Origin of the sequence: Streptomyces sp. NPDC006283 (assembly GCF_040613325.1) — a bacterium.
Taxonomy (GTDB): Bacteria; Actinomycetota; Actinomycetes; order Streptomycetales; family Streptomycetaceae; genus Streptomyces.
Map to the genome: position 1 here is coordinate 1 of NZ_JBEXRZ010000025.1, position 50,738 is coordinate 50,738.

The 50,738-nt window shown below is 70.6% G+C and carries 40 protein-coding genes and 2 pseudogenes; 28 read left to right on the forward strand and 14 right to left on the reverse strand.

Translation table 11 applies throughout. The features are described from left to right. Positions 1-153: 153 nt before the first annotated feature. On the forward strand, positions 154-2,973 hold the full coding sequence (locus ABZ070_RS08215; protein ID WP_356631240.1) for a DEAD/DEAH box helicase: 2,820 nt from the start codon (positions 154-156) through the stop codon (positions 2,971-2,973). Then, the gene (locus ABZ070_RS08220; RefSeq protein WP_356631242.1) at positions 2,970-4,250 is read left to right on the forward strand and encodes an SWIM zinc finger family protein; all 1,281 of its coding nucleotides are present in this window, start codon (positions 2,970-2,972) and stop codon (positions 4,248-4,250) included. Before ABZ070_RS08215 ends, ABZ070_RS08220 begins: the two co-directional genes overlap by 4 nt. Position 4,251: 1 nt before the next feature. Here the strand turns inward: ABZ070_RS08220 and ABZ070_RS08225 are convergent, their stop codons facing one another. Next, a complete protein-coding gene (locus ABZ070_RS08225) occupies positions 4,252-4,755 on the reverse strand; it encodes a DUF3574 domain-containing protein (protein WP_356631244.1) in 504 nt (167 codons plus the stop codon). 323 nt (positions 4,756-5,078) lie between these two features. Here ABZ070_RS08225 and ABZ070_RS08230 point away from each other — a divergent pair, with 323 nt between their 5' ends. Next, a complete protein-coding gene (locus ABZ070_RS08230; protein ID WP_356631246.1) occupies positions 5,079-5,774 on the forward strand; it encodes a chaplin in 696 nt (231 codons plus the stop codon). A 30-nt stretch (positions 5,775-5,804) separates the two neighbouring features. Here the strand turns inward: ABZ070_RS08230 and ABZ070_RS08235 are convergent, their stop codons facing one another. Next, the gene (locus ABZ070_RS08235; RefSeq protein ID WP_356631248.1) at positions 5,805-6,464 is read right to left on the reverse strand and encodes a DUF2293 domain-containing protein; all 660 of its coding nucleotides are present in this window, start codon (positions 6,462-6,464) and stop codon (positions 5,805-5,807) included. 35 nt (positions 6,465-6,499) lie between these two features. On the opposite strand from ABZ070_RS08235, the pseudogene ABZ070_RS08240 reads away from it, so the two are divergent. Beyond that, positions 6,500-7,485, forward strand: a pseudogene (locus ABZ070_RS08240) (D-2-hydroxyacid dehydrogenase family protein). Here the strand turns inward: ABZ070_RS08240 and ABZ070_RS08245 are convergent. Both ABZ070_RS08245 and ABZ070_RS08250 read right to left on the reverse strand, forming a co-directional pair. Continuing rightward, positions 7,482-7,955 carry a hypothetical protein gene (locus tag ABZ070_RS08245; protein ID WP_356631250.1) on the reverse strand — a complete coding sequence of 158 codons (474 nt, stop codon included), beginning with the start codon at positions 7,953-7,955 and terminating at the stop codon, positions 7,482-7,484. The pseudogene ABZ070_RS08240 and the gene ABZ070_RS08245 overlap by 4 nt on opposite strands. 124 nt (positions 7,956-8,079) lie before the next feature. Further along, positions 8,080-9,291 (reverse strand): pyridoxal phosphate-dependent aminotransferase, encoded by a 1,212-nt coding sequence (locus tag ABZ070_RS08250; RefSeq protein WP_356631252.1) that lies wholly within the window; start codon positions 9,289-9,291, stop codon positions 8,080-8,082. 69 nt (positions 9,292-9,360) lie between these two features. Between ABZ070_RS08250 and ABZ070_RS08255 the strand changes: the two genes are divergently transcribed. Both ABZ070_RS08255 and ABZ070_RS08260 read left to right on the forward strand, forming a co-directional pair. Further along, positions 9,361-10,011, forward strand: a complete 651-nt coding sequence (locus ABZ070_RS08255) for a winged helix-turn-helix transcriptional regulator (RefSeq protein ID WP_356631254.1) — start codon at positions 9,361-9,363, stop codon at positions 10,009-10,011. Positions 10,012-10,065: 54 nt separating this feature from the next. Next, positions 10,066-10,710 carry a uridine kinase gene (locus ABZ070_RS08260; protein ID WP_356631256.1) on the forward strand — a complete coding sequence of 215 codons (645 nt, stop codon included), beginning with the start codon at positions 10,066-10,068 and terminating at the stop codon, positions 10,708-10,710. Positions 10,711-10,747: 37 nt separating this feature from the next. On the opposite strand, the gene ABZ070_RS08265 is transcribed toward ABZ070_RS08260, so the two are convergent. Both ABZ070_RS08265 and ABZ070_RS08270 read right to left on the reverse strand, forming a co-directional pair. After that, on the reverse strand, positions 10,748-11,629 hold the full coding sequence (locus ABZ070_RS08265) for a PfkB family carbohydrate kinase (protein ID WP_356631258.1): 882 nt from the start codon (positions 11,627-11,629) through the stop codon (positions 10,748-10,750). After that, a complete protein-coding gene (locus ABZ070_RS08270) occupies positions 11,626-12,537 on the reverse strand; it encodes a pseudouridine-5'-phosphate glycosidase (RefSeq protein WP_356631260.1) in 912 nt (303 codons plus the stop codon). The genes ABZ070_RS08265 and ABZ070_RS08270 overlap by 4 nt, the downstream gene beginning before the upstream one ends. Before the next feature lie 149 nt (positions 12,538-12,686). Between ABZ070_RS08270 and ABZ070_RS08275 the strand changes: the two genes are divergently transcribed. Continuing rightward, on the forward strand, positions 12,687-13,196 hold the full coding sequence (locus ABZ070_RS08275; RefSeq protein WP_356631262.1) for a hypothetical protein: 510 nt from the start codon (positions 12,687-12,689) through the stop codon (positions 13,194-13,196). A 66-nt stretch (positions 13,197-13,262) separates the two neighbouring features. Here the strand turns inward: ABZ070_RS08275 and ABZ070_RS08280 are convergent, their stop codons facing one another. The 4 genes from ABZ070_RS08280 to ABZ070_RS08295 all read right to left on the reverse strand — a co-directional run bounded on the left by ABZ070_RS08280 (position 13,263) and on the right by ABZ070_RS08295 (position 19,966). Then, positions 13,263-16,619 (reverse strand): DNRLRE domain-containing protein, encoded by a 3,357-nt coding sequence (locus ABZ070_RS08280; RefSeq protein WP_356631264.1) that lies wholly within the window; start codon positions 16,617-16,619, stop codon positions 13,263-13,265. Positions 16,620-17,139: 520 nt separating this feature from the next. After that, on the reverse strand, positions 17,140-18,423 hold the full coding sequence (locus ABZ070_RS08285; protein ID WP_356631266.1) for an MFS transporter: 1,284 nt from the start codon (positions 18,421-18,423) through the stop codon (positions 17,140-17,142). A 12-nt stretch (positions 18,424-18,435) separates the two neighbouring features. Beyond that, on the reverse strand, positions 18,436-18,966 hold the full coding sequence (locus ABZ070_RS08290; protein ID WP_356631268.1) for a methylated-DNA--[protein]-cysteine S-methyltransferase: 531 nt from the start codon (positions 18,964-18,966) through the stop codon (positions 18,436-18,438). A 121-nt stretch (positions 18,967-19,087) separates the two neighbouring features. Beyond that, entirely contained in the window at positions 19,088-19,966 is an 879-nt protein-coding gene (locus ABZ070_RS08295; protein WP_356631270.1) for a glycerophosphodiester phosphodiesterase family protein, read from the reverse strand. Positions 19,967-20,283: 317 nt separating this feature from the next. On the opposite strand from ABZ070_RS08295, the gene ABZ070_RS08300 reads away from it, so the two are divergent. The 6 genes and pseudogenes from ABZ070_RS08300 (at position 20,284) to ABZ070_RS08325 (ending at position 28,244) form a co-directional block, all read left to right on the forward strand. Beyond that, complete coding sequence (locus ABZ070_RS08300; protein WP_356631272.1) at positions 20,284-21,159, forward strand: MHYT domain-containing protein; 876 nt, start codon at positions 20,284-20,286, stop codon at positions 21,157-21,159. 51 nt (positions 21,160-21,210) lie between these two features. After that, positions 21,211-23,343 (forward strand): excinuclease ABC subunit UvrB, encoded by a 2,133-nt coding sequence (gene uvrB / locus ABZ070_RS08305; RefSeq protein ID WP_356631274.1) that lies wholly within the window; start codon positions 21,211-21,213, stop codon positions 23,341-23,343. Between the two features lie 180 nt (positions 23,344-23,523). After that, positions 23,524-24,102, forward strand: a complete 579-nt coding sequence (locus ABZ070_RS08310) for a TerD family protein (protein ID WP_100106600.1) — start codon at positions 23,524-23,526, stop codon at positions 24,100-24,102. 103 nt (positions 24,103-24,205) lie between these two features. Then, a pseudogene (locus ABZ070_RS08315) lies at positions 24,206-26,166 on the forward strand (TerD family protein). Positions 26,167-26,409: 243 nt separating this feature from the next. Further along, entirely contained in the window at positions 26,410-27,405 is a 996-nt protein-coding gene (locus ABZ070_RS08320) for a TerC/Alx family metal homeostasis membrane protein (protein WP_356631276.1), read from the forward strand. Positions 27,406-27,575: 170 nt separating this feature from the next. Continuing rightward, positions 27,576-28,244, forward strand: a complete 669-nt coding sequence (locus ABZ070_RS08325) for an alpha/beta hydrolase (protein ID WP_356631278.1) — start codon at positions 27,576-27,578, stop codon at positions 28,242-28,244. Positions 28,245-28,273: 29 nt separating this feature from the next. On the opposite strand, the gene ABZ070_RS08330 is transcribed toward ABZ070_RS08325, so the two are convergent. From ABZ070_RS08330 to ABZ070_RS08340, 3 genes are all read right to left on the reverse strand, one after another. Next, positions 28,274-28,459, reverse strand: a complete 186-nt coding sequence (locus ABZ070_RS08330) for a hypothetical protein (protein ID WP_356631280.1) — start codon at positions 28,457-28,459, stop codon at positions 28,274-28,276. Positions 28,460-28,624: 165 nt separating this feature from the next. After that, positions 28,625-29,281 carry an MBL fold metallo-hydrolase gene (locus ABZ070_RS08335; RefSeq protein WP_356631282.1) on the reverse strand — a complete coding sequence of 219 codons (657 nt, stop codon included), beginning with the start codon at positions 29,279-29,281 and terminating at the stop codon, positions 28,625-28,627. A gap of 10 nt (positions 29,282-29,291) precedes the next feature. Continuing rightward, a complete protein-coding gene (locus ABZ070_RS08340; protein ID WP_356631284.1) occupies positions 29,292-29,975 on the reverse strand; it encodes a maleylpyruvate isomerase family mycothiol-dependent enzyme in 684 nt (227 codons plus the stop codon). Positions 29,976-30,169: 194 nt separating this feature from the next. Here ABZ070_RS08340 and uvrA point away from each other — a divergent pair, with 194 nt between their 5' ends. Next, the gene (uvrA, locus tag ABZ070_RS08345) at positions 30,170-33,118 is read left to right on the forward strand and encodes an excinuclease ABC subunit UvrA (RefSeq protein WP_356631286.1); all 2,949 of its coding nucleotides are present in this window, start codon (positions 30,170-30,172) and stop codon (positions 33,116-33,118) included. A gap of 283 nt (positions 33,119-33,401) precedes the next feature. After that, positions 33,402-33,836 carry a Rieske (2Fe-2S) protein gene (locus ABZ070_RS08350; RefSeq protein ID WP_356631288.1) on the forward strand — a complete coding sequence of 145 codons (435 nt, stop codon included), beginning with the start codon at positions 33,402-33,404 and terminating at the stop codon, positions 33,834-33,836. Between the two features lie 13 nt (positions 33,837-33,849). Here ABZ070_RS08350 and ABZ070_RS08355 read toward each other — a convergent pair whose 3' ends face one another. Next, on the reverse strand, positions 33,850-34,803 hold the full coding sequence (locus ABZ070_RS08355; RefSeq protein ID WP_356631290.1) for a hypothetical protein: 954 nt from the start codon (positions 34,801-34,803) through the stop codon (positions 33,850-33,852). A 299-nt stretch (positions 34,804-35,102) separates the two neighbouring features. Here ABZ070_RS08355 and uvrC point away from each other — a divergent pair, with 299 nt between their 5' ends. The 13 genes from uvrC to ABZ070_RS08420 all read left to right on the forward strand — a co-directional run. Next, complete coding sequence (gene uvrC / locus ABZ070_RS08360; RefSeq protein WP_356631292.1) at positions 35,103-37,085, forward strand: excinuclease ABC subunit UvrC; 1,983 nt, start codon at positions 35,103-35,105, stop codon at positions 37,083-37,085. Continuing rightward, positions 37,082-38,023 (forward strand): RNase adapter RapZ, encoded by a 942-nt coding sequence (gene rapZ, locus ABZ070_RS08365; RefSeq protein WP_356631294.1) that lies wholly within the window; start codon positions 37,082-37,084, stop codon positions 38,021-38,023. Before uvrC ends, rapZ begins: the two co-directional genes overlap by 4 nt. After that, complete coding sequence (gene yvcK, locus ABZ070_RS08370) at positions 38,020-39,084, forward strand: uridine diphosphate-N-acetylglucosamine-binding protein YvcK (RefSeq protein ID WP_356631296.1); 1,065 nt, start codon at positions 38,020-38,022, stop codon at positions 39,082-39,084. The genes rapZ and yvcK overlap by 4 nt, the downstream gene beginning before the upstream one ends. After that, positions 39,075-40,064: a DNA-binding protein WhiA gene (gene whiA / locus ABZ070_RS08375; RefSeq protein ID WP_356631298.1), complete on the forward strand. Its 990-nt coding sequence runs from the start codon at positions 39,075-39,077 to the stop codon at positions 40,062-40,064. The genes yvcK and whiA overlap by 10 nt, the downstream gene beginning before the upstream one ends. A 152-nt stretch (positions 40,065-40,216) precedes the next feature. Beyond that, positions 40,217-43,180, forward strand: a complete 2,964-nt coding sequence (locus ABZ070_RS08380) for a M14 family zinc carboxypeptidase (RefSeq protein ID WP_356631300.1) — start codon at positions 40,217-40,219, stop codon at positions 43,178-43,180. A 213-nt stretch (positions 43,181-43,393) separates the two neighbouring features. Then, positions 43,394-44,404 carry a type I glyceraldehyde-3-phosphate dehydrogenase gene (gene gap / locus ABZ070_RS08385; RefSeq protein WP_356631302.1) on the forward strand — a complete coding sequence of 337 codons (1,011 nt, stop codon included), beginning with the start codon at positions 43,394-43,396 and terminating at the stop codon, positions 44,402-44,404. A 119-nt stretch (positions 44,405-44,523) separates the two neighbouring features. Continuing rightward, positions 44,524-45,735 carry a phosphoglycerate kinase gene (locus ABZ070_RS08390; RefSeq protein ID WP_356631304.1) on the forward strand — a complete coding sequence of 404 codons (1,212 nt, stop codon included), beginning with the start codon at positions 44,524-44,526 and terminating at the stop codon, positions 45,733-45,735. 6 nt (positions 45,736-45,741) lie between these two features. Further along, positions 45,742-46,518, forward strand: a complete 777-nt coding sequence (gene tpiA / locus ABZ070_RS08395; protein ID WP_356631306.1) for a triose-phosphate isomerase — start codon at positions 45,742-45,744, stop codon at positions 46,516-46,518. A 176-nt stretch (positions 46,519-46,694) separates the two neighbouring features. Beyond that, on the forward strand, positions 46,695-46,925 hold the full coding sequence (gene secG, locus ABZ070_RS08400) for a preprotein translocase subunit SecG (protein ID WP_005318972.1): 231 nt from the start codon (positions 46,695-46,697) through the stop codon (positions 46,923-46,925). Positions 46,926-47,060: 135 nt separating this feature from the next. After that, the gene (locus ABZ070_RS08405) at positions 47,061-47,396 is read left to right on the forward strand and encodes an RNA polymerase-binding protein RbpA (protein ID WP_003957010.1); all 336 of its coding nucleotides are present in this window, start codon (positions 47,061-47,063) and stop codon (positions 47,394-47,396) included. A gap of 171 nt (positions 47,397-47,567) precedes the next feature. Next, positions 47,568-49,217: a glucose-6-phosphate isomerase gene (gene pgi / locus ABZ070_RS08410; protein WP_356631313.1), complete on the forward strand. Its 1,650-nt coding sequence runs from the start codon at positions 47,568-47,570 to the stop codon at positions 49,215-49,217. A gap of 4 nt (positions 49,218-49,221) precedes the next feature. Beyond that, a complete protein-coding gene (locus tag ABZ070_RS08415) occupies positions 49,222-49,722 on the forward strand; it encodes a PH domain-containing protein (RefSeq protein WP_356631308.1) in 501 nt (166 codons plus the stop codon). Further along, a partial coding sequence (locus tag ABZ070_RS08420) for a PH domain-containing protein (RefSeq protein WP_356631310.1) occupies positions 49,719-50,738 on the forward strand: 1,020 nt, incomplete at its 3' end. The genes ABZ070_RS08415 and ABZ070_RS08420, both read left to right, overlap by 4 nt.

Here is a 50,738-nt window from a genome sequence, read left to right on the forward strand (position 1 = left end):
ATCGGGGGCAGAGCCCCCGGTTACGGGAAGGGGCGGGGTGGGGGAAAGTGCAGGTCAGAGCGGGCGGCGCCGCCCACTGTCACACCCCGCCCGTAAGGTCGTGGATGCAGGTGCGAACCGTGTCCGCCGACGACCAGGGACGGGAGGGACCCGATGACGACCACCACGGCCGCCGCCGTCTTCCTGCCCGCCGCGCTGCCCCGCGAGGGCCGGGTCGCTTTCTGGGAGCCCGACGGGCGTCCGTTCGCCGGGGCGAGCGGCGAGCTCGTCGTCGTCCGGCCCGAGGGGCAGGGCGTCGGCCTTCGCAGCGAGACCGTTCCCGCCCTCGTGCTGCCCCTCGTCGACGCCGTGCCGCTGCTCATCCGCGCCCGCCGGGACCCGGCCGCGCATCCGGCCTCCGCCTGCTGGGGCGCCGCGGTCCTGCACGCCCTGCATCTTGTGGCCCGCGGCAGGCTGCTGCCCGGGCTGACACCGTCCGACCACGACGCCTGGCGGGCCGGGCCGCTCGATGCCGACGACATCGCGCAACTGAGGGCCGTCGCCGCCGCCATGCCGTACGAGGCGCACGCCGTGCCCGTCGAGGGCGTCCAGCCGCTGCGGCTCCCGGATCCCGAGGCGCTGGTGCGGTCGTTCTTCGATGCCGTGGCCGACAGCCTGCCGCGTACACCGGCTGCCAAGTTCGCCGCGGGCGCGCCCTTCGCGGCGGCCGCCGCGCAGCATCTGCCCGGCGCCCGCGAGTGGGCCGCCGAGGCCGCCGCCGGGATGGACGCGGGTGTGCGGGTCTCGCTGCGGCTGGACCTGTCCGCCTATGAGTTCTTCGACAGCGACCCGCAGGACAGCGCCGAGCGCCACGCCGGGGCGGCGCTCGTCCAGGTGCACAGTCTCGCCGACCCGACTCTCGTGATGGACGCGGCGCGCCTGTGGGCCGGTGCCGGTGACGAGCACTTCGGCCCGCGGGCCCGGATCGACACGGTGCTCGCGCTGCGCCGTGCCGGCCGGGTATGGCCGCCGCTCGCCCGGCTGCTGGAGAGGGACGTACCGGACGTACTGCCGCTCACCGAGGACGAGTTGTACGAGCTGCTCGGCCCGGGCGCGGCCCGCCTGGACGCGGCGGGTGTCGCCGTCCACTGGCCGAAGGAGCTCGCGCGTACGCTTGTCGCCGCCGCTGTCGTGCGCTCCGCGCCCGGCTCCGCCACCGACGGCACACCCTTCTTCGACAGCGAGGAACTGCTCAAGTTCGACTGGCAGCTCGCCCTGGACGGCGATCCGCTGACGGAGCGTGAGATGGACGCCCTCGCCGAGTCGCACCGCCCCATCGTGCGGCTGCGCGAACGCTGGGTCGTGGTGGACCCGGATCTCGTCCGCAAGGCACGCAAGAGGGAGCTCGGCCTGCTCGATCCCGTCGACGCTCTCGCGGTGGCGCTGACCGGCACGGCGGAGGTCGACGGGGAGACGGTCGAGGCCGTGCCGACGGGTGCGCTGGCCGCCCTGCGCGACCGTCTCACCGCTGCCACCGCCCCCGCCGAGGCCCCGCCCGGGCTGCACGCCACGCTGCGGGACTACCAACTGCGCGGGCTGGCGTGGCTGGACATGATGACATCGCTCGGTCTCGGCGGATGCCTCGCCGACGACATGGGCCTCGGCAAGACCGTCACCGTGATCGCCCTGCATCTGCGCCGGGCACGCTCCGCCCCGACGCTGGTCGTGTGCCCGGCCTCGCTGCTCGGTAACTGGCAGCGGGAGATCGCTCGCTTCGCCCCCGGCGTTCCGGTACGCCGGTTCCACGGCGCGGACCGTGTCCTCGACACGCCCGACGGCGGCTTCGTGCTGACCACGTACGGCACGATGCGCAGCAGCGCGGAGCAACTGGCGGCGCACCCGTGGGGCATGGTCGTCGCCGACGAGGCGCAGCACGTGAAGAACCCGTTCTCCGCGACGGCCAAGGCGCTGCGAACGATTCCCACGCCCGCCCGCGTCGCCCTCACCGGCACCCCCGTGGAGAACAACCTCTCCGAGTTGTGGGCCCTGCTGGACTGGACGACTCCCGGACTGCTCGGCCCTCTCAAGGCCTTCCGCGCGCGCCACGCCCGCCTCGTGGAGAACGGCGAGGACGACGCGGCCGTGGAGCGGCTCGCGCGGCTCGTCCGTCCGTTCCTGCTGCGCCGCAAGAAGTCCGACCCGGGCATCGTGCCCGAGCTGCCGCCGAAGACTGAGTCGGACCATCCGGTGCCCCTCACCCGCGAACAGGCGTCCCTCTACGAAGCGGTCGTACGGGAGGCGATGGCGGCGATCGAGGCTGCCGAGGGCATCGCGCGCCGCGGCCTGGTCATGAAGCTGCTCACGGCCCTCAAGCAGATCTGCAACCACCCCGCGCAGTTCCTCAAGGAGTACGGACCGGGACACGGCACCGGTCACGGTGGCGTCGGCGCACCCCGGCTGGCCGGCCGTTCCGGCAAGCTCGCCCTGCTCGACGAGCTTCTCGAGACGATCCTGGCGGAGGACGGCTCGGTCCTGATCTTCACTCAGTACGTCTCCATGGCCCGTCTGCTGTCGGCGCACCTCGCGTCCCGCGCCATCCCCTGTCAGCTGTTGCACGGAGGGACGCCGGTGGGGGAGCGCGAGCGCATGGTCGACCGCTTTCAGTCGGGGGAGGTCCCGGTGTTCATCCTGTCCCTCAAGGCGGCCGGCACCGGGCTGAACCTGACCAGGGCCGGCCATGTCGTCCACTTCGACCGCTGGTGGAACCCGGCCGTCGAGGAGCAGGCCACCGACCGCGCCTACCGCATCGGTCAGACACAGCCGGTGCAGGTCCACCGTCTCGTCACCGAGGGCACGGTGGAGGACCGCATCGCCGAGATGCTCGCCTCCAAGCGGGCGCTGGCCGATGCGGTGCTCGGGTCGGGAGAGGCGGCGCTGACCGAGCTGACCGACCGGGAGCTGGCCGACCTCGTCTCCCTGCGGAGGCCGTCATGACACCGCCAGCGCACCCGCGTTCCCGGCCGGGCCTCTCGCCGGGCCCCCGCCACGAAGACCAGCGCCGTACGTTCCCGGCTCTGGACCCCCTCGCCGGCGACGAGCCCGCGGCGACCTGGTGGGGCAACGCCTGGGTGGAGGCGCTGGAGGACACCGCCCTCGACCCGGCCCGCCTGGTCCGCGGCCGCGCCTACGCGGCCACGGGCCACGTCGCGGCGATCACGGTGACGCCCGGCCGGGTCATGGCGTACGTGCAGGGCAGCAGAGCGCGTCCGTACCGCACGGAGATCCGCCTGCGCACCCTCACCGACGACGACTGGGACGACTTCCTGTCCGCGGCGGCGGCCCGCCCCGAACACATCGCGGCGCTGCTCGACAAGGATGTCCCCCATGCGCTGGCGAGCGCCGCGGACCTGCTGCCGACGCCCGGTGACCTGATCCCCGACTGCTCCTGCCCGGACGACGGCTACCCCTGCAAGCACGCCGCTGCGCTGTGCTACCAGACGGCCAGGCTGCTGGACGAGGACCCGTTCGTGCTGTTCCTGATGCGCGGCCGCGGCGAGCGGGACATCCTCTGCGACCTCTCCAGCCGTAACGCGACCCGTGCGGCTGCGGAGCACTCGGCCACCGCGTCCTGTGCACCCCTGCCGAGCGTGTCCGCCAAGGATGCCGTCGCCCGGCGCGCGAAGCTGCCGCTCCTGCCGCCGCCCTTCCCCGTTCCGCCCCGCCCGGGCCGCCCCCCGGCCTACCCCGACGCCCCCGGTGCTCCCGACCCGCTCGCCCTCGACCTGCTGGCCTCAGAGGCCGCTGCACGGGCCCACGCACTTCTCGCCACCGGGCACGATCCCGTCGCCGTGCTCACTCCCTGGCAGGACGCGGTGCGGCTGGCTGCCGCACACCCCGGCTCCGGCCTGACCGCCTCGACCCGCGCCCTATACCGCGATCTCGCCGCCGCCACCGACCGCAGCCCCACGGAGCTCGCCCGTGCGGTCGCCGCCTGGCGGCAGGGCGGCCCGGCGGCGCTCACCGTGCTGGAGGAGCCCTGGGACCCGCCCGCCGGTCCCTTCGACCGGGCCCGCCCCGCCCTGGCCGCTGCGGACTTCCCCGGCTTCAGGCCCTGGCGCAACCACCTGTCCGCACGCTCCCTCCAGCTCCGGCTCGGCCGTGACGGCCTCTGGTACGGGTACGAGTCCGACCCCGACCGCGAGGACTGGTGGCCGCGCGGCACTCCGGACACGGACCCCGTGCGTGCGCTCGCCGCCTTGCTGGGCCGGTGAATCAGAAGTCGGCCAGGGTCGGTTCGTCGAGCCTGGCGACCGAGTCCTGCGCGTACGCCCGCACATAGGCCGCGCGGATCCGTTCGATCCCGGCGTCACGCGCACCGGCCTCGGCCGCCGGGTACAGCAGGATCAGTTCGTACGAACGCTCCCGCTCGATGACGCCGTTGGAGTCGCGCCACTGGCCGCGGCCCTCCTGGATCGTCAGCCCGTCGGGGAAGTCCGGCGTGACGCTTTGGTCGACGAACGCCATGAACTGCGCGTCGGTCACATCGGGCCCGCCGTCCGGCCGCTCGGTGCCGAAGAACAGCCGAGTCTCCACATACGCCGTACTGCTCGCCGTGGCCGAGGCGGAAGCCCGCGGCGCGGCGGGCCGGTCACCGTCCAGCGAGGCCCGCGCGGACGGCGCGGCGACGCCCAGTACGGCAATGGCGGCGCCGGCAAGGGTGAGCGCGGTGCGTCGCGGCACGGCCCGCGCATTCATCGGGCGGCGGGGCTGCTTCATGGTCTGCACGGTCAAAACCTTCCGTCGTGGGCGAGTGGCCCGGCGGGGCCGTCGGCCGCGGCCCGCTCCGTCAGACGCAACGCCTGCGGCACCCGCCGGATCACCGGCTCCGGCCGGAGTCCACCCGTACGCGCGACGGGTGGCGCGTGACGGCCGGCTCGGCGGTCGGCTCGGCGGTCGGCTCGGCGTTCAGTTCGAAGGGTCTTCGACAGCGCGCACACTCGATGGGGTGAATGACTCGTTCGGCAGAACCGATGGGCCCCTAAGGCGTTAATTCCGGTGCGGGCGACTGCTCGTGAGGTTTCTTATGAAGGCAGGCAACCATGAGGCAGGTTCACCGAAAGGGCCTGGCGACCGTGATGCTCACGGGCAGCGCACTGGCCATGGCGACAGGCTACGCCCAGGCGGACTCGAACGCGGACGGCGCGGCCGTCGGATCCCCCGGGGTGGGGTCGGGCAACGCGATCCAGCTTCCCGTGCACCTTCCGGTGAACGTGTGCGGCAACACCGTCAATGTGGTCGGACTGCTCAACCCGGCGGCCGGCAACGACTGTGCCAACGTGTCGGACGGTGACAACGGCGGTGGCGCGGAACACGGCGGCGGCTCCCAGGGCACCGAGGCCGGCAGCGGCTCCCACGGCGGCGGCGCCCACGCGGGCGGCGAGGTGGCGGGATCACCGGGTCTCCTCTCCGGCAACGGCGTGCAGCTCCCGGTCGACCTGCCCGTCAACGTGAGCGGCAACTCGGTGAACGTCGTCGGCATCGGCAACCCCGCCACCGGCAACAGCTCGGTGAACGACTCCGGCAAGCCGCCGGTCGAGGAGGAGCCCACCCCGCCCAGGACCGTGAAGCCCGAGAAGCCGGCCGCTCACGACGAGCAGTGGGCCCCGAAGCCCGCCGGAGGGGCGCTGGCCCAGACAGGCTCCGACGAGCTGGCGTTCGCGATCCCGGCGGGTGCGACGATGATCCTCGGCGGCATCGTCATGTACCGCCGGTTCCGCCCCACCCAGGAGTCCTAGGTCGTTCGGCGGCATCGCTCCCGCCCCGGCTCAGGCCGTCGTAGGCCGCCGCCAGGCCGCCAGGGCCGCCTCGATCTGCCGCGCCACGCGGGCCCGCGCCTCGTGGCGGGCGACACCCGCCATCAGCAGCGCGTCGTAGGCGGTGTCGACGTGCCGTACGGAAGCGCGCACCGCGGCCGTGACCGCTCCCTCCTCCAGTGAGCGGCCCGCCGCGGTGCGGCCGACGCGCCCGCTGCCGCGCAGGGCGGCGTGCGCAGCGATCTCGGCGGCGCGCTCCCTCGGGCAGCCCGGGAACAGGCGCAGTATCTCGGCAGCCAGTTCGGCGGTGAACCGCAGGTCCTCCCTGGCTCGCCGGGCCGCATCCCGTTCGCGGCGGCGGGCGCGCGCGTCGGCGTCGGCGAGGCACGCCGACTCCGCCCGGGCGAGCGCCGCCTCCTCGACGAGGAGCCCCTGCCGTTCGTGGCGACCGCGGCGGCGGTTGTCACGCATCACGACAGCCCAGAGCGAACTCGCCTCCCGGGCCCGCCGGGTGAGCGCCGCGCTGCCTCTCGGCAGGTACACCAAGTGGCCGAGATCGGCGCACTCCAGGCACACGGGTGCGTCGGACTCGAGCACATGCATCGCAAGCGGGCCCCTGCGGCACTCGGAGCAGTGCCGGCCCTTGCGCGGCTGGATCACCACCAGGTCCATGTCCGGTAGGTACCCACCGGGTACGCTCCGCTCCCATGACGATCAACTGTGCCGTGCTCGACGACTACCAGGACGCCGCGCTCTCCATGGCGGACTGGTCCTCGCTCGCGGGCGCAGTCGAAGTACGTTCCCTGCGGGAGCACTTCGGTTCCGAGGACGCCGTGGTCGAGGCGGTCGGGGACTGCGAGATCCTGGTCGCGATGCGCGAGCGGACACCGTTCACCTCGTCCCTGCTCGACCGGCTGCCACGACTGCGGCTGCTGATCACCTCGGGCATGCGCAACGCCTCGATCGACCTCGCAGCCGCGGCCCGTAACGGTGTGACCGTGTGCGGCACCGCCAGCAGCTCCGAACCGCCCGCCGAACTGACCTGGGCCCTCGTCCTCGGCCTCGCCCGGCACGTTGTGCGGGAAGGCAACGCCCTGCGTGACGGCGGTCCCTGGCAGTCGACCATCGGCGCGGATCTGCACGGCCGCACGCTCGCGCTCCTGGGTCTCGGGAAGATCGGCACTAAGGTCGCCGCCGTCGGCCGGGCCTTCGGCATGGACGTCATGGCATGGAGCCGGAACCTCACCGACGAACGGGCCGCGGAGCACGGCGTCGTACGGGCCGCCTCGCTCGAAGCGCTGCTCGAGGCGGGGGCTTCGTCTCCGTGCATCTGCAGCTGAGCGACCGTACCCGCGGACTGATCGGGGCCGAAGAGCTGAAGCGGATGCGCCGCACGGCCTACCTGATCAATACGTCCCGGGCCGCGATCGTCGACCAGGAGGCCCTGGTGCGGGCGCTGCACGAAAGCTGGATCGCCGGAGCGGGCGCCGACGTGTTCGAGCAGGAACCGCTGCCCGCCGGCGACCCGCTGCGCACGGCACCGAACTTCCTCGGCCTGCCCCACCTCGGTTATGTCACCCGCCGCAACTACGAGGGGTACTTCCGGGAGGCGGTCGAGGACATCGCCGCGTACCTGGCGGGCAGCCCCGTCCGTACCCTCGTGCAGCCCAGCGGGCCCGGCGTCTTTGGCTAGCGCACTCCCGTCTGGCGCACTCCCGGCGCCGCGGCGCCGATGAACTCCGAGAGCGTCTCCCGCGCCTGTTCCGAACGGTGCGCGCGGTCCGCCTCGTCCGGCGCCTCGTGCATGCAGTTGGTGACGTCGAACGCGGCCGCCGCCAGCGCCAGCGCCTGCGAGTCGTCGCACACCAGCTGCACCCGGATCAGCGCCTGATGGGCGGTGGAGCGCAGCCGGTACGAGTCGATGCGGACCTCTTCGGCGACCGCGCTGCCGGGGGAGTCGTGGGCACGGTGCCAGCGGTCGTTCTGCCCGCGCCGGTAGTCGACGAGGGCACCCGCGAAGGCGCTGTACGCGGAGATCCGCTCCTGGCGCAGCTGTTCCGCCCGGGCGAGGGCGGCGGTGCGTTCTGCGGTCTGGCGCTGGAAGAAGTGGGTCGCCACCGAGCCGAGCAGGGTGCCGACGACCGCGATGACCGCTGTCCACATGTGCTGCTCCAGGGCTTGGAACGTCGTTCGGGTGCTGCCTCTCGGGCCGGTGGTCTCACGGCCCGGTCATGCAGGACAGCATCAGATCATCGCAGTGCGGACGGTAGTCAAGCCCTTGGGGGGATTACTGACGGTAGCTGTCGAGAAATCGGCCGATCCGGCTGATCGCGGCATCGAGGTCGTCGGCGTGCGGCAGTGTGAGGATCCGGAAGTGGTCGGGGCGCGGCCAGTTGAAGCCCGTTCCCTGGACGACCTGGATCTTCTCCCGCAGGAGCAGGTCCAGCACGAACTTCTCGTCGTCGTGGATCGGATGCACCTTCGGATCGAGCCGCGGGAAGGCGTACAGCGCTCCCTTGGGCTTGACGCAGGAGACGCCGGGGATCTCGTTGAGCTTCTCCCAGGCCCGGTTTCGCTGTTCGTGGAGCCTGCCGCCGGGTGCGACGAGTTCCCTGATGGACTGCCGGCCCCCGAGCGCGGCCTGGATGGCGTACTGGGCGGGGGCGTTGGCGCACAGTCGCATCGACGCGAGCATCGTCAGGCCCTCGAGATAGCTGCGGGCGTGCTGCCGGGGGCCGCTGACGACAAGCCAGCCCGAGCGGAAGCCGGCGACGCGGTACGTCTTAGACAGGCCGCTGAAGGTGAGCACGACCAGGTCGGGGGCGAGGGCGGCGGCGGTGTGGTGGACGGCGTCGTCGTAGACGATCTGGTCGTAGATCTCGTCGGCGAACACCATCAGCTGGTGGCGGCGGGCGAGGTCGAGGATGCCCTCCACGATCTCCCGGGGGTAGACCGCGCCGGTGGGGTTGTTGGGGTTGATGATCACGACGGCCTTCGTGCGGTCGGTGATCTTCGACGCCATGTCGTCCAGGTCCGGGTACCAGTCGGACTCCTCGTCGCACAGGTAGTGCACGGCCTTGCCGCCGGCGAGCGTCGTCACCGCGGTCCACAGCGGGAAGTCCGGTGCGGGGACGAGGACTTCGTCGCCGTCCTCCAGCAGGGCCTGGACCGCCATGGAGACGAGCTCGGAGACGCCGTTGCCCAGGAAGACGTCGTCCACGTCGACATCGGTGAGGCCGAGGGCCTGGTAGCGCTGGGCCACGGCGCGGCGGGCCGACAGGATGCCGCGCGAGTCGGTGTAGCCGTGGGCCTGCGGAAGCATCCGGATCATGTCCTGGACGATCTCCTCCGGCGCCTCGAACCCGAAGAGCGCCGGGTTGCCCGTGTTCAGGCGCAGGACGCTGTGGCCCGCCTCCTCCAGGGCGTTGGCGTGCTCGATCACCGGACCGCGGATCTCGTAGCAGACCTCGCTGAGCTTGCTCGACTGCCGGAACTCCATGCCGTGGCCCTCCCAGGACTGAATGACGTACTTGGTTTTACCAAGTTGGAGCTTGGAAAGTCCAACAACATGTCTAGACTGCGTCGTATGCCACCTCGTCAGACCCGCCGCCGGAGCTATGACCAGTACTGCGCCGCCGCCCGTGCCCTGGACGCCGTCGGCGACCGGTGGACCCTGCTCGTCGTCCGGGAGCTGCTGGGAGGCCCCCGCCGCTACACCGACCTCCACGCAGATCTGCCCGGAGTCAGCACCGACGTCCTGGCATCCCGGCTGAAGGACATGGAGCGGGACGGCCTCGCCACCCGCCGCAGGCTGCCGCCGCCGTCGGCCGCTTCCGTCTACGAACTCACCGAGCGCGGAAGAGGACTGCTGCCCGTACTGGCCGCGCTCAGCGACTGGGGCGCGCCCGAGCTCGTGGAGCGCCGCCCCACCGACGCCGTGCGGGCCCACTGGTTCGCGATCCCGCTGCTGCGGGCGCTGCAGGCCCCGGGTCGGGTCGCGGTCGTCGAGGTGCGGCTCGACGAGGGTGTCTTCCACCTACGGCTCGGCGACGGCGCACCCTCCCCGTACGGCGACGGCCCCGCGGACGCCCCCGACGTCCGTCTCACCCTCGACACGGACACCCGCACGGCACTGGCCGCCGGTGCACTGACCCTGGCGGAAGGCGTGAGTGCCGGGCAGATCAAGGTGGAGGGCGACGCCGCGCTTCTCGGCGTATGAGAGCCAGGGACGTCCGGGCCACGGCGTCCAAGCCTGTCGGGCGATGATGGGCGGGTGAGACTCGAAGCGATCACCTGGGAGCGGATGGCGGAGCAGCTCGCCGAACGGGTGCTGCGGACGCGGGCACAGGACGGCAGTCCCTGGCTGCGCGTCGGCGTCGACGGCGCGCCCGCCGCGCGGCCCGGGGAGCTCGCGGAGCGGATCGGCGGCGTGCTGCGGCTGCGGGGGCGGGGTGTCGCGGTCGTCGGGGCGGGCGGGTTCCTGCGTCCGGCGTCGCTGCGGTACGAGTACGGCCGCGAGGACCCCGACACGTACTACAGCGGCTGGTTCGACACCGGTGCCCTGTGGCGGGAAATCTTCGGCCCGCTGGAGGCGGAGGGCACCGGGCGGGTGCTGCCCGACCTGTGGGACCCGGTCACGGACCGGGCCACGCGCAGCGCCCCCGTGCAACTCCCTCCCGACGGAGTGCTGTTGCTGCACGGACCGTTTCTGCTCGGGCACTGGTTCCCGTTCGACCTGACCGTGCACCTGCGGCTCTCGGCGGGCGCGCTGGAGCGCCGCACCGAAGAGGACGAACGCTGGACCCTCCCCGCGTACGGGCGGTACGAGGAGGAGGTCGGGCCGGCAGACGCCGCGGACGTCCTCGTACGGGCCGACGATCCTCGTCACCCGGCCTGGGGCGGACTCGGCCGGCACTGATCCGCGCGATCCGGCGTGGGGCGGAAACGGCTGACGCTCATGGCCGGCCGCCCAGGCGTGACACCGCCTCCGTGCCTGCCCGGCAGCCTTCCTCCGCCGCCGAACGGATGTCCGCGCCCGCCAGCCGCGCGGCGAGGAACGCGCCGGTGAACGCGTCGCCCGCCCCCGTCGTGTCCAGGGCCTCGGCGGACGACGGCTCGACACGGGCCGTGACCCGGCCGGACTCCGCGACCAGCGCGCCCCGGGGTCCCAGGGTCACCACCGTCAGCGGGACCGAGTGGCTGAGCTTCGCCGCAGCGTCGGCAGGGTCGGGCAGACCGGTCATCAACCGGGCCTCGTCCGCGTTCGGCAGCAGGACGTCCACGCCCTCGAGCGCCGACAGCATGCGCCGCACGCCCAGTTCGCGGATGAAGCCGGCCGAAGCCGGGTCCACACTGACCGGGATCCCCCGGTTGCGGGCAGCGTCCTTCGCGAGCAGCGCCGCGGCCCGGCTGGTCTCCGAGAACAGCAGATAGCCGGACAGGTGCAGATGGCCGACCCCGTCGAGCAGCGACGCGGACCAGTCGTCCGGGCACAGCCGCAGCACCGCCCCGCTGTCGGTAAGGAACGTCCGCTCCGCGGTGGCGTCGACGAGGGCGACGACGGTCGCGGTCGGGACCTCGTCGTCGGGCACGAGCAGCGGCCGCACGCCCGCCGCGCGCAGCCGCGCGGCGTGCCAGTCCAGGTCGGCGGCGCCCGCCCGAGCCAGCAGCCGCACATCATGGCAGCCCCGGTCCACCGCCCAGCACGCGACGTTGGACCCTGCGCCGCCGGGCAGGATGCGGATCGTGGCGGCCGTGTCGGTGCCCGCGGCGAGCGGCGCGGCGTGCCGGGCGACGACGTCGGTGACGACGTCACCGACGACGAGGAGACCCGTCATGCGTACGCCGCCGCGATCCGTGCCGCGAGCCGGACATTGCCGCGCACCGCCGCCAGGTTGGCCTCGAGCGAGGCGCCGCCTGTGTACCGCATCAGCCGGTCGAGAAGGAACGGCGTGACGGCCTGCCCGGTGATGCCCTCCTGCCGCGCCTCGTCGAGCGCCCGCGCCAGCACCCGGTCGTGCAGCGCGGGGTCCAACTGCTCGGCCGGCGGGACGGGATTGGCGACGATCAGCGAGGAGTACGGCTTGGCCATCACGTCCTTCGCGCGCATGACGGCGGCGACCTCCTCCGGGGTGCCGACGGTCCAGTCGACCGGTTCCCCGGACGACGTCAGATAGAAGCCGGGGAAGTGCCGCGTCCCGTAACCGATCACCGTGACGCCGAGCGTCTCCAGCCGCTGCAGCGTGGCCGGTACGTCCAGGATCGACTTCACGCCCGCGCACACCACGGTGATGCCCACCTGGGCGAGGAGCCGCAGGTCGGCCGACTCGTCCTGGGTGTCCGTCCATCCGCGGTGCACACCACCGAGGCCCCCGGTCGCGAAGACGGGGATGCCGGCCCGGTCGGCGAGCAGCGCCGTCGCGGAGACGGTCGTCGCGCCGCTCGCCCCCGTCGCGAGGGCGGGAGCCAGATCGCGATGACCCAGTTTGCGCATGCCGGGGTCGCCCGCCACGCGTTCCAACTCGTCCTTGGTCAGCCCGACATGGGCTCTGCCGTCCAGCACGGCGATGGTCGCGGGGACGGCGCCGCCCGCCCGGACCAGCGCCTCCAACTCCTCGGCGACGACCAGATTGCGCGGGCGCGGCAAGCCGTGCGCGATGATGGTGGACTCCAGGGCGACGACGGGTGCGTCGGTGTCGAGCGCTTCCCGTACCTCTTCGGACACCGTGACTGCGGATGTGGGCATGTCCCATCCCTGGCGCGACGGGCAGTCCGACAAACATCTCGGCCCATGGTGCCCGGCACGATCCGTCGCCAGGTGGCTGCCGGTCGGGAGTATGAAATCCGTGGGCATAATGCTGATCGCGACTCGATTGATGACGTACGAGGTGACCCTTGAGCAGGCTGCTGGATGCTTTCGAGACTCTCGTTTCTCCCAGTTATCGCATCTTTGGGCTGGTTGACACGAGCGTCGACACCTATTCACCGCACGCGGATCGCACGAAATGGCTTCTTTCCGCCCCCGGCATGGTTTATCTGCAAGTCCCGCCCCAGGTGATTCGGGCGTCGGTGCGGTTGGAAAGCTGGTCGGCGGCCCCTCCCGCAGACGATGCTCCGTGGTCCGGTGCGGAGGAAGTGGAGGTGCGACTTCCCGGAGGTGACCTCGCGCTGGAGACCATCGACGGGGGGCAGCAGGAAGTCCCGTTGATCCTGCCCTCCTCCGGCCTGTACCGGATGCGATGGCATTGGACATTCAATCGTGAAGGCGGGCCTTTCACCTCTCCGCTGGCGGGTCCCCGGGAACCACTGCCCATGCCACCGGGCCACGAAGAGAAGATGAACGGCGCAGATCAATACTGTCTGGTTCAGATCTGGCGCACCGCCGCCGGTGGCGGGACGGAGTGAAACGGGTGCGGGGCCGGTCCCAGGACCGGCCCCGCGGTATGGCCGACTCAGACAGAATGTCCCCGGTCAGTCGCCGATGACGATGATGAACGGGTCGTGACTCAGGATTCGGTCATTGTCGTACCAGGCGCCGAGACGTCGCCCGGCTTCCTGATTCTCGTTCGAGTCGATGTAGCGGACGGAGAAGTCGTCGCGGTACGGCTCTCCCTCGTACTGGTAGCGCGCTGCCCCCTGGTAACTGGAGGCGAAGGGGAATTCGTCGCAGTCGCGCTGCTCTCCCGCCGTGGGCCTGCCCGGCACGGCGGCGTTGTTGCACGTGGAGGAGACGACGGAGCGGTTGGCGTCGTAGCGGGCCTGCTCGGACGGCCCGAAGCCCGGTACGAGACGGTGCAGCGGGTTCACGGCGCTACCACCGGGCAGCTTCTTGTCGCTCTTCGTCGGGTACGTGCTGCCCGGGTCGTCAAGTGCGTCGCCGATGTGGTCCGCGACCGCTGCCACTCCGAAGTACGGCTCCACCGGAGCGGCGGGGTCGGACGTGTCGCTCCGGTCGTAGCGCAGCGCGGGTGTGGCATCGGGGAAAACAGAACCCGCCTTGGCCCGTACGTTGTAGGCGGCGCTGTCGAAGCGGATCTCCCCCTGCTCGCCCTCGGAGGGGATGAGCTGGGAGTAGCCGGGAACCGTGAACTCGAGGACCGGGGTGAACAGGCCCGTGGCGATCTGATCGCCATGGGCGACGTCGGGCAGCTTCGGCGCCAGCGACCACAGGTCGAACTTCGTGTCGCCGTTGTACTTCCACTGGCTGGGCGAATCAGTGCGGCCCGTGTGGAGACCGGGCTGGCAGGCGTCCTCTGCAGAGGGGTCGCCCGGAACTCCGATGTCCCAGTCTCCCTCGCACTCCAGCTTCGCTTCCAGCTTGGCGCCGACCTTGTTGAAATCACCGCTGGATATGAAGACGTCCACGTTGAAGTCGAATTCGGCGAACCGGGTCAGCGGGCTGCCGTCCAAGCCGCCTATCTGGCCGCGGCCGATGAGGGTGTTGGTCGAGATGAAGGTGCCGTGCAGGTAGCAGCCCGGGGGCCACAGGCCGCACCTGATCGCCGGCATGACCGTCATGGTCTCCTGGCAGTAGGAGAACCGGTTCTTGATCCATCCGGCCTCGTTGTCCGAGTCGTCGGCGTTGTGGCACTCATCGACGTCGGCGATGTATTCGTACGGATCCTTGCCGTTGTTCTCGGGCTTGCGTCCGCGGTTGAACCGCTGGCTGGGAACGGTGTACGTGCGCTCCCAGACAGCCATGGGCCCGACGGTCGACGCCGTGGTCGTGCCGGACACCGACCGTGACGCGTCAGAAGCCGTTTCAGCCGCGGCAGGCTGCTCGGCGGACGGGCCGCTGCGCGGTTTGATGCCGAGCGCTTCCAGATTGCCGTCCCTGTTGAGGACCTGCTCGATCTGGGCGGGGTCGGCGATCAGCGCGGGATCGCTGATCGTGTAGGTGTCGCCGGGCTGAAGACTGCTGGGAACACCGGCGGCGGCGGTCTCCACGACGAACGAGCGCCACGGGGACCAGCCCAGGTTGTAGTGGGTGCCGTCGTAGGCGTTGGTGCGGAACTTGTACATCTTGCCGTCGACGAGCTGCCCGTCCGGGACCTGCACGCTCGCCCACTCGCCCGGGGTGACGAAGGAGGAGACCAGCACACCGTCTCCGGCGGGCGTGGTGATCGGCGTGTTGGTATCGGCGTCGTAGACCTGGAAGCTGCCGCTGACCTTGTCGCCGTCCGCGTCCGCGAACGTGTCCCTGAGCGTCGGAGTGAGGGTGTTGACGGCCCACACACCGTTGTACATCTTGAACGGCGGACCGGCCTGCTGCGCCGTGCCGTCGGAGGGACGGTAGTTGTAGTTCACGGTCAGCTTCGGCTGGTTCGCCGTGGCGTTGCCGGAGTTGACGCGCTTCCAGGCGCGGGTGTCGTCGGTGGCCGCGCGCAGGCCCATGTAGCCGCGGGTCGCCTTCGCCGAGGCCCAGGTCTGGACGAGGGTGTCGACGTCGGCGTTGACCCAGCCGTCGGGCTGAGCGGTGCAACCGGGGTTGCCGCTGGTCTGGTCGGAGGAGTGGTACTGCTGGTTCCAGGTGGGCTGGCTGGTCCACCGGGACGCGGTGGATGCCTGGGTGGTGTCCCAGACGGTCCACGACTGGGCGGTGCAGTCGGTGTTGCCGGAGTGGAAGTTCCACAGCGCCAGGTTCGTGTCGATGATCAACGCGTCCTGGATGGGCGTGGTGTCCCAGTGGATGAAGGACCGGGCCACGCGGGTCGTACCGTCCGCGTTGGTGGTGCCCGGGTTGCCGAAGTCGAGCTCGGTGTCGGCGGACCAGTCGACCGTCTCACCGCGCTGCACGTAGGTGTCGAACGTGGACGACAGGGCGGAGGTCGAGGGGTCGACCGTGACCGGGTACTGCGTCCTGGGGTCGGCGAGGAAGTCGGCGCTCGGGGTGACGACCAGGTCGATACGACCGGTGCCCTTGTTCACGACCTTCATGTCGACCCGGGCACGGCGGGTGTGCTCGCCGGACCGCTTGTCCACCGAGGCGTCCCACATGACCGGGGCGGGCATCGTCGCTCGCCGCTCACCGGTCTCGGCGTCGGTGAACGTCACCGACCCGTCCTTGTTCGCCTTGGCCTTCAGCCCCTTGGCCTTGACCGGCAGCGTGTAGGAGTACGCACCGGAGGGCTTCTTGTCGATCTCCACGAACTGTTCGAAACCGGTCCGCGTGGCCTCGACGATGACGTCGGCACCGGGCACGGCCTCCCGGTAACGGGCGGTGGTGCCGTTCAGCTCCGGAGCGGGAAGACCGCCCTTCCACTGCAGCGTCACCGCCTGGTCTCCGGTGCCGAGGGTGACGAGATCGCGCGGGGCCGCGTCCTTGGCGGCGGCCAGGGAGCGCGGCGCGGTGCCGCTCTTGCCCGCCATGCGCAGCCCGTTGGGGTGCTCCTTCGCCTTCACGGTTCCGTCGGCGGCCGTGGTCAGGGTGACGTCGACCTTGCGCCACTCGCCGGCCCGCCAGACCCGCTCGGGCCCGGAGGTCAGTTCGGTGGTGAGCGTGCCGTCGGGATTGGCCACCGTGTAGGAGGTGGCCGTCGTCTCGTCGGAGGCGACGACCTTCTTGCCGGTCTTCTTCGCCTGGGTGATGGCCCAGGCCTTCGAGCCCTTCGGGTGCTTGGCCGCCCGGGCCGGGTCCGGCTCCCCATTCCCCTTCTTCGCAGGGGACTTGGCGGATGTCGCGGCCGCATTGGCAGGCTCGTCCGGTGCCGCGACGGCCGTCTGGCCGGATATGAAGACGACTTCTGCCGCCAACACCACGGCTGACGCCAGAGCGATGCGCCCTCTGCGTCGTCGCGGGCGGGAACGCCCGGCTGTGTATCTGGACACGGATGTGTCATCCCTTCCGATCCTGCCGGTCGGCAAGATCAACAAGGGAATCTAGGGCCGGGCTGTGCGCCAACTATGTGCGGAATCAAGGATTCCGCGTGATCGTGAACACGGTTGCCCACATGAAGATGAGGTGTCAGTGAGGACTTCTCCACACTTGCGGTGATCTTGTGGCGGTCACGTCAGGGCGCTCGGACGGACAGCAGCCCGGCCGCGTCGCGGACTCGTGCGGCGTGATCCGATCGCCTTGGGTGAGGTGCCTCCACCGGACCGGGTGCAGCACAGCGCCCGGCCGAGGCTGGAGGCGTTGAGAGTTGCGTCGAAGTCGCCGAGGCTGCCTTCGGGCACGTCCGGGGGCGCGTAGGGCGTGTGCCTCACCCACCGGATTTTCGATCCTTGCCTGGGGATGAGCTTGATTCCGCCACGCAGGTTGTGGCGTACCGACTCCTGGAACCACGGCTCGGCGAGGTTGGCGTGGTCGCAGACAGGATCCGGTCAACTGACCAGCCGATCAATACATCTAGGGTCTGGCGGCAGCCCGCCGCACCGCCAGCGCCGCCATCGGCAGCAGCAACACCGCCCCGATCACGTTCAGCCACCCGTATCCCGCCTGGGCCACCACCAGACCCGCCGCCGCGCCGCCCAGGCCCGCCGCCGTGTTCATCGTCAGGTCGGACAGGCCCTGCACCGCCGCCCTCGCGGGCTGTGGCACGGACTCGGTGAGCAGGGTGGAACCGGAGACCAGCCCCGCCGACCAGCCCAGCCCGAGCAGGAACAGTCCCACCGCGGTCTGTCCGTGGCTCGGGCCCGCCGTGCCGGCCAGCAGTGCGGCCGCGCAGAGCAGGCCCGCCGCGAGTCCGATCACCGCGAGCCGGCCGACGCGGTCCGACAGCCAGCCCATCACGGGCGAGAATGCGTACATGCCGGCGATATGGCCGCTGATCACCAGGCCGATCAGCTCGATGCCGGCGCCGTGGTGGCTCAGGGCGACGGGAGTCATCGACATGATCGACACCATCGCCGTGTGCGAGACGGCCACGGTCACCAGAGCGAGCCGGGCCATGGGGGAGTTCCGTACGGCGAGCAGCCCGGCCTTCAGTGAACGGCCCTCGGGGGAGGTGTCGGCCGCGGACATTGCGCGGGCGGTGAGCAGCGGGTCGGGCCGGAGCAGGACGAGGACGAGTGCCGCGGAGACGAGGAACACTCCGGCCGCCCACAGAAACGGCCCGGCGGTTGCGGGAATGCCCAGCCCGGACACGCTGCGTCCGGCGGGCGAGGCGATGTTGGGGCCGAGCACCGCGCCGATCGTGGTCGCCCAGACGACGGTGGAGATGGCCCGCCCGCGCCGTTCGGGCTCCGCGAGATCGGCCGCGGCGAACCGCGCCTGCAGGTTCGCCGACGAGGCCGCGCCGAACCCGGCCATGCCGAGGAGCAGCAGCGGGAAGCTGTCGACGGCCGCGGCCACGACGACCACGCCGGCGCCCAGGGCACCGATGACGTACGCGAGGACCAGCCCGGGACGCCGCCCCCGTGCGGTCATCAGCGCGGCCAGGGGCATCGACAGCAGTGCGGTCCCGGCGACCGTGGCGGTCGGGGCGAGCCCGGCCAGCGCCTCCGTGCCGCTGACCTCCTGCGCCAGCACCGCGGCCAGCGCGATGCCGGTGGCCACCCCGAGGCCGCCGAGGATCTGGCTGACGATCAGCACGGTGTTGATACGCCGGCGTATGGAGGGCAGGTCGGCGGCCGCGCCTGCCGATGCCTTGCCGTCGTCGGGTATGTCAGGAGCGTCGGACGTCGTGGTCACCGACGCAGTGTGTCAGAACAGCGGCTCCGGCAGGATGCCCTCGAGCGCGAGCAGTCGGCGCTTGGTCTCCAGCCCTCCGCCGAAGCCCCCGAGCCCGCCGTCCGTCTCCACCACCCGGTGGCAGGGCACCACGACGGGCAGCGGGTTGGACCCCATCGCGGCCCCCACCGCCTGTGCGGCGTCCGGCCGGCCGACGCGGGCTGCCAGCTCTCCGTAGCCGACGACCGCCCCGTACGCCACGCCGGCCAGCAGCTCACGCAGCACCTGCCGGTTGAAGCCGGCCGAGAGCGACCAGTCCAGCGGCAGGTCGAAGTCGTGCAGGCTGCCCGCGAAGTAGGCCTCGAGCTGGCTTATCGGTTCGGCGAGCCGGCCCGTCGCATCCTGGACGGGCTCGGCCCCCAGGCGGCCGGCCAGCTGCTGGAGCGCGCGCCGGCGCACCGCCTCGTCGGCGTGGAAGACCACGCTCACCAGGCCCTGGTCCGTCGCGGCGAGGAGCAGCGGCCCGATGTGCGTGCCGATGACGGCCCACTCGAACGTCTTCATGCGGACCACGCTACGACCGACCACCGACAGTCGGGCCGATCTGCAAAGAGCTCCGCACACCGGTCCGGACCGATCCGCGGGAGCGCTGTTCGCCGGTCCGCTTCGACCGGCGGGGAAGGGACTATCCGACCGCGTCCCGCACGACGTCCGGGTAGTTGGTGATGATCCCGTCCACGCCGAAGTCCGCCCCGCGCGTGGCGGCCGCTGCGTCGTTGACCGTCCAGGTGTTGACCCGCAGCCGCTTGCCGTGCGCACCCTTCAGAGCGTGCACCGCGGCCACGTACTCGGCCGTGAGGGACGTGTGCGTCGGGTTGATCTGGTCGGTGAACGCCGCGTACGACGGCAGATCGGCGATCGCGGGGGTGCCGAGGAATCCGGTCGTGACGTCCGGCCGCTGCTGGTGCACCGCCTCGACGCTGTCCTTGCCGAAGCTCTGGATGACCAGCCGGCTCCTGACGTGGCTGCGGTCGAGCCAGCCCTCCTCGCGCAGCACCCGCAGGGTGTCCCTCTCGATGCCGGGGTAGAGCTCGGGCTTCTTGATCTCCAGCAGCAGCTTCTGGTTGTTGTCGTCCACGCGGTTCAGGTACTGCTTCAGCGTCGGGACGCGCGCGCCGGTCCACTCGGCGCCGCGCCAGCTGCCCGCGTCGAGGCCGGCGATCTCGGCCGCGGTGAAGTCCTTGACCTTCCACGGGGCGCGATCCGGGAAAACCTGCTCCACGTCGGTGGTCCGTGCGAGTGAATCGTCGTGCATGACGACCAGCTCGCCGTCCTTGGTGCGCTGGACGTCGTTCTCGACCCAGGCGAAGCCCATCTCGTCGGCGAGGTCGACTGCCGCGAGCGTGTTCTCGGGCGCGTAGGCGGATGCGCCGCGGTGCGCGATCACCAGCGGAGCGTCGTCCCCGGCGGCCGCGAGCTCGGTGCCGGTCGCGGAGCCGGGCAGGACCAGCGCGGTGATTCCCAGGGTCGTGGCGGCCAATGCTGCGACGGGGCGTGCGTACACGGGGATTCCTCACGTCGTTGAATCATGGACGAGTCGAGGCTTGCATCTCCCGGCCAACGAGGCACAGGCGAAGTATGGCCACAAGGTGAACGGATCCGCCTCCGCGAGACCCGCCTCCGCGAGACCCGCCGGGAGACTCCGGGCGGGAGACCCGACGCCGGAAAACTCGCCGCCGGGGACCCTGCGCCGAGGAAATTCAGCTGGGACGTTTGCTTAGACTTCCGCGAGCCGTACCCTCGCCCAGAACCAGACGTTCCATCAGAGATCGCGGGGATCGTAGGGCGGCGGGGGATCGCACGGGACGAAGGGTGCACGGAATGCAGGGCACGGTGGACGGATTCGGCTACGGTCTCGTCACCCCGGTGGCGGCCTACCTGATGGCATGCCTCGGCGGCGCCCTGGGCCTGCGCTGCACCGCCAGGGCCGTGCGGAACGGGCGTTCGTTCCGGCCGGGCCGGCTCCTGCTCGGCGCGAGCGCGATCGGCTCGGGCATCTGGAGCATGCACTTCATCGCGATGATGGGCTTCCGCGTGGAGGAGGTCTCCATCGGCTACGACAGGGCGACGACCTTCGCCAGCCTGGCCGTGGGCATCGTCATGGTCGGCATCGGGATATTCGTCGTCGGTCACCGGGGAGCAACGACGATGTCCCTGGTCACCGGCGGCACCATCACCGGGCTGGGGGTGGCGTCCATGCATTACCTCGGCATGGCCGGAATGCGACTGCCCGGGCGCCTCGAGTACGACACCGTGACCGTCGCTCTCTCCGTGGTGATCGCCGTCGTCGCAGCCACGGCGGCGCTGTGGGCGGCCGTGTCCGTCCGCGGGTTCCTGGCGAGCCTGGGGGCCAGCCTCGTGATGGGTCTCGCCGTGAGCGGGATGCACTACACGGGGATGGCGGCGGTCAGCGTCCATGTCCACGAGGCGGTCGACACGGCCGTCGCCGGCGACCCGCCCGCCGCGCTCCTCGCGCCCATGCTCGTGGGCCCCGCGGTGTTCCTGCTGCTCGCCGGTGTTGTCGTGTACGACCCGCTGCGGGCAGCGGGGAAGCCGGACCGGCAGGCACACACGGACGGCCGTGCCGTGCCCCGGGCGCAGGCGCGGCGCCCGGCGGCCGGCGGCGAGCGCAGGGCGGCCGTCCGGGCAGGGAGCCGCATCTCCCGACGCGATCCGGACGGAAGCTGGAGCGACTGATCGCCCACGGTTTCCCACCCGACTGTCAGTGGGGGGTCGTACGGTTGTTGCATGCGGCCCGTTTCCAAGATCGAACGTACGGTGGCGCCTTTCGAGGTCGTCAGTCCCTATCGGCCCAGCGGCGACCAGCCGACGGCCATTGCCGAGCTGGAGCGGCGCGTCGGCGCAGGTGAGAAGGACGTCGTCCTCCTGGGCGCGACCGGCACGGGCAAGTCGGCGACGACTGCCTGGATGATCGAGAAGCTTCAGCGCCCCACCCTGGTCATGGCGCCGAACAAGACCCTGGCCGCCCAGCTGGCGAACGAGTTCCGCGAGCTCCTCCCGAACAACGCGGTGGAGTACTTCGTCTCGTACTACGACTACTACCAGCCAGAGGCGTACGTCCCGCAGTCGGACACGTACATCGAGAAGGACTCCTCGATCAACGAGGAGGTCGAGCGCCTGCGCCACTCCGCGACCAATTCGCTGCTCACCCGGCGGGACGTCGTCGTGGTCGCCTCGGTCTCCTGCATCTACGGCCTCGGCACCCCGCAGGAGTACGTGGACCGCATGGTCCAGCTCAAGGTCGGCGACGAGATCGACCGCGACCAGCTGCTGCGCCGCTTCGTCGACATCCAGTACACCCGCAACGACCTGGCCTTCCAGCGCGGCACCTTCCGCGTCCGCGGCGACACCATCGAGATCTTCCCGGTCTACGAGGAGCTCGCCGTCCGTATCGAGATGTTCGGCGACGAGATCGAGGCCCTGTCCACGCTCCACCCGCTCACCGGCGAGATCCTCAGCGAGGACCAGTCGCTCTACGTGTTCCCCGCCAGCCACTACGTGGCGGGACCCGAGCGCATGGAGAAGGCGGTCAACGGCATCGAGGCGGAGCTCGGGCAGCGCCTCGCGGAGCTCGACAAGCAGGGCAAGCTGCTGGAGTCCCAGCGCCTGCGCATGCGCACCACGTACGACATCGAGATGATGCGCCAGATCGGCTCCTGCTCCGGCATCGAGAACTACTCGATGCATTTCGACGACCGGGAGCCCGGCTCGCCGCCGAACACCCTCCTCGACTACTTCCCCGAGGACTTCCTGCTCGTCATCGACGAGTCGCATGTGACGGTGCCGCAGATCGGGGCGATGTACGAGGGCGACGCGTCGCGCAAGCGCACGCTCGTCGACCACGGCTTCCGGCTGCCGTCCGCGCTCGACAACCGCCCGCTGAAGTGGGAGGAGTTCCAGCAGCGCATCGGCCAGACCGTCTATCTGTCGGCCACCCCCGGCGCCTACGAACTGTCCCGCGGCGACGGCTTCGTCGAGCAGATCATCCGCCCCACCGGGCTCGTCGACCCCCAGGTCGTCGTCAAGCCCACCGAGGGGCAGATCGACGACCTGGTGCACGAGATCCGCGAGCGCACCGAGAAGGACGAACGTGTCCTGGTCACCACGCTGACCAAGAAGATGGCCGAGGACCTGACCGACTACTTCCTCGAGCTCGGCATCCAGGTCCGCTATCTCCACAGTGACGTCGACACCCTCCGCCGCATCGAGCTGCTGCGCGAGCTGCGTTCCGGTGAGTACGACGTCCTGGTCGGCATCAACCTCCTGCGCGAGGGACTAGACCTGCCCGAGGTGTCGCTGGTCGCCATCCTCGACGCCGACAAGGAGGGCTTCCTGCGCTCCGGCACCTCCCTGATCCAGACCATCGGCCGCGCGGCGCGCAACGTCTCCGGCGAGGTCCATATGTACGCGGACAAGATCACGCCCGCGATGGAGAAGGCCATCGAGGAGACCAACCGCCGCCGCGAGAAGCAGATCGCGTACAACACGGAGAACGGCATCGACCCGCAGCCGCTCCGCAAGAAGATCAACGACATCGTCGCGACCATCGCGCGCGAGGAGATCGACACCGAGGAGCTGCTGGGTACCGGCTACCGCCAGGCGAAGGCCGACAAGCCGGGCAAGGGCGCCAAGGCGCCGGTGCCCTCGCTCGGTGCCGGAGCCGGTGCCCGAGCGGGCCGCAAGGGCGAGGTGCTCAGCGACCGGCCCGCGACCGAACTGGCCGGAATCATCGAAGAGATGACCGACCGTATGCGGGCTGCCGCCGCGGAGCTCCAGTTCGAGGTGGCGGCCCGGCTGCGCGACGAGGTAAGCGAGTTGAAGAAGGAGCTGCGTCAGATGAAGGAGGCAGGACTCGCCTGAGCCTGCCGCGCCTGCCGCGCCTGCCGCGCCTGCCGCGCCTGCCGTGGCGGCTGTGCCGGCCGGTGTGTTGCAAGACCGACACAAAAACCGACTGCCCCGGCGCCCTGTCGGTGCGACTGCGTAGGGTGCTGGGACAACCGCACGTATGGGCGGTGGCAATTCGCGAGAAGGGGACAGCGCGTGACGGTCAACATGACCAAGGGTCAGGCCATCAGCCTGCAGAAGAGCGACGGGGGCACGCTCACGGCGGTGCGGATGGGCCTCGGATGGCAGGCGGCCCCGCGCCGCGGTCTGTTCGGCTCGCGCACCCGCGAAGTCGACCTGGACGCCTCCGCGGTGCTGTTCGCCGACAAGCAGCCGGTGGACGTCGTGTTCTTCCGCCACCTCGTCAGCGACGACGGCTCCGTCAAGCACACCGGTGACAATTTGGTCGGCGGCGCTGGTTCCGGCGGCGACGACGAGGCGATCCTCGTCGACCTGCAGCGCGTGCCGGTCCACATCGACCAGATCGTCTTCACGGTCAACTCGTTCACCGGCCAGACGTTCCAGGAAGTGCAGAACGCCTTCTGCCGCATCGTCGACGAGACCAACGGCCAGGAGCTCGCCCGCTACACGCTCGACGGCGGCGGCCAGTACACCGCGCAGATCATGGCGAAGGTGCACCGCGCCGGCGGCGGCTGGCAGATGACGGCCCTGGGCAACCCTGCCAACGGCCGTACGTTCCAGGACCTGATGCCCGCGATCCTGCCGCACCTGTAGGCACGGCGGGACATCCGAGTCGTACCGCAGCTCCCGGAGGCACAGCCGCCGGGAGCTGCCCGCGTACCAACCGCACACAGCAGAGCACCGAGGGGACAGAGCGATGACGGCCGAGCTGGTCCGGGGGCAGAACCACCCCTTGCCCGACACCCGACTCGAGATCCGGGTGTCGGCCGGCCATCCGGTCGTCGCCTGCGCCACCTGCTTCGACGAACAGGGCGCCGTCCGCGCGGAATGGGTGGCACACCCCGGAGCTTCCGCTCTTCCCGGCATCGAAGTGCCCGGGCGCGCCGAGCGGTCCCCCCGTTTTGCCGTGGACCTCGACGACGTGCCCGACGCGGTGCATCAGGTCAATGTCATCCTCGCTCTCCCCGTGGGCGCCGGCGGTCCCGACCGGTTCGGCGCCACGGCGGCCCCGTACGTGGCGGTCACGAGCCAGGGCGGTACGGAGCTGGCCAGCTTCACCATCACCGGCCTCGACAGCGAAAACGCGCTGGTCGCCGTCGAGTTGTACCGCCGTCAGGGCGCCTGGAAAATCCGCGCGGTGGGTCAGGGATACGCGGGCGGCCTCGGCCAACTGCTGTCGGACCAGGGCATGGACCAGGCCGACCGCACGGCATCGGCCATCCAGGAGACGGCCGTGCCACGCGCGCACCGCGCCGAGCCGGCCCGGCTCCGCACGGCTGCCGACGCCGCGGCAGCGGCACCCGGCGGGGAGCAGTCCTCCCCGGGCGATGTCACGATCCCCGACGGTCCCACCGCCTCGGGACCGCAGCCCGCAGCGGCCGGTGCAGGCCCCCAGCAGACGCCGACGCCCGACCCTCCGCAGATGCCCGGAGGCCCCATCAACTACGCCCATCCGCGCAGACAGTCGGCCCCGCCCCCGCCCGCTCCCGCCGCGCCGCGCCGCCGGCCGAACCCGGCCGCCCGGCCGCCCCGGTGGCGGGCGACGCCAGCGGCTGGTCCATGGAAGAGCGCCTCTACAACCAGGTCTGGGGCATGTTCGAGGACCTCGCCCGGACCGTCGCCGCGTACCGCAGCGCCGTCGAGTTCGCCGAGTCCCGGATGGACAAGGAGCTCGACCAGGTCCTGTCCGACCCGCGCAGCCGCATCGGCAGCACCGGCGACGCGGCCAGGGCCGCGGCCCGCGCCAAGTGTGAGCAACTGACCGACCAGGCGCGGCAGGCACTCGACCGCGACCTGGCCCAGCTGACCGCGGAGTCGGAGGTCGTAGAACCGGCGCTGCCGCCCGCATTCGCCCGCTGGGACAACCCCAGCTGGCACGCCTACCGCGTCCCGATGGAGATCCCGATGGCCCTGCGCATCGGCGACCTCCATCTGCCGGAGAGCCCCGATCTGCGCATCCCGTGCCTGGTCCGGCTGCCGCTCGAGCGCGGGCTGTGGGTGGACAGCGGCCGTTCGAGCTCGGACGCAGCGATGGCGATGGACGAGGCGCAGCTGCGCCGGCTCGCCGTCGACTCGGCGGTCGCGCTCGCCGCCCGGCTGCTCGCCGTGTACCCGCCCGGCGAGTTCAGCGTCCATGCCATCGACCCGGCGGGCACTGCCGCCGCCTCGCTGGCTCCCCTGGTCGAATCCGGCGCCCTCACCGGCCCGCCGGCCGCGGGCGCCCAGGGCGTCAGCGCCGTCCTCGCCAAGCTCACCGAGCGGGTCGACCTGGTGACGATGGCGGTACGAGGGGGTGCGGCCGACTCTCTCCCGCCCGGCCTCGACACGGGCGAGCAGCTGCTGATCGTCAACGACTTCCCGCACGGTTTCGACGACCGCGCGGTCAACCAGCTCCGCTACCTCGCGGACGAGGGGCCGGCCGTCGGCGTCCACCTGCTGATGGTCGCGGACCGCGAGGACGCGACGGCCTACGGGCCGGTACTCGACCCGCTGTGGCGCTCGCTGCTACGGGTGACCCCGGTCCCCGACGACCACATCGCCGACCCGTGGGTGCGTCATGCGTGGACGTACGAGCCGCTGACCGTGCCGACGGGCAGCGGCGTGCTGCGCCAGGTGCTCGACCAGGTGACCGAGGCTCGACGGGCCTGGCGCCGCTGATCCGATCCGGGCTCCGACCAGCCCTTTTGGGGCGGCCTTTACCATCGCCTTTACCTTTCATTGGTCTTTCCTGTACCGTTCTTTGCGCGGAGGGGAGTACTCCCGACTCGCGGCGTGCCCGTCAATACGGACCTACAGAGAAGTCCCGGGGCGCCGGCCCGTGGTGCGGCTGAGGCCGCCCGGGTGGAAGAGACCTCCGGCAGCGACGACGCTGATCAGTAGCCGTACGACGCCGGAGGCGCAGTGGACGTTTCAATGACCGTTTGGGTGCTGACCATTCTTGGTCTCAGTGCCCTGATCGCTGTCGACTTCTTCATCGGGCGCAAGCCCCATGACGTGTCGATCAAGGAAGCCGGCATCTGGACCGTGGTCTGGATCGTGCTGGCCGCACTCTTCGGCCTCGGCCTGCTGTTCGCGGGCGAGAGCCAGGCGTCGGGCGAGTTCTTCGCGGGCTTCATCACGGAGAAGTCGCTCAGTGTCGACAACCTCTTCGTCTTCGTCCTGATCATGGCGAAGTTCGCCGTGCCCTCGCACCTCCAGCAGCGGGTGCTGCTGATCGGTGTGCTGATCGCCCTGGTGCTGCGCGCCATCTTCATCGCCGCGGGTGCGGCGATCATCGCCAGCTTCTCCTGGGTCTTCTACATCTTCGGCGCGTTCCTCATCTACACGGCCTGGAAGCTCATCCAGGAGGCGCGCTCCGACGACGAGGAGGAGGAGTTCGAGGAGAACAGGCTCCTCAAGTCGATCGAGCACCGCTTCGGTGTCGCCGACAAGTACCACGGCACGAAGCTCTTCATCCGCAACAACGGCAAGCGCGTCCTGACCCCGCTGATGGTCGTCATGCTCGCCATCGGCACCACCGACGTGCTCTTCGCTCTGGACTCGATCCCCGCGATCTTCGGTCTGACCCAGGACCCGTACATCGTCTTCACCGCCAACGCGTTCGCGCTGATGGGTCTGCGGCAGCTGTACTTCCTCATCGGCGGACTGCTCAAGAAGCTGGTCCACCTCAGCTACGGCCTGTCGGTGATCCTCGGCTTCATCGGTGTGAAGCTGGTGCTGCACGCCCTGCACGAGAGCGGTGTGCACGTTCCCGAGATCTCCATCCCGGTCTCGCTGGCCGTCATCTGCGGTGTCCTGGTGATCACGACGATCACCAGCCTCATCGCCTCCAAGAAGCAGGCTGAGCGGGAAGCCGCCGAAGCCTTGGAGAAGGACAAGGACAGCGTCGAGGCCTGACGGTCGCGCGACGCGTGAGCACAGCACCGGCGGGTGCGGACGGCAGGCCCGTCCGCACCCGCCGGTGTGTTTCCCCCACCGGTCCACCGGAGCCGCAGCACCGCATACCGTTGCGTGCGACAACCGACAGCGTTGCATGCGAGAACCGACGACACCCCGAGGACGACGCGATGGCCATCCCCGTACGCACCGGTGCCAAGGACCGTGTGCCGCTGCCCGCGCTGCGCCTCGACCGGTCGGCCGAGCCCGCCACCGCCGCGGTCCTGCTCCTGCACGGCGGCCGCGCCGACGCGGTGGAGCCGCCGCCCGCCCTGAACCTCCCAGGCGCCCGCATGCGCCCCTTCGCGCGGGCGATCGCCCGCGCGACCGCCGGCCACGGCGTCGCACTGGGCAGGGTCCGCTACGGCCACCGCGGCTGGAACGGCGACCGGGCGGACGCCGCCCGCGACGCCGGGCGAGCCCTCGACGAACTGGCCCTGCTGACCGGCCCCGTGCCCACCGTCCTGGTGGGCCACTCCATGGGTGCACGGGCCGCGCTGCACGCCGCCGGCCACCCCCATGTGAAGGCGGTCGTCGGTCTTGCCCCCTGGTGCCCGCCCGAAGACCCCGTCGACCATTTGGCGGGCAGATCGGTCGTGCTGCTGCACGGCGACCGGGACCGTGTCACGGACCCGGCAGAGACCTGGGCCTTCGCGGCGCGCGCCCGCAGCGCCGGCGCCGACGTCCGTGAACTCCCCATGCCCGGCGGCGATCACGCCATGCTCCGCGGCGCGTCGACCTGGCACGCCCTCACGACACGCTTGGTCCTCGGGCTGTTGGGGGTGGCGCCGACGTCGTGAAAACGATGGCCGGGCCGCGGACGCCCCACTTAGTATCCGACGGTGACGACGCCGGGGGACGGGAAATCGCCAGAGGACGCGGCCTTGGGGATCTTGACCAGGCACCGGTCCGGGCGGGAGACACCCGAACGACGGGGCACCTCGACCCCCTCACCTGCCCGCTGGACGTGCTCGCCGGCCTCATCCGCCACCCCGCCCCGCACCATCGCGTCCACGGCCTGGAGCTCCTGACCGAGCGTGCCGCCCGCTGCTTCGCCGACGAGAGGGAGAAGGAGCGCATCGCTGCGCTCCTCCCGCTGTCCGCGCCCGGCCCGACAAGCGGCCCCGCTACACGGATGTGCTCGCGAGGATCGAGGCGGCCGCCGCCGGGTAGGGCGGCGTCACCAGCCGCGTTCGCGCCACTCGGCCAGATGGGGCCGTTCCTCGCCGAGGCTGGTGTCCTTGCCGTGGCCCGGGTAGACCCATGTCTCGTCGGGGAGCCGGTCGAACAGCTTGGCCTTGACGCCGTCGAGCAGGCTGGTGAACGCCTGCGGGTCCTTGTGGGTGTTGCCCACGCCGCCGGGGAACAGGCAGTCGCCGGTGAAGATGTGCGGGTGACCGTGCGGGTCGTCGTAGACGAGCACGATCGAACCGGGGGTGTGACCCACCAGGTGGCGGGCCGTGAGCTCGACGCGCCCCACCTGGATCGTGTCCCCGTCGTCGACCGGTACGTCGGTGGGGACGGGGATGCCCTCGGCGTCGTGCCGGCCGGCGTAGGTGCGCGCGCCGGTCGCCCGCACGACCTCCTGCAGTGCCTGCCAGTGGTCGCCGTGGCGGTGGGTGGTGACGACGGCGGCGATGGAGTCGTCGCCGATCAGCTGCAGCAGGGTCTCCGGCTCTGCCGCCGCGTCGATCAGCAGCTGCTCACCGGTGGCGCGGCAGCGCAACAGATAGGCGTTGTTGTCCATCGGCCCCACGGCGACCTTGGAGATCATCAGGTCGGCGAGTTCGTGCACGTCCGCCGGGCCGCCGACCTTCACCGCTCCGCTGTATGTCATGCGTCTCAGCCTATAGCGGAGGCAGTACGGGCAGCGGGCCTCCGGCGCACTCCAGGGCGGTGCCGTCGCGGCGGCCGGAGAGCCAGCCCAGCACGTCCGCGGGGGAGCCGGAGACGGTGACCGGCGTCCCTTCCGCGCCGCCGGTGCGCCATTCGCCGCCGCCGGCCAGCACGCGGGTCGGCGGCACGTCCTCGCGGGCGCTCCACCGCTCCGCCAGGAAGGCGGTCTCCCGCTCGGTGAACTCCTTCGGCAGGTCCTCCAGCTCGTAGCCGATGCCGAGGTCGACATGGTGCAGCTCGACCTCGACGAGACGGCGGAAGGGGACGCGCGCGGCCCGGTCGGTCACCCCGTTGCGCAGCTCGACGGTGCGCTGCCAGTCCGCGGGGGCGGCACCCGTGTCCTGGAAGCGGGCCGCGGACGCGCGCACGTCGTCGAGCTGCTCGGAGAGCCCGCGGGAGGCGTCGCGCTCGATGTCGGCGTCGCGGGCCTCGGCTGTGACATACATCGGCCGGCCCTCGAGAACATTTACGAGCGCGTCGGCGTTACGGGAGATGTGGGCCAGTACGTGGCCGCGGGTCCAGCCCGGCAGCCGTGACGGTCCGGCCACGGCCGCGTTGTCCAGTGCGGCAGCCGCGGTGAGCAGCTGGTCGGTCGCTTCACGTACAGAGCGCAGGTCGCTCACGGGATCGATCATGGGGCCGACCCTAGCCCGCCCACTCGATCGGGTGAAGGTATCGGCACGCGTCCTTGAATCGAATGCGCGTGCTATACGCTCGTCGGAGGCATTCTTGAAGTCAGGCATTCATCGCATGGCTGCCCCCATAGGCTGGATCCAGCCCGGGACCGGGGGCTGTGCCCCCGCTTCTACTCAGAAAGGTGCGGACCGGCGTGGCCGACCGTCTCATCGTTCGTGGCGCTCGCGAGCACAACCTGAAGAACGTCTCGCTCGACCTCCCGCGTGACTCCCTCATCGTCTTCACCGGGCTCTCGGGATCGGGCAAGTCGTCCCTCGCGTTCGACACGATCTTCGCCGAGGGGCAGCGCCGTTACGTCGAGTCCCTCTCCTCCTACGCCCGGCAGTTCCTCGGCCAGATGGACAAGCCGGACGTCGACTTCATCGAGGGCCTCTCCCCGGCCGTCTCGATCGACCAGAAGTCGACCTCGCGCAACCCGCGCTCCACGGTCGGCACGATCACCGAGGTCTACGACTACCTCCGTCTGCTCTTCGCGCGCATCGGTAAGCCGCACTGCCCCGAGTGCCGCCGCCCCATCACGCGCCAGTCGCCGCAGGCCATCGTCGACAGGGTCCTCGAGCTGCCCGAGGGCAGCCGCTTCCAGGTGCTTTCGCCGCTGGTGCGCGAGCGCAAGGGCGAGTTCGTCGACCTCTTCTCCGACCTGCAGACCAAGGGCTACAGCCGCGCGCGCGTCGACGGGCAGACCGTCCAGCTCGCCGAGCCGCCCAAGCTCAAGAAGCAGGAGAAGCACACCATCGAGGTGGTCGTCGACCGCCTCACCGTGAAGGACTCCGCCAAGCGCCGGCTCACCGACTCGGTCGAGACCGCGCTCGGGCTCTCCGGCGGCATGGTCGTGCTCGACTTCGTCGACCTCCCGGAGGACGACCCCGAGCGCGAGCGGATGTTCTCGGAGCACCTCTACTGCCCGTACGACGACCTGTCCTTCGAAGAGCTCGAGCCCCGCTCGTTCTCCTTCAACTCGCCCTTCGGTGCCTGTCCCGACTGCACCGGCATCGGCACGCGCATGGAGGTCGACCCCGAGCTGATCGTCCCCGACGAGGAGAAGTCTCTCGACGAGGGCGCGATCCACCCGTGGTCGCACGGACACACCAAGGAGTACTTCGGCCGTCTGATCGGCGGGCTGTCGCAGGCGCTCGGCTTCTCCACGGACATGCCCTGGGCCGGGCTCCCCGCCCGCGCCAAGAAGGCCCTGCTGCACGGACACAAGACCCAGGTCGAGGTCCGCTACCGCAACCGCTACGGCCGGGAGCGCGCCTACACGACGCCCGCCTTCGAAGGCGCCGTGCAGTTCGTCAAGCGGCGGCACTCCGAGGCCGAGAGCGACTCCAGCAGGGAGCGCTTCGAGGGCTACATGCGCGAGGTGCCGTGCCCGACCTGTGAAGGCACCCGCCTCAAGCCGATCGTCCTCGCCGTCACCGTGATGGAGAGGTCCATCGCCGAGGTTTCCGCGATGTCCATCAGCGAGTGCGCGGAGTTCCTCGGCCGCCTCAAGCTGAACGCCCGCGACAAGAAGATCGCCGAGCGGGTGCTCAAGGAGGTCAACGAGCGGCTGCGCTTCCTGGTCGACGTCGGCCTCGACTACCTGTCGCTCAACCGCGCGGCCGGCACCCTGTCCGGCGGCGAGGCCCAGCGCATCCGGCTCGCCACCCAGATCGGCTCCGGCCTGGTCGGCGTGCTCTACGTCCTCGACGAGCCGTCCATCGGACTGCACCAGCGCGACAACCACCGGCTGATCGAGACCCTCGTCCGCCTGCGCGACATGGGCAACACCCTCATCGTCGTCGAGCACGACGAGGACACCATCAAGGTCGCCGACTGGGTCGTCGACATCGGTCCGGGCGCGGGAGAGCACGGTGGCAAGGTCGTGCACTCCGGGCCGTTGAAGCAGCTGCTGGCCAACAAGGAGTCGATGACCGGGCAGTACCTGGCCAGGAAGCGCTCCATCCCCACGCCGGAGCTGCGCCGCCCCGTCGACCCGACGCGCAGGCTCACCGTGCACGGCGCCCGGGAGAACAACCTCCAGGACATCGACGTCGCGTTCCCCCTCGGTGTGCTCACGGCCGTCACCGGCGTCTCCGGGTCCGGCAAGTCGACCCTGGTCAACGACATCCTCTACACCCACCTCGCCCGCGAACTGAACGGCGCGAAGTCGGTGCCGGGACGCCACACCCGGGTCGACGGCGACGATCTCGTCGACAAGGTGGTGCACGTCGACCAGTCGCCCATCGGCCGCACCCCGCGGTCCAACCCCGCCACGTACACCGGCGTCTTCGACCACGTCCGCAAGCTCTTCGCGGAGACGATGGAGGCCAAGGTCCGCGGCTACCTGCCGGGCCGGTTCTCCTTCAACGTCAAGGGCGGCCGCTGTGAGAACTGCTCCGGCGACGGCACCATCAAGATCGAGATGAACTTCCTGCCGGACGTGTACGTCCCGTGCGAGGTCTGCCACGGGGCGCGGTACAACCGCGAGACGCTGGAGGTCCACTACAAGGGCAAGTCCATCGCCGAGGTGCTGGACATGCCGATCGAGGAGGCGCTGCACTTCTTCGAGGCCGTCCCGACGATCTCCCGCCATCTGCGCACGCTCAACGAGGTGGGGCTGGGGTACGTCCGGCTGGGACAGTCGGCGCCGACGCTCTCCGGTGGTGAGGCGCAGCGCGTGAAGCTGGCGTCCGAGCTCCAGAAGCGGTCCACGGGACGCACGGTCTACGTCCTGGACGAGCCGACCACCGGCCTGCACTTCGAGGACATCAGCAAGCTGATCAACGTGCTGTCGGGACTCGTCGACAAGGGCAACTCGGTGATCGTCATCGAGCACAACCTGGACGTCATCAAGACGGCCGACTGGGTCGTGGACATGGGACCCGAAGGCGGCAGCGGGGGTGGCCTCGTGATCGCCGAGGGCACCCCGGAGCAGGTCGCCGGCGTCCCGGCGAGTCACACCGGCAAGTTCCTGCGCGACATCCTCGACGCCGACCGGATCAGCGATGCGGGAGCGGGAGTGCCGGGGGCGCGCAAGCCGACGAGGTCGGCGAAGCCGGTGAAGCAGGCGACGGTGGGGGCGCGGGCGCGCAAGGCGTGACAGAGGGTGGGGATGGGGTGGGGCCGTTGCCCCACCCCGCCCCTTCCTGAAACCGGTGGCTCTGTCCGACCCCCCGCCCCGGAGCCAGGGGCGCTGCCCTCAGCCGCCGTCCCGTTCCCGGAGCCAGGGGCGCTGCCCTCGTGCGCCGTCCCGTTCCCGCAGCCGCGGGGCCGGCACCCCGGGGGTGGTTCCCGTGGTGGACCCGGTCTGAGACGCGGGGATCTCCGCCGGTATCGTCGGTTCTGTCAGTGCACCCACCCCCGTCCCGAACCGTGGAGTCCCCATGCCCCCGACCGCCCGCCGCACCGTTCTGAAGGGTGCGGCCCTCGCCGGGGTCGCCGGGCTGGGCGTTGCCGCGTGTTCCACCGAGTCGAAGCTCGGCCATGCCGAGAACCCGACCCCCACCGCACCGGTCGACCTCGGTGCGGCCGACGCCGTCCCCGTGGGCGGGGCCAGGCTCTACCGCGAGCAGCGCCTGATAGTGCACTGTCCGGCGAAGGGCGAGTACAAAGCCTTCAGCGCCCAGTGCACCCACGCCGGCTGCGTCCTCGACAAGGTCGAGGGCACCGAGGGCAACTGTCCGTGCCACGGCAGCCGCTTCGACGTGACGACCGGCAAGGCGCTGAAGGGCCCGGCGACCGTGCCGCTGCCCGAGGTGCCGATCAAGGCCGAGGGCGGCAGGCTCGTGGCCGGCCCGGACGCACAGACAGGGGCATGAGCGGGCGTCGGGCTCAGCCCCAGTCCCAGGCGATGCCCAGCATTCCCGGCCGCACCCCCTGCTCCACGAGGTGCACCGTGCGGTGCCGGCCGCTGGGCGTGAGGTCCGTGCGCGCCCCTCGCGGCATGCCCGTCGTCGCCTGCGAGAAGCGGTGGCAGCGCACGGGCAGCGCACCCTCGTCGAAGCGCACCTGCAGTACGTACTGACCGCCCGCGTGGTCGAAGCCCCGCACGTACTCGGTGCTCGTCCCGCCGCCGCCGTCCTCGAAGCCGTAGCCGAAGACGTATGTCTCGCCCGCCCGCAGCCCGGCGTCGAAGAGCAGCTCCGCGATCACCACGCCGCTCGCCCGGTCCCGGCGCACCCGCCCGGGGCGGCAGTTCTCCAGGCCGCTCACCTCGACGCCCGCCGGGTCGCCGTCCGCGTCGCCGTGGTGGACGGCGAGGTAGCGGTCGACGCCGTCGCGGTGGGCGCGTACGACGTGCTGCGAGTGCCGCCCGAGCAGCTGGCGCCGGGCCCCGATGCGTACCCGTTCGTGGTGTCCGATCCTCTGCAGTCCGATGTCCTTCGGGGACTCGAGTTCGGCGAGGAGCCGTCCCACCGTCCCGGACGGATCCACCAGCGCGCGGTACGAACGGTACGAGCGGCCCCGGGCCCGGTCCGCCTCACGGCTGCCACTGCCCATGGCACCACCGTTGCCCGCGCCCAGGAGCCGGACCAGGGACTCCCCGGGCAGGTCGAGCAGTTCCTCCAGCGCGCGCACCGCCCGCAGCGACTCGGGGCGCTGTGGGCGGCGGGCGCCCTGCTGCCAGTAACTGAGGCTGGTCACCCCGACCTTGATCCCGCGGTGGGCGAGATGGTGCTGGACGCGCTGGAGCGGCAGACCGCGCACGGCGAGGGCGGCGCGCAGCGCCAGGTGGAAGGGGCCGGTGTTCAGTACCTGCGCCAGGTCGGCTTCGGCATGGCCCATGGATTCCTCCGGGACGAATCGCGTGCGGTGCTGCTCACGTGCTGCTCGGCAGTTCGGCTGCTCGGCCGCCGTGGGTGGGTGGACGGCGGCTCTCCGGATGAATGCGGCGGGACGGCGGTGGTCACGTCCGTGCCGCACCACTCTCGGTGCCGCGTCACCCCGCATTGAAGCGTGTTGACCTGCCCCCGACAAGGCGTGGGCGCACCGTCGGCGATCCGGAGCCGGCGGCGGCCGGGCCGGGCCGGTCGTCTCCCTGGGACAGGGTCGAGCTGTCACTGCCCGCCAGTAGGGTGGTCGGCATGGCAGACCCCTCCAGCTACCGCCCCAAGCCGGGACAGATCCCCGACTCGCCGGGGGTCTACAGGTTCCGCGACGAGCACCGCCGGGTGATCTACGTCGGGAAGGCGAAGAGCCTGCGCTCCCGCCTCGCCAGCTACTTCCAGGACCTGGCCAATCTGCACCCGCGTACGCGCACCATGGTCACCACCGCCGCCTCCGTCGAGTGGACGGTCGTCTCGACCGAGGTCGAGGCCCTCCAGCTGGAATACTCCTGGATCAAGGAGTTCGATCCCCGGTTCAACGTCAAGTACCGCGACGACAAGAGCTATCCGTATCTCGCGGTCACGCTGAACGAGGAGTTCCCGAGGGTCCAGGTCATGCGCGGCGCCAAGCGGAAGGGTGTGCGCTACTTCGGTCCGTACGGCCACGCGTGGGCCATCCGTGAGACCGTCGACCTGATGCTCCGCGTCTTCCCCGTGCGCACCTGCTCCGCCGGCGTCTTCCGCAACCACGTGCAGAAGGGCCGCCCCTGCCTGCTGGGCTACATCGGCAAGTGCTCCGCGCCCTGCGTGGGCCGGGTGACACCGGAGGAGCACCGCGAACTGGCCGAGGAGTTCTGCGACTTCATGGCCGGCCGCACCGGCACGTACATCCGCCGCCTCGAGAAGCAGATGATGGCCGCGGCCGAGGAGATGGAGTACGAGAAGGCGGCCCGGCTGCGTGACGACATAGGCGCTCTCAAGCGCGCCCTCGAGAAGAACGCGGTGGTGCTCGCCGACGCGACCGATGCCGACCTCGTCGCGGTCGCCGAGGACGAGCTCGAGGCCGCCGTGCAGATCTTCCACGTCCGCGGCGGCCGGGTCCGCGGCCAGCGCGGCTGGGTCACCGACAAGGTCGAGAACGTGGACACGGCGGGCCTGGTCGAGCATGCGCTCCAGCAGCTGTACGGCGAGGAGAGCGGCGACGCCGTCCCCAAGGAGGTCCTCGTCCCCGCCCTGCCGGAGCAGTCCGACGCGGTCACGCAGTGGCTGAGCGGCCGCCGCGGTGCGGCCGTGTCCCTGCGCGTCCCGCAGCGCGGCGACAAGAAGGCCCTGATGGAGACGGTCGAGCGCAATGCGCTCCAGGCTCTCGGCCTGCACAAGACCAAGCGCGCCAGCGACCTGACGACCCGCTCCCGTGCCCTGGAGGAGATCGCCGAGGCTCTCGGGCTCGACTCCGCCCCGTTGCGCATCGAGTGCTTCGACATCTCGCACCTCCAGGGCGAGGACGTGGTGGCGTCCATGGTCGTCTTCGAGGACGGTCTCGCCCGCAAGAGCGAGTACCGCCGCTTCCAGATCAAGGGCTTCGAAGGCCAGGACGACGTCCGGTCGATGCACGAGGTGATCACCCGCCGCTTCAAGCGGTATCTGGCCGAGAAGGACAGGACGGGGGAGTGGATCGGGGAGGACAGCCCCGCCGACGAGGCCCCCGACGACGGCCGCCCGAAGAAGTTCGCCTACCCGCCCCAGCTCGTGGTCGTCGACGGAGGGCAGCCCCAGGTCGCCGCCGCCAAGCGGGCCCTGGACGAGCTCGGCATCGACGACGTGGCCGTCTGCGGCCTCGCCAAGCGCCTCGAGGAGGTCTGGCTGCCTCACGAGGACGACCCCGTGGTCCTGCCGCGCTCGAGCGAGGGCCTGTATCTCCTGCAGCGGGTGCGTGACACCGCTCACGACTTCGCCATCCGCTACCAGCGCTCCAAGCGTTCCAAGCGCATCAGGACGAGCCCGCTGGACGCGGTGCCCGGTCTGGGGGACACCAGGAAGCAGGCCCTGATCAAGCATTTCGGCTCGGTGAAGCGATTGCGGCAGGCGACAATCGAGCAGATCTGCGAGGTTCCCGGTATGGGCCGCAAGACGGCCGAGTCCGTGGTCGTGGCCCTGGCGCAGGCGGCAGTGCCCGCACCCGCCGTGAACACCGCGACAGGAGAGATCATTGAAGAGAACGACGGGGGCAGCAGGACATGACTGAGCACGACGGAGACGGAGCAGCAGACGTGAGTACGGGCAACGGAGCCGAGCCCGGCGAGGCCACGGCGGACGTGGCCATCCCCGAGCTGGTGATCATCTCCGGGATGTCGGGCGCCGGCCGCAGTACGGCGGCCAAGTGCCTGGAGGACCTCGGCTGGTTCGTCGTCGACAATCTGCCGCCCGCGCTGATCCCCACGATGGTGGAACTCGGCGCCCGTTCCCAGGGCAATGTCGCGCGGATCGCCGTTGTCGTCGACGTGCGCGGCCGGCGTTTCTTCGACAACCTCCGCGAGTCCCTCGCGGACCTGGACGCCAAGCAGGTCACCCGCCGGATCGTCTTCCTCGAGTCGTCGGACGACGCGCTGGTGCGCCGCTTCGAGTCGGTCCGCCGCCCGCACCCGCTGCAGGGCGACGGCCGGATCGTCGACGGCATCGCGGCCGAGCGCGACCTGCTGCGCGAGCTGCGCGGCGACGCCGACCTGGTGATCGACACCTCCAGCCTCAACGTCCACGAGCTGCGCGCCAAGATGGACGCCCAGTTCGCCGGCGACGAGGAGCCCGAGCTGCGGGCCACGGTCATGTCGTTCGGCTTCAAGTACGGCCTGCCCGTGGACGCGGACCTGGTCGTCGACATGCGCTTCCTGCCGAACCCGCACTGGGTGCCGGAGCTACGTCCCTTCACCGGCCTGAACGAAGAGGTGTCGAACTACGTCTTCAACCAGCCCGGCGCCAAGGAGTTCCTCGACCGCTACACCGAGCTGCTCCAGCTGATCGCCGCCGGCTACCGCCGCGAGGGCAAGCGGTACGTGACCATCGCGGTGGGCTGCACCGGCGGCAAGCACCGCTCGGTCGCCACGTCGGAGAAGCTCGCCGCCCGCCTCGCCTCCGCCGGTGTGGAGACCGTCGTGGTCCACCGTGACATGGGGCGCGAGTGACCGGACGCAATCTCCGTCTGCGGCGGCTGCGCAGAACGACGCGCACGCTGTCGGCGCGGAAGCGGGGCGCACAGCCCAAGGTCGTCGCCCTCGGCGGCGGCATGGGGCTGTCCGCGTCACTCGCGGCCCTGCGCCGCATCACCGGTGACCTCACCGCGGTCGTCACGGTCGCCGACGACGGCGGCTCCAGCGGTCGGCTGCGCGAGGAGCTCGGCGTGCTGCCGCCCGGCGACCTGCGCAAGGCCCTGGCGGCGCTGTGCGGGGACGACGAGTGGGGCCAGACCTGGGCCCGCGTCATCCAGCACCGCTTCCAGTCCCACGGCGAGCTGCACGAGCACGCGGTCGGCAATCTGCTGATCGTGGCCCTGTGGGAGCAGTTCGGCGACCACGTCCAGGCCCTGGACCTGGTCGGCAAGCTGCTCGGCGCCCACGGCAGGGTGCTGCCCATGTCCGCCGTCCCGCTCGAGCTCGAGGCGCTGGTGCGGGGGCACGATCCGGCGCGCCCGGACGAGGTGGAGACCGTGCGCGGTCAGGCGACGGTCGCGCTCACCCCCGGCGAGGTGCAGTCCGTGCATCTCGTGCCGCACGACCCGCCGGCCGTCCCGGAGGCCGTGGAGGCCGTGCTGGACGCCGACTGGGTGGTTCTCGGTCCCGGCTCCTGGTTCTCCTCGGTGATACCCCACCTGTTGGTGCCCGAGCTGCTGGACGCCCTGGTCGAGACCAAGGCGCGCCGGGTGCTCTCGCTCAACCTCGTGCCGCAGCCCGGTGAAACAGAAGGCTTCTCCCCGCAGCGTCATTTGGAGGTTTTGGGACGACACGCGCCTAAACTCGCCCTGGACGTGGTGCTGGCCGACGAGGCCGCAGTGCCCGACCGCGAGTCCCTCGTCGACGCCGCCGAGCGGCTGGGTGCCGCGGTCGAGCTGGCTCCGGTGGCCTCCTACGGGGGTCCCTCCCAGGGGGAAGCCTCTGGGGGAGGACTTCCGAAGCATGACCCGGAGCTGTTGGCCGCCGCGTACGACCGTATTTTTCGGATGCATGGAAGGATCGGCCCATGGCGATGACGGCAGCGGTGAAGGACGAGATCTCCCGGCTCCCCGTCACCCGGACCTGCTGCAGAAAAGCGGAGGTCTCGGCCATCCTGCGGTTCGCGGGCGGTCTGCACCTGGTGAGCGGCCGCATCGTGATCGAGGCGGAGCTGGACACCGGCATCGCCGCGCGCCGGCTGAAGCGGGACATCCTGGAGATCTTCGGCCACACCTCGGAGCTGATGGTCATGGCCCCAGGCGGGTTGCGGCGCGGCTCCCGCTTCGTCGTGCGGGTGGTGGCGGGCGGCGACCAGCTGGCCCGCCAGACCGGTCTCGTCGACGGCCGGGGCCGCCCGATCCGGGGCCTGCCGCCGCAGGTCGTGTCGGGCGCCACCTGCGACGCGGAGGCCGCCTGGCGGGGCGCGTTTCTCGCGCACGGCTCGCTGACCGAGCCCGGCCGCTCCTCCTCGCTGGAGGTCACCTGCCCCGGCCCGGAGGCGGCGCTGGCGCTGGTGGGCGCCGCCCGACGGCTGTCCATCGCCGCGAAGGCGCGCGAGGTCCGCGGTGTGGACCGGGTCGTCGTGCGGGACGGTGACGCGATCGGCGCGCTACTGACCCGCCTCGGCGCGCACGAGTCGGTGCTGGCCTGGGAGGAGCGGCGGATGCGGCGCGAGGTGCGCGCGACCGCCAACCGCCTGGCCAATTTCGACGACGCCAACCTGCGCCGATCGGCCCGTGCCGCGGTGGCGGCCGGCGCCCGGGTGCAGCGGGCGCTGGAGATCCTCGGCGAGGAGGTGCCGGAGCACCTCGCGGCCGCGGGCCGGCTGCGCATGGAGCACAAGCAGGCGTCCCTGGAGGAGCTGGGCGCGCTCGCCGACCCGCCGCTGACGAAGGACGCGGTCGCGGGCCGTATTCGCCGGCTGCTGGCGATGGCGGACAAGCGGGCCCAGGACCTGGGCATCCCGGGTACGGAGTCGAATCTGACCGAGGAGATGGCCGACGGTCTGGTCGGCTGACTTACGTGACGTGGCGTCAATTCGCCGCCACTTTGGGCCATTCGGGTCCTTGGTGGCGGCGTTTTCGTGTCGTGGGGCGCTATTGACATGATCATGGGCTGTCATGAGCCTGGCATCTGTCCTTTTGTGGCACACACAAGCAAGGGGGGCTCATGAGACCCAGAGCGAGATCGATCCTCGCAGCGGGTGCACTGCTGCTCGGCGGACTGGCGGCCGCACCTGTCGCCCAGGCGCAGCCCGGAACCGGACCTACCGCCGACGCCGCCGACGCGGTGAAGGTCTTCAACGCCGATGTCACCAAGGAGCAGGTGCCCCTGCTCCTCGCACTCGGCCAGGACGCCCACGAACTGGGTGAACAGGCCCCCGACCGGGGAACCGCCCGGGTCGAGCTCTTCCTCACCGACGCCCAGGCCCGCGGCCTGGAGAAGCAGGGCGTCGAGGTCACCGAGCGCAAGGTCCCCGCCAGGACCGAGGCGCGGCTCCAGGCGGCAGGGGACGGCGTCTACCGCCCGTACAGCGGCGACGGCAATCTCCAGGAGGAGATCGTCAAGGCCGGGCAGGCCCACCCGGACATCACCAAGGTCGTGTCCATCGGAAAGACCCTCCGTGGTCAGGACATCCTCGCCCTCAAGCTGACCAAGGGCGCCAAGCGCACCAAGGACGGTGCCAAGCCGTCCGTGCTGTACATGTCCAACCAGCACGCCCGCGAGTGGATCACCCCGGAAATGACCCGCCGGCTGCTCCACCACTACCTCGACAACTACGGCAAGGACCCGCGGATCACCAAGGTGGTGAATTCCACCGAGCTGTGGTTCGTGCTCTCCGCCAATCCGGACGGCTACGACCACACGCACCGGTCCCCCGACAACCGGCTGTGGCGCAAGAACCTCCGCGACAACGACGGCGACGGCGAGATCACCAACGCCGACGGTGTCGACCTGAACCGCAACTTCGCCTACAAGTGGGGCTACGACAACGAGGGTTCGTCGCCCGCCCCGGCCAGCCAGACCTACCGCGGCGCCGGCCCGTCCTCCGAGCCCGAGACCGTCGCGATCGACCGCTTCCAGAAGCGCATCGGCTTCGAGTACGGCATCAACTACCACTCCGCGGCCGAGCTGCTGCTGTACGGCGTCGGCTGGCAGGTCGCCACCCCGACCCCCGACGACGTCCTCTACAAGGCCCTCGCCGGCACCCCCGAGAACTCCGCCGTCCCCGGCTACTACCCGCAGGTCTCCTCCGAGCTGTACACCACCAACGGTGAGGCGGACGGCCACGCGGCCAACGTCAACGGGATGATGATGTTCACCCCGGAGATGACCACCTGCCAGACAGTCTCCGACTCCGACCCCAACGACGGGTGGAAGGCCGAGGACTGCCAGTCCGGCTTCAACTTCCCCGACGACGAGAAGCTGATCCAGGCGGAGTTCGCCAAGAACATCCCCTTCGCGCTCTCCGTCGCCGAGACCGCCGCCCACCCCGACCAGCCGTCCTCCTCCGTCGGTCTGGAAGCTCCCGACTTCACCGTCGACCCCTTCACCACCTCGTTCGCCCGCGGCGGCGACCAGGAGGTGTCCGTCGTCGCCCGCAAGTCGGTCCGCGACAAGGAGCTCAAGTACCGCGTCAACGGCGGCCGCACCCACGACATGGCCCTGAAGCCCTGGAAGGGCGGCGAGACCTACGGCGGCGAGGACAACATCCGCTTCGACGAGTACCGCGCCAAGGTCAAGGACGGCGACGTCGGCGACAAGGTCGAGGTGTGGTTCACCGGAGAGACCAGGAGCGGGAAGCCCACCTCCAGCGAGCGCTTCACCTACACGATCGCCGAACGCCCACGAGCCGACGCCGTGGTGGTCGCCGAAGAAGGAGCCCCACACCAGCACGCCCGGAAGTACGTCGACGCGCTCAAGGCAAGCGGCCGCAAGGCGGTCGTCTGGGACGTCGCCACCCAGGGCGTCCCGCACCCGCTCGGCGTCCTCGGGCATTTCTCCACGGCCGTCCACTACACCGGTGACCGCGCCCCCGGCGGACCCACCCAGCTGGCGCTCCGCGCCTTCCTCAACGAGGGCGGCAAGCTGATCGAGGCCGGCGAGCTCGCCGGCGGCAACGCCCAGGTCGGCAGGGCCCAGACCGACGACTTCAGTCAGTACTACCTGGGCGCGTACGGACGTACCTCCGCCGCCACCGCCACCGGCTTCACCGGCGCGGGCAGGCTGGCCGGGTTCACCGGACCGCTCGCCGGTGCCACGGGCAACCCCGCCAACCCGCTGAACTCGGCCGGCGCCTACACGGTCACCTCCGACACCCTGCCGCCCGAGGACTTCCCCCAGTTCAAGAGCGCCCAGGCCGGCCGCTACGCGGGAGTGGTCAACCCGTACGCTCCGTATGCGGGGCAGTGGATGGCCGCCGCCACGCACGACGACAGCGACTGGAAGCGCCTCACCCGCACCGTCGACCTCACGGGTGTCAGCGCGGCCGACGAACCGGAACTGCGCCTCGCCCTCAACTGGAACACCGAACCGGGCTACGACCACGCCGTCCTCGAGGCCCACACGGCCGGGACGGATGACTGGACCACGCTCCCCGAGGCCGGCGGCCTGACCGGCACGGCGGTCCCGGAGGAGTGCGAGGCCGGGTTCTTCGTCAACGGCCACCCCTTCCTGCGGCACTACCTCACCGTGGAAGCGGGGGGCTGCACCCCGGCAGGCACCAGCGGGGCCTGGAACAGCTTCACCGGATCCTCCGGCGGCTGGAAGCAGGTCTCCTTCGACCTGAGCGCCTACGCGGGGAAGAAGGTCGAGCTCTCGCTCAGCTCCGTCACCGACCCCGGCAGCGGCGGACGCGGCGTCTTCGCGGACGACGCCCGGCTGGTCGTCGCGGGCGCGGACAAGGAAACCGAGGGCTTCGAGACCGCCCTCGGTGCCTGGACCGTCCCCGGCGCACCCGCCGGGAGCCCCGAGACCGCCGGTGACTGGGCCCGCGCCGGCGAACTTTTCAGGTCATACGCCGCTGTCACCACGCGTGACACCGTGCTACTCGGTTTCGGTCTGGAGCACCTCCCGGACGCCGCCGACCGCGCGGCGCTGATCGGCAAGGCGCTGCGCTCCCTGCGGAGTTGACGCGGCACCGGCGCCGCACCCTTAACAAAGGCAGCAGAACCGCCTTGGAGGTGGCCCTTATACCTACTAACGGGTACGGGCCACCTCGTCCCGCCACCAATGCGGTCGATGTCACTACGAGGCCCGCGGAGGGGTAGGGTCGTAGGCGGTCGGGGACATCCCATACAGCTCGCCGGCGTCGAAACCCGGCGTACCAACGAGGAGATCGGTTTCGTGACGATCCGCGTAGGCATCAACGGCTTTGGCCGCATCGGTCGTAACTACTTCCGCGCGCTGCTGGAGCAGGGTGCAGACATCGAGATCGTGGCTGTCAACGACCTGGGTGACACTGCGACCACGGCCCACTTGCTGAAGTACGACACCATCCTCGGCCGCCTCAAGGCCGAGGTGTCCCACACCGCCGACACCATCACGGTCGACGGCCACACGATCAAGGTGCTCTCCGAGCGCAACCCCGCCGACATCCCGTGGGGCGACCTCGGCGTCGACATCGTCATCGAGTCGACCGGCATCTTCACCAAGAAGGCGGACGCCGAGAAGCACATCGCGGGCGGCGCCAAGAAGGTCCTCATCTCGGCTCCGGCCAAGGACGAGGACATCACCATCGTGATGGGCGTCAACCAGGACAAGTACGACGCGGCCAACCACCACGTCATCTCCAACGCGTCCTGCACCACCAACTGCGTGGCGCCGATGGCCAAGGTTCTCGACGAGAACTTCGGCATCGTCAAGGGCCTGATGACCACGGTCCACGCCTACACCAACGACCAGCGGATCCTGGACTTCCCGCACTCGGACCTGCGTCGCGCCCGCGCCGCCGCCGAGAACATCATTCCCACCACCACGGGTGCCGCGAAGGCCACCGCGCTGGTCCTGCCGAAGCTCAAGGGCAAGCTCGACGGCATCGCCATGCGCGTTCCGGTCCCGACCGGCTCGGCCACCGACCTGGTCGTGGAGGTGGAGCGCGAGGTCACCAAGGACGAGGTCAACGCCGCGTTCAAGAAGGCCGCCGACGACGGCGACCTCAAGGGCATCCTCTTCTACACCGAGGACCCGATCGTGTCGTCCGACATCGTCAGCGACCCGGCGTCCTGCACCTTCGACTCCTCCCTGACCATGGTCCAGGAAGGCAAGTCGGTGAAGATCCTCGGCTGGTACGACAACGAGTGGGGCTACTCCAACCGCCTCGTCGACCTGACGGTCTTCGTCGGCAACCAGCTCTGATCCGTACAGTCTGATCCACAACGCGAGCACCACGATGTGAGCGACAGGGCTCGGCAGCGCAATGTGGCGCTGTCCGAGCCCTGTCGCGCGTGCAGTCCTCCGAGGAGCCGTAGAAAAACATGAAGACCATCGACCAGCTGCTGGCCGACGGGGTCGCGGGCAAGCGGGTATTCGTCCGCGCCGACCTCAATGTGCCGCTCGACGGCACCACCATCACCGACGACGGCCGTATCCGCGCCGTCCGGCCGACGATCGCCAAGCTGGCGGAGGCCGGCGCGCGTGTGGTCGTCGCCTCGCACCTGGGCCGCCCCAAGGGAGCCCCGGACCCCGCCTTCTCGCTCGCCCCGGCCGCCAAGCGCCTCGGTGAACTGCTCGGTGCCGAGGTCGCGTTCGCGACCGACACCGTCGGCGAGTCCGCCACCGTCACCGTCGAGAATCTCGAGAACGGCCGGGTCGCCGTCCTCGAGAACCTCCGCTTCAACGCCGGCGAGACCTCCAAGGACGACGCGGAGCGCGGCGTTTTCGCCGACCAGCTCGCGGCCCTCGCCGATGTGTACGTCGGCGACGGCTTCGGCGCCGTGCACCGCAAGCACGCCTCCGTCTACGACCTTCCGGCCCGCCTGCCGCACGCGGCCGGTTTCCTGATCGAGACCGAGGTCGGCGTCCTCAGGAAGCTCACCGACGACGTGCAGCGGCCCTATGTCGTCGTCCTCGGCGGCGCCAAGGTCTCCGACAAGCTCGGCGTCATCGATCACCTGCTGGAGAAGGCCGACCGCATCCTCATCGGCGGCGGCATGGCCTACACCTTCCTCAAGGCCCAGGGCCACGAGGTCGGCATCTCCCTCCTCCAGGAGGACCAGATCCCGGCGGTCAAGGAATACCTGAGGCGGGCGAAGGAGCGCGGTGTGGAGTTCGTGCTCCCCGTCGACGTCCTGGTCTCGGCGGAGTTCCCGGACCTGAAGACCAAGGCTCCCGCCAACCCGACCGTCGTCGCCGCGAACGCGATCCCCGCCGACGAGGAGGGTCTGGACATCGGTCCCGAGACCCGCAAGCTGTACGCATCGAAGCTCGCCGACGCGGCCACCGTCTTCTGGAACGGCCCGATGGGCGTCTTCGAGCACCCCGACTACGCCGAGGGCACCAAGGCCGTTGCCCAGGCGCTCGTCGACTGCCCGGCCTTCTCCGTGGTCGGCGGTGGCGACTCCGCCGCGGCCGTGCGGATCCTGGGCTTCGACGAGAAGGCATTCGGCCACATCTCGACCGGTGGCGGCGCGAGCCTCGAGTACCTCGAGGGCAAGACGCTTCCCGGCCTCGCCGCACTGGAGGACTGACCCCGTATGACCACCCGTACCCCGCTGATGGCGGGCAACTGGAAGATGAACCTCAACCACCTCGAGGCCATCGCGCACGTCCAGAAGCTGGCCTTCGCACTCAACGACAAGGACTACGACGCGGTCGAGGTCGCGGTCCTGCCGCCCTTCACCGACCTGCGGTCCGTGCAGACCCTGGTCGACGGCGACAAGCTGAAGATCAAGTACGGCGCCCAGGACATCTCGGCGCACGACTCCGGCGCGTACACCGGCGAGATCTCCGGCCCGATGCTGGCCAAGCTGAAGTGCGCCTACGTGGCCGTGGGCCACTCCGAGCGCCGCCAGTACCACGCGGAGTCCGACGAGATCTGCAACGCCAAGGTGAAGGCCGCCTACAAGCACGGTCTGACCCCGATCCTGTGCGTCGGCGAGGGCCTGGACATCCGCAAGGCCGGCAACCAGGTCGAGTACACGCTCGCCCAGCTCGACGGCGGCCTGAAGGACGTCCCGGCCGAGCAGGCCGAGACCATCGTGATCGCCTACGAGCCGGTGTGGGCCATCGGCACCGGCGAGGTCGCCACCCCCGAGGACGCGCAGGAGGTCTGCGGGGCGATCCGTGGCCGTCTCGCCGAGCTGTACTCCCCGGAGCTGGCCGACAAGGTCCGCATCCAGTACGGCGGCTCGGTGAAGGCGGGCAACGTCACCGCGATCATGGCGCAGCCGGACGTGGACGGCGCCCTCGTGGGCGGCGCCGCGCTGGACGCCGACGAGTTCGTCAAGATCGTCCGCTTCCGCGACCAGTGAGCGGAAGGGGCGCCGCGGTCTTACCGCGCCCCGGAAGCGAACCGGCGACCTGTGAGTATGCGGTGGCGCCGATCCGGCGTACCCTTGCGGGGGCCTGGGGCTCACACGAGCCCGGGCCCCCGTCGTCCGTATTGAGTTCCGAGAGAATTGCCAGGAAGTAGGGTCCAGCCGTGGTTATGGGATTCTCGATCGCCCTGATCATCTTCAGCGGGCTGCTCATGCTGCTCGTGCTGATGCACAAGGGGAAGGGCGGCGGTCTTTCCGACATGTTCGGCGGCGGTATGCAGTCGTCCGTCGGCGGCTCCTCGGTGGCCGAGCGCAACCTCGACCGCATCACCGTCGTGGTCGGTCTGCTGTGGTTCGCCTGCATTGTCGTACTTGGTCTGCTGATGAAGCTGGACAGCTGACCCATCGGTCAACCGTCCCGAGCTGGGGTGTAACTCCAATCACTGGACGAGCGTTGGGCCTTACGTAGACTGGGGCACTCGCGGCGCAGCCGCTGTGAGACGCTGTGCAGCACCATCACGCAGGGAGTTACGACCGTGGCAAGTGGCAACGCGATCCGGGGAAGCCGGGTCGGAGCGGGGCCGATGGGCGAGGCAGAGCGAGGCGAGTCCGCGCCGCGCCTCCGCATCTCCTTCTGGTGCTCGAACGGGCACGAGACGCAGCCGAGCTTCGCCAGTGACGCACAGGTCCCCGACACGTGGGACTGCCCGCGGTGCGGGTTCCCGGCCGGTCAGGACCGGGACAATCCGCCGGACCCGCCGCGCACCGAGCCGTACAAGACGCACCTGGCGTACGTACGTGAGCGGCGCAGCGACGCGGACGGCGAGGCGATCCTCGCCGAGGCACTGGCCAAACTGCGGGGCGAGATCTAGTACTTGGGTCCGGCCGGACACCCGACGAGGGTGCCGGCCGGACCTTCTCGTTGTCCGGGCCGCTTCTTGTGCGCCGCCCCGCCGACGCCTCTGTGACCGGCCTGATCAATTAGGTTGGACCCGCAGCGGGGCATGCAGGCAGGTACGAGAAGAAGTGGGCTGATGTCCGAAATGAACGCAGGCAAGACCAGGCTCAACCAGACGCCCGAATGGACCGCTCTCGGCAAGCACCGCGAGCAGCTGGGGGAGACGCATCTGCGGGAGCTGTTCGCGAAGGACGCGGAGCGCGGCAGCACGTACACCCTCCAGGTCGGGGATCTGTACATCGACTACTCCAAGCACCTGGTGACCGAAGAGACGCTGGGGCGCTTGCGTGAACTCGCCGCCGCCACCGGCGTCGCCGAACTGCGGGACGCCATGTTCCGCGGCGAGAAGATCAACACGACCGAGAACCGCGCCGTCCTGCACACCGCGCTGCGCGCCCCGCGCGACGCCGTGGTCGAGGTCGACGGCGAGAACGTGGTGCCCGGCGTCCACGCGGTGCTCGACAAGATGGCCGCCTTCTCGGAGCGGATCCGCTCCGGCGAGTGGACCGGCCACACCGGCAAGCGCATCAGGAACGTCGTGAACATCGGCATCGGAGGCTCCGACCTCGGGCCCGCGATGGCGTACGAGGCCCTGCGCTCCTACACCGACCGGGATCTGACGGTCCGTTTCGTGTCGAACGTCGACGGAGCCGATCTGCACGAGGCCGTACGGGACCTGGACCCGGCGGAGACCCTTTTCATCATCGCGTCCAAGACCTTCACCACGATCGAGACCATCACCAACGCGACGTCCGCGCGCGAGTGGCTCCTCACCAACCTGGGGGCCGGACCCGACGCCGTCGCCAAGCACTTCGTCGCCCTGTCGACCAACGCCGAGAAAGTCTCCGACTTCGGCATCGACACGGCCAACATGTTCGAGTTCTGGGACTGGGTCGGCGGCCGCTACTCGTACGACTCCGCGATCGGTCTCTCCCTGATGATCGCCATCGGGCCCGACCGCTTCCGGGAGATGCTCGACGGCTTCCACCTCGTCGACGAGCACTTCCGCACCGCACCCCCGGAGACCAACGCGCCGTTGCTGATGGGCCTGTTGGGCATCTGGTACGGGGCGTTCTTCGACGCCCAGTCGCACGCGGTGCTGCCGTACTCGCACTACCTGTCCAAGTTCACCGCGTACCTCCAGCAGCTGGACATGGAGTCCAACGGCAAGTCCGTCGACCGCGACGGCAACCCGGTCGACTGGCAGACCGGCCCCGTCGTCTGGGGCACGCCCGGGACCAACGGCCAGCACGCCTACTACCAGCTGATCCACCAGGGCACGAAGATCATCCCCGCGGACTTCATCGGCTTCGCCAAGCCCGTCCCCTCCCTGCTCGCCGGTCTCGTGCCCCAGCACGACCTGCTGATGGCCAACTTCTTCGCGCAGACGCAGGCGCTGGCCTTCGGCAAGACGCCCGAGGAGGTCAGGGCGGAGGGCGTACCGGAGGAGCTGGTGGCGCACAAGACGTTCAAGGGCAACCACCCGACGACGACGATCCTCGCCGACGAACTCACGCCGTCCGTGCTGGGCCAGTTGATCGCGCTGTACGAGCACAAGGTCTTCGTCCAGGGAGCGGTCTGGAACATCGACTCCTTCGACCAGTGGGGCGTCGAACTCGGCAAGGTCCTCGCGAAGAGGATCGAGCCGGTGCTGACCGAAGGCGAGGGCGGCGAGCAGCTCGACAGCTCGACGGCCACGCTCGCCGGCAAGTACCGCACACTGCGCGGCCGCTGATCCGATGGCGGGGGAGAACGCGGTGCGGCTGCGGCCGCCGAACAACCGGCTGAACGAACGCGCCGTCACCTGGTGGCGTTCACAGTGTCTGCTGACGGCCGCCGTCCCGGCGACCGTCCTGGTGGTGCTGGGGGCCTTCATCGAGCCGGCCCGGACGTGGCTGCTGATCCCGGCGGCGGCGATCGTCGCCGCCGGTCTCGTCTGCGCCGCGTTCTTCCCGGCCTGGTGGTACCGGGTGCACCGCTGGGAGGTCACCGACGAGGCGGTGTACGTGCGGACCGGGGCGCTGTGGCAGGAGTGGCGCATCGCGCCCATGTCCCGCATCCAGACCGTCGACACCGTCCGGGGACCGCTGGAGCAGGCGTTCCGGCTCGCCACGGTCACCGTCACGACCGCGTCCTCCAAGGGCGCCATCAGGATCGAGGGCCTCGACCACGACGTGGCCGCGGAACTCGCGGAGCGCCTCACCAGGATCACCCAGGCGACAGCCGGGGACGCGACATGAGCGAACCGGAGCGGGTGCACGCCACGGACGCGCCGGGCGTCTCCCCGGCCGTCGACGTGCCGTCCGCCGACGCGCCCGCCGACGACGAGGACGCGGCCAGGACCCAGGAGGCGGTGGACAGCTCCGTACAGACCCGCGACGGCGCCTCGCGGGTTCCGGACGGGTCGCAGGCCCCCTGGCGGCGGCTGGACGGACGCACGGTCCTCGTCACCGCCGTGGTCATGGCCGGTGTGGCCGGCGGCGCCGGGCTGCCCACCCTCGTCGGCCTCGTCGGCGGCATGCCGCTGTGGCAGGCCCTCGCCTGGGTACTGGCCGGGGCCGTGCTCCTCGTCGCCGCGGGCACCGGCGCGGATTTCGTGCGCTGGCGCCGCACGCGCTACCGCATCGGACCCGAGCGCGCCGAACTCCGCACCGGACTGCTTCTGGTCAAACGGCGCTCCCTGGCCCGCGAACGCATCCGCAGCGTCGACCTCACGGCCCATGTGCTGCTGCGCGTCCTCGGCCTCGTCCAGGTCCGCATCGGCACCGGCGAGCACGCGGGCGGCGGCGAATCCACCCTCGAACTGGACGCCGTGACCCGGGCGGAGGGGGAGCGGCTCCGTCTCGAACTGCTGGCCAGGGCCGCCCCCGGAGGCACCGGGAGCCCCCACCGCGACGGAACGCTCGCCGTCCTCGACCCGTCCTGGATCCGCTACGCCCCCGTGTCGTTCGTCGCCCCGCTGCTCGGCGGCGCGGCGGCGGGCGCGGTGATGCAGGTCAGCGAGTGGTTCGGGGCGCAGAGCGAGGTCATCGACTGGGTGTGGGCCCGCTTCAGGGACACCTCGGTCGTATGGATGATCCTTGTGCTGGCCGCTGCCACGCTGGCGACCGGGATCGTCGGCGCGCTCGGCCTGTGGGTCGAGATGTGGTGGAACTACCGGCTGGAGCGGGAGCCCGGCGGCACCCTGCGGGTGCGGCGCGGTCTGTTCACCGCACGCTCGATATCCATAGAGGAACGCCGACTGCGCGGCATCGAC

Bases quoted from the DNA above. Each gene is read 5' to 3' on its own strand.
- rapZ (WP_356631294.1), top strand. From the start codon at position 37,082: ATGACTGAGCACGACGGAGACGGAGCAGCAGACGTGAGTACGGGCAAC.
- secG (WP_005318972.1), top strand. From the start codon at position 46,695: ATGGGATTCTCGATCGCCCTGATCATCTTCAGCGGGCTGCTCATGCTG.
- ABZ070_RS08265 (WP_356631258.1), bottom strand. From the start codon at position 11,629: ATGACGGGTCTCCTCGTCGTCGGTGACGTCGTCACCGACGTCGTCGCC.
- ABZ070_RS08235 (WP_356631248.1), bottom strand. From the start codon at position 6,464: ATGGACCTGGTGGTGATCCAGCCGCGCAAGGGCCGGCACTGCTCCGAG.
- uvrC (WP_356631292.1), top strand. From the start codon at position 35,103: ATGGCAGACCCCTCCAGCTACCGCCCCAAGCCGGGACAGATCCCCGAC.
- ABZ070_RS08300 (WP_356631272.1), top strand. From the start codon at position 20,284: ATGCAGGGCACGGTGGACGGATTCGGCTACGGTCTCGTCACCCCGGTG.
- ABZ070_RS08415 (WP_356631308.1), top strand. From the start codon at position 49,222: ATGGCGGGGGAGAACGCGGTGCGGCTGCGGCCGCCGAACAACCGGCTG.
- ABZ070_RS08290 (WP_356631268.1), bottom strand. From the start codon at position 18,966: ATGAAGACGTTCGAGTGGGCCGTCATCGGCACGCACATCGGGCCGCTG.
- ABZ070_RS08340 (WP_356631284.1), bottom strand. From the start codon at position 29,975: ATGATCGATCCCGTGAGCGACCTGCGCTCTGTACGTGAAGCGACCGAC.
- ABZ070_RS08325 (WP_356631278.1), top strand. From the start codon at position 27,576: ATGGCCATCCCCGTACGCACCGGTGCCAAGGACCGTGTGCCGCTGCCC.
- ABZ070_RS08350 (WP_356631288.1), top strand. From the start codon at position 33,402: ATGCCCCCGACCGCCCGCCGCACCGTTCTGAAGGGTGCGGCCCTCGCC.
- pgi (WP_356631313.1), top strand. From the start codon at position 47,568: ATGAACGCAGGCAAGACCAGGCTCAACCAGACGCCCGAATGGACCGCT.
- ABZ070_RS08250 (WP_356631252.1), bottom strand. From the start codon at position 9,291: ATGGAGTTCCGGCAGTCGAGCAAGCTCAGCGAGGTCTGCTACGAGATC.
- ABZ070_RS08215 (WP_356631240.1), top strand. From the start codon at position 154: ATGACGACCACCACGGCCGCCGCCGTCTTCCTGCCCGCCGCGCTGCCC.
- uvrB (WP_356631274.1), top strand. From the start codon at position 21,211: ATGCGGCCCGTTTCCAAGATCGAACGTACGGTGGCGCCTTTCGAGGTC.
- ABZ070_RS08355 (WP_356631290.1), bottom strand. From the start codon at position 34,803: ATGGGCCATGCCGAAGCCGACCTGGCGCAGGTACTGAACACCGGCCCC.
- ABZ070_RS08230 (WP_356631246.1), top strand. From the start codon at position 5,079: ATGAGGCAGGTTCACCGAAAGGGCCTGGCGACCGTGATGCTCACGGGC.
- ABZ070_RS08335 (WP_356631282.1), bottom strand. From the start codon at position 29,281: ATGACATACAGCGGAGCGGTGAAGGTCGGCGGCCCGGCGGACGTGCAC.
- whiA (WP_356631298.1), top strand. From the start codon at position 39,075: ATGGCGATGACGGCAGCGGTGAAGGACGAGATCTCCCGGCTCCCCGTC.
- ABZ070_RS08220 (WP_356631242.1), top strand. From the start codon at position 2,970: ATGACACCGCCAGCGCACCCGCGTTCCCGGCCGGGCCTCTCGCCGGGC.
- ABZ070_RS08390 (WP_356631304.1), top strand. From the start codon at position 44,524: ATGAAGACCATCGACCAGCTGCTGGCCGACGGGGTCGCGGGCAAGCGG.
- ABZ070_RS08270 (WP_356631260.1), bottom strand. From the start codon at position 12,537: ATGCCCACATCCGCAGTCACGGTGTCCGAAGAGGTACGGGAAGCGCTC.
- ABZ070_RS08245 (WP_356631250.1), bottom strand. From the start codon at position 7,955: ATGTGGACAGCGGTCATCGCGGTCGTCGGCACCCTGCTCGGCTCGGTG.
- tpiA (WP_356631306.1), top strand. From the start codon at position 45,742: ATGACCACCCGTACCCCGCTGATGGCGGGCAACTGGAAGATGAACCTC.
- ABZ070_RS08380 (WP_356631300.1), top strand. From the start codon at position 40,217: ATGAGACCCAGAGCGAGATCGATCCTCGCAGCGGGTGCACTGCTGCTC.
- ABZ070_RS08255 (WP_356631254.1), top strand. From the start codon at position 9,361: ATGTCTAGACTGCGTCGTATGCCACCTCGTCAGACCCGCCGCCGGAGC.
- ABZ070_RS08225 (WP_356631244.1), bottom strand. From the start codon at position 4,755: ATGAAGCAGCCCCGCCGCCCGATGAATGCGCGGGCCGTGCCGCGACGC.